This is a genomic window from Deltaproteobacteria bacterium, from assembly GCA_016874775.1.
Taxonomy (GTDB): domain Bacteria; phylum Desulfobacterota; class Binatia; order Bin18; family Bin18; genus VGTJ01.
The window spans coordinates 1-51,148 of the sequence record VGTJ01000014.1 but is presented as its reverse complement, the minus strand read 5'-3'; the positions used below and the strand labels follow the sequence as shown (position 1 = coordinate 51,148).

Below are 51,148 nucleotides of genomic sequence, written 5' to 3'. Positions count from 1 at the left end.
TGCGCGGCATTACCCTGAACAAGACAGCCATGCGGACGGTCGAAGCGCGACTGGAGCGTCATCCCAAGTTGCCCAAGTGGGACATCTTCATCCGCCCCGCTACTCCTGACTGATATAGGGGGATTTTCTTTTCCAGAATTCGCCTTAGGAGCCGAGATATTGAAACGTTACCACTTGTCACTGTACAGAAAGACAAAACCCTAAGCCCGTACGTACGGCGAGGAACTCGGCGTCACTGGCAGGGTAAGCAGCTTGGGAGGGACTGATCCATGTTCCACACAATCGACGGTGCGCGCTGTTTTCAGGCGATGGTTTCGATGCGAGACGGCGTAAAATTGAATACCTTCGTCTTCCTCCCTGAGAGTGGCGGGCCGCAATACCCGGCGATCGTGCAGCGCACGCCCTACGGCATCACCTCACCTGAAGGGAAAAACATCACCGATCCGACCAAAGGCTGGCTGCCAAACCCTAACGATCCGCTGCGAGGTTCGATCTTACGCGGTTGGCGTGAGATCGTACGGCGTGGCTACGCTGCAGTCTATCAAGACACACGCGGACGTTATGGGTCTGAGGGTGAGGACCACGTTTATGGCGATGACGCCAACGATGGCTACGATACCCTCGAATGGATCGCGACTGAGCCGTGGACGAACCACCAGGTCGGTCTCTCGGGGTCGTCCGCAGGCGCAACCACCGCATTAGCGGCTGCCTCGCAAGGGCATCCAAGTGTACGATGCTTTTTTGCCCAGGTCGGCGGTTCGAGCATCTATGACGATGTGGTCTACGAAGGCCAATCGATCGAGATGGAACGCTTGTGGCTGTGGGTAGCCAGGAACATCCCCGGGCTTTCGGTCTCTCATCGTGAGGCAGTCATGCGGAAGTACAACCTCACTGCCGAGCAACTTGCGAGCATCGCCCAGTCAGCGCACGCCCGCTATCTGGCCCTCGACGCCGCACGTCAGGCCGATCCGCCGTTCATTGGTGCACCCGAGTGGATGCATCTGCCGCTGATTGGGTACCCCGACTGCTCGACCTGGCAACCATACCTTGACGAGATCCTCAGCCATCCGATGCCGGATGTCTTTCGTGCGCGCCACAACTTTCGCGCCACGATCAATGTCCCTGGATTTCATGTCACAACCTGGTTCGATATCTTCCTGACCAGTGTTATTGCGGCATTTCGCGAGATTCACGCACGCGTAGGCAAGCAACGTTTGTGGATTGGCCCCAACGGCCACTACTTCGTCTATGAACGTCAGTTCTGGCCGCGCGACCCCTACTTCGAGTGGTTTGACCACTGGCTGAAAGGCGAGCGCACCACGATCGTCGATGAACCCGCGGTGTTCTATGCACCATACGCGTGGGTGGCAGATCAGAAGAACTATCGCGCGAACGACTGGCAGCATGCTGAACAGTGGCCACCTGCGGGTGGAACGCAGCAGCGATTCTATTTGACCGGTGATGGTCGCCTCAGTGCCGACGGCCCGAGCGGAGAGGTGCGCAGTTACATCTACGATCCCAACAGACCGATGCCGACATCAGGTGGACGTAACATGCTGATCGAAGCTGGTCCACGAGACCAACGCCCGGTACAGACATTGCCAAACTACGGGTTGCAATATCAGGGTGAACGGCTCGCCAACCACCTTACGATTGCGGGCCCGGTGTCGGTGACGCTCCACGTTGAGTCGAACTGCCCGGATACCGACTTTGTCGCCAAGCTGATTGAAGTACAGCCCGATGGTTGCGCGATGTTGTTGATGGATAGCGTTGTGCGGGCCATGTGTCGGGAGATAGCAGCCGGGCCTCAACCCTTAGTGCCGGAGCACGTCTATGAGCTGACCATCGAACTCGGCGATATCTATCACACGTTTCCTGCGGGCAGCCGCGTGCAAGTAGACATCACCAGCAGTAACTTTCCTCGCCGGGCGCGCAATACCAATAGCGGCAACCTCCTCTTGGCCCTCGACACCAATGCCGATATCAGGGTCGCAACCAACGTCGTTCATCACAGTACCGTGTGGCCTTCTTTTATATCACTAAGAGTGATGATTTGATAATAACAGGAGACACCTGGCCGGTACCTACAAGCAATGCTCTAAGGGGTTTTGTCGACGACCTTATGGCCTAGTTCTGGGCCTGTCGAATGGATGAATAGACCAATAAGAACCATGAGAGTAAGTGTTTAAGTTCTATGCACCCACTTGCGGTGCACTAGTAGTTCACGGTGCAGTTCGCGTGCATTTGGACTGTCGTGATGAATTTAAGCAATAGAGTTCTTGTTGTTGGAGATAATGACTTAGCTGGGCTGACCACGGTCCGGTCTTTGGGTCGCGCCGGACTCGCAGTCCATCTTGTCGCCTGGTATCCGCACGCCATAACGCGCTCCTCGCGCTATGTGCACCAAATCCATGATTTTGGACACCCAGAGCGTGACCCGTGTAGCTTCGCGTCGAAAATCGTGGAATTGGTCGAACATACTCCGTTTGATCTCGTCATTCCTGTCGTTGACGCTGCGCTCATCCCCTTACTTGATGTCGCTGACACCGTGCGTCACCACTGCGCCCTGGCCGCACCAAACCGCTTTCAGTTTGAAATGACGCACAACAAGGGGAAAACGGTACGGTTCGCTCAGCGACTCGGTGTCGATACGCCCGCTACTACTGTCGTATCGCAACCTGAGCACTTACGGTGTATCGCCTGGCCAGAGCGCTTCCCCATTATTCTCAAACCCGCTTTAGGTGGGCGGGTGTACCGCGTGCGGTCTCATGCACAGGCTGAACAACGCATCGAGCGCATGCTGAAACGTGGGCCGGTGTTGGTGCAGGAATTTTGTCCAGGGTATGGTGTTGGCGTCGATATTCTCGGCAACCAGGGAAAAGTGCACACCGCGTTTCAGCATGTGCGCGTGCACGAACCGCCTGAAGGTGGCGTATCGAGTTATCGCAAGAGTGTCCCTCTGTCCGAGGAGTTGTTAGATATCGCGCGCCGCATGTGCCAGGCCATGCAATGGACCGGGCCATCCATGTTCGAATTCAAGATTGACCCGAAGTCTGGTCGTGCGGTCTTAATGGAAATCAACGGACGCTTGTGGGGATCTGTGGCCCTCGCCGTTGCTGCTGGGGTAGATATTCCCTCACTGCTCTATGACATGTCCGTAAAGCAGACGGCAACGGAAGTCTTCACATATCGCGTCCCCTGCTTTGCACGCAACACACTCCGTGACGTATTCTGGTTCTTCGCTAACCTCCGCACGCCCACGGATCACCCAGAGTTGCTGAAAGTGAGAGGGACGGCGCTCGCCCGTGAGATTGGCAATATCCTTCTGGGGAGAGAGCATCTCGACGCTGAGCAACTGAGTGACCCGTTGCCTGGTATCGTCAGCTGGAAGGAAGTCGGGCGGGAAGTGGGCGCGAGACTTCGCCACAAGTTGAGTAACGTGCGGTGCATTGGGATAGCCAAGCGTCTTGCCGCGCGCGTACGCGAGAAGGATCATGAACTGATGCGGCGGCTGCGCGCTAGCAGTTCCGCTCTCTTTCTCTGTCAGGGGAACATCAATCGTAGCGCATTTGCAGCTGAGAGGATGCAAATGAACCTGGCTGACAATAGCGATCTGCAACTCACTTCCGCAGGACTTATCCCAGAAGAGGGCCGTCGATCGTCGAAGTATTCGGTGACGATGGCTTCGATGTTTGGTGTCGACCTGTCGCGTCATCGTTCGCGCGCGGTGACGCTCGACCTGATCCACAATGCTGACGTTGTGTTCGTCATGGATCGAAACCAGCTTAGCCAGCTTCATGCGCTGGATACGACGGTGCTGGAGAAGACCGCCCTTCTCGGCGCGCTCGACCATGAGTCATCAGATTGGGAAATCGAAGACCCAGATGGCAAGGACTACGAAGCCTACTATCGCACCTATGCGAAGATCTGTCGTTGTGTTGATGCGTGGTTAGAGATTCGCCAGAGCGGGCAAGCTGAGTCCTAAATCGGACCACTGAACATTCGTACAGTTTGGGTAGCGTACGCTGTGCGCACGCTGCGCTTGTCAGCATTGATTCCCGTGCGCATGGCGCACGCTACAGTCGCTCCGGTGACAACTCGCAGCTCCAGCGGCGCGTCTTAACGCACAATGAGAAGTGCTGGACCGGGATGCAATGCCTGCAGACACGTATATGACAAAACTGGACTGAGACTTCCTTGTGCTGTCTGCGGGTCGACTTCTTGCGAAACTTGTGGTCTGGTGGCGCGGACAAAACTCAAGGAGTAGACCCCATGAACTATTTTCCGCTAACAACGGAGCAGCAGCAGTGGAAGGATCGAGTAGCAGACCTTGCCGCACTGGAAATCGGCCCGCGCGCGGCAGAGTATGATCGACTGGCACGTTATCCCAAAGAGTCGCTTGACGCACTGCGTGACGCTGGTCTATGGGCACTGCGCGTATCACGTGAGCTCGGCGGTCTCGGTGGCGATCTCGTCACTACGTGTTTGGTGGTGGAAGAAGTCGCAAAGAAGTGCCCGTCCACTGCCATGTGTTACAAGATGCATCTCGAGGCGACAGAGCTCGTGACGCGAATTCCTACACCGTATCAAGCGGAACGGTTTGTGAAACCACTCGCGCGGGGTGAGGTCTTCGCCACGATTGCGGGCGGAGAAACCGGTGGCGCAACGGGAACCGACTGGCGTCCAAACGCGATGGAGGTCTCGACCTGTCGTCAGGTGGATGGTGGATACCAATTGGATCATGTTCGCAAGTCGTACGTCACTTCGGCTGGCCATGCGACGCATTATCTCTTGCTCAGTCGTTTGGAAGGGCGGCCACCACAAGGAATGCCGGATTTTTTGATGGTCGAGCGCGCCCATATTGGGTGGGAAGTGGCAGGAGAGTGGAACGGTTTAGGCATGCGTGGCAACAGCAGTAGCCCGATGGTGTTTCACGGCGTGGTGCCGGGCGAACACCGCTTGGGGATTGGCCGCGAGAGCGAACCCGTCATCCCAAAGTATATGATGCCATTGCTGATTTTGACCTACGCAGCGGCATACCTTGGGATCGCCTCGGGCGCGTATGAACTCGGCTGTCAGGAAGCGACCAAGCGTTTCGCTAGTGGCGCACGTCGGCTTGATGCCCCAATCAATCAACGGCGATTTGCCGAGATGAGTGCACAGATCGAAGCCGCGCGTGCGCTCTTGCACGTCGCTGCCGCGATGGCCGATGCAGGCACAGCGCCGTCGATCGTGCCGTATGTGCAAGCAAAAGTCCTGTGTTCGGAGGCGGCCCTGCGTGTGACGCAGGATCTCATGACGATATTTGGCGGGACCGCGTTCGCTGCACGATTACCGTTCGAGCGCTATTTCCGTGACGCCCGTGCAGGTATGGTAATGGGGATGGCAAATGATCAAGCCTACGAACTGATCGCCAACATGTTGTTTCCCAAATCCTGAGGGTGACAGAGACACGTAATTGGAATCTCTCTTGGAGGGCAGGATTCGCCTACCCTCCAGCTCGAACAACTGAAGATGAACCGCTGCGGGTGGCACCTAAATCACACCACGTGAGATTGGTACATTGAGGGTCTTCACCAGTAGGCGATTTCTTGGAAAAAATATCCCGCAGTCTCTGGTGGCGGGCACAGCCCGCCCTACGTGGCTTTGCCGGTTCTGGGTAGGGCAGGCTGTGCCTGCCACTATCGGCAGAACATCAACATCTCAGGGATCCCCTTTTTCGGAAATCCCCCTAAGAGAGTATTCTTGTTGTTTCAGGCACTGCGCAACGTGGCGAGGTTCCCTCTCCCTGTTGTGACCAGTGACGCTACCCCAACCGTACGAATCTTCTGTGGTCCAATTAAAGCGCGCAGTTATCCTTTCAGCGCCACGATGCCATCACGCACCAGTTTGGCAATGGTCGCGTCGTCACACCCAAGACCGCGTAACACTTCGCTCGTATGAGCGCCAAGCTCCGGGGCCAACGTCGGTGGTCGCTTGGGCCCGGCATCGATAAAGACCGGACCACTGACAGTGGTGAGCTTGCCGCGCCCAGGATAGTCGAGGTTAACAAACGAGCCAGACGCACGCATTTGGGGATCCGCGACGACTTCTTCGAGTTTTGGCAGTGGCGCCCATTTGATATCAGCGTCCTTAAAGAGCACGCGCCACTCGTCCAGATCGCGAGTTTCAAACTGCCCTTGTAAAATCGCGAATAAGGCAGGTCCATTCTCTACCCGCGCCGCAGTCGTAGAAAACAGCGGGTTGAAGCCCAATTCTTCATAGCCAAGGGCGCGGCAAAGATTGGGGAATTCTTTGTCTGGATCAAGCAGGATGACGAGGAAGGCCCTCCGATCGCGGCTGAGATACCCTGCGGCAAGAGGGTTCGGTGGCGTTCCATCAGCGCTGCGCTGAGGAAACTCGGCATTGCAGAATTTGGCCTGGATGCCACACGCATTGGCCCAGGCGCCACTGGCCATGAGCGATGAACCCACCTTTACCCCTTTACCGGTACGTTCACGATGATAGAGCCCAAGCATGATCGCGCCAAAGAGCGATACAGAGGTCGGATGGTCGCCCATCGCAGGTCGAGGGCTTGCGGGCGTGCCATCTAAGCCCACCGCACTCATCATCAAGCCAGACCGTGCCCAGTAGGCCAGGGCATCGTACGCGGGTGCATCGGCATCATCCCCAGTGTCTCCGTAGCCCGTCAGGTGGGCATAGATGAGACGGTCATTTTCTGCGCGCAAGTGTTCCCACGTGAGCTGGAATTTTTCTAGCAACGGGTGCTGATAGTTGGTCACAAAGACATCTGCGGTTTTCACCAAGTGGAGGAGAATGTCTCTGCCTTGCGCAACACTGAGATCCAGGGCCACACTCTTCTTGTTGCGGCTGGTCAGCACCCAGGCCCAGTTCACATCCGAATGTGCGAACCCCGGCTGCGCCGCCATAAAACGGTACAGATCGCCGCCTTGTGGCCGTTCGACCTTTATCACCTCCGCGCCAAAATCCGACATGATTGTTGCGGATGCGGGTCCGGCAACATAGGTCCCGCAATCGATCACTCGTAGCCCAGAAAGAACTCCGTTTTGCATAAGAGACTCCCCTTTGGTGTTGTCACGCATATGTGTCGGTGTATTCTGCCAGCAATTGAGCAGCCCGCCAAGAATGTACGATTCCTATTTCTGCAAAACACGCAGGCAGGTTTCGCAGAATTGAGAAAAAAACAGGAGCTTCTCCGGCAGCAGTGCAGTACAGACGCGGCATTGCTTGTGCTATGCAGGTCATAAGTTATTGATAATCACACGAGGTCTCACGAACTATGGCAATGACAGCCACGCAGAAAAACGAGTCACCATTGTGGCAGCGTATTTTGGTTCCAACGGATTTTTCCGCACCAGCCGATGCGGCGTTATCCTATGCCGTGCGCCTTGCTCTGGTCAGCGAGGCAGTGCTGCACGTCGGTCACGTCGTTCCTGTCCCTCATGTCCTGGATCCTCTGTATGAACGTGGTCTCCACCCGCCCGAAAGTCTCAAGCGTATCTGGAGTAACGCACGCCGTCACATCAAGACGATTATCGGCTCTGTGGCCGACGGTGAGGACGCCACGGTACGGATTCACTTTGCTGAGGGCGATGCGATCGAAGGCCTGTTGGCGTGGACGGAGAAACTCAAGCCCGATCTGATCGTGATCGGGACGCATGGTCGCACCGGCACTCAACGCTTTTTCATGGGAAGCGTGGCAGAGGCGATTGTCCGGCGCGCACCGTGCCCTGTGCTCACGGTGCGGGGAGCAGAACGTGCCACGACATGACCGGCGCGGGCCGCTACATCAGTCACAACTTAAGCCGTTAGCAGCAGCATAATTCCCTCTCCCTCAGGGAGAGGGCTAGGGTGAGGGGATAAACAATAGCGGTTTTTGTCTCTTGGGACCCTCATCCTGACCTTCTCCCGGGGGGAGAAGGAACCCATACGCGCTGCGCTCCACCTCAAACACAAGGATTTTTCCTTAAGTTGCGACTGGTGGGGACGCTAGCGCTGTTGAGACCTCACGAGGAGTGAACAGTGTCCTGGCAGGAAGAATACCAAAAGAAGTGTGTCACCGCCCGCGAAGCGGTACGACTGATTAAGAGCGGAGATCAGGTGTTTACCAGAGGCAACGTTGCCACCCCTCGCTTGTTGTTCCGCGCACTGATCGATCGCAAACACGAACTCGAACGGATCCAACTCGTCCACCTTCTGCTCATGGGAGAGGAATTCGCAGCGCCTGGACTCGATGAACATTTTCACCATAACGCTTTGTTTGTCGGCCCCGGCGATCGCCAAGCAGTCAACGCTGGCAAAGCGGACTACACTCCCATCTTCCTTTCCGAGATTCCGGGACTCTTCTCCTCGGGTCACCTGCAACCAGATGTCACCTTACTTCATGTCTCACCGCCCGATGAGCATGGGTTCATGAGCCTGGGCGTGGAAGTGCTTACCTCGAAAGCGGCGGCTGACGCAGCACGGATAGTGATCGTACAAGTGAACGATGAGATGCCACGCGTCTTAGGGGATGCGTTTCTCCATGTCTCACACGTTGACGCAGTCGTAGAATGCAGCGAGCCCCTGCCGGAGTTCTCGTGCGGGACCTTCGGCGAGGTTGAACAACGCATCGGCACCCACATTGCGGGACTCATTCCCGACGGCGCAACGCTGCAATTGGGCATTGGCACAATCCCCGATGCCGTGCTGGCCAGCCTCAAAGGCAAGCGTGACCTCGGTATCCATACGGAAATGATTTCCGACGGTGTGATGCAAGCGATGGAGGCCGGCATCATTACCGGTGAGAAAAAGACCATCCATCATGGTAAAGCCGTTGCCACCCTCGTGCTTGGCTCGCACGCGTTGAATCGCTATGTCGAGAACAACCCTGCGTTTGAACTCCATCCCTCATCATACACCAATGATCCATTCGTTATTGCGCAGAACGACAACCTGGTTGCGATCAACTCGGCAATCGAAGTCGACCTGACGGGTCAGGTATGCGCCGATTCTATTGGGACAGCGATTTATTCCGGGTTTGGTGGCCAGCTCGACTTTATCCGCGGTGCGGCACGGTCGCGTGGCGGAAAGCCAATCATTGCCTTGCCGGCAGCAGCTCAACGTGACACGGTGTCACGAATTGTGCCAATCCTGAAACCAGGTGCTGGCGTCGTGACCACCCGCGGCGATGTGCACTATGTAGTCACCGAGTTCGGCGTCGCGCAACTGTATGGCAGGACACTGCGCCAACGCGCACGCGCTTTGATCGATATCGCCCATCCTCGCTTTCGCGAGTCATTAGAACAGGCAGCGCACGAGCGGAAATTGCTGTGATCGAGGAGGTCTATGCTCGACGAATACCCCAAAGACATCGTCCTCAAGGACGGAACTGCGGTGACCTTGCGTCCACTCCAACAAGGTGACGCTGAGCGACTCGTCCGCTTCTTTCAACGCGTGCCGGCAGGAGATCGCTGGTATCTGCGCCACGATGTCAGTGATGCCGCGGTGGTGCGGAGCTGGGCGACTGGCGTGAACTATGAACGAGTAATTCCGATTATCGCACTGTCTGATGACCAGATAGTTGGCGACGCGACGCTGCACCGCCATCGTCACGGTGGCAGTGCACACATTGGTGAGATTCGCTTGGTCATCGATCCAAGCGCACGTAACCGGCGGTTAGGAACCTGGATGGTATTGGACCTCATCCAGTTGGCCACTGGGCTCGGCCTGGAAAAGCTCGTGGCTGAGATCGCCGCCAGCGAAGCAGCAGCCATTCGTGCCCTGCGTCACCTCGACTTTGTGCGTGAGGCGGTGATTCCTGATCTGCGCAAAGATGCACACGGCAATGCTGACGACTTGGTCATTATGGTGAAAAATCTTGCGCCGGCCTGGACAGATTTTTGAACCGATGCCTGTTCGCTCCCTCTGCGGCAATGAGGCGTTCACATGAGCGAGGCTCCCGCGGGTGATGTCCATCCAACGCCGTCTGAGCACACCGTCACGTGCCCACAAGGCGCCCTCCGCATAGTACGCGCGTGCTCACCTGACGAATTACGAGCGCTAACGTTCGATACCGGCATCGGGCGCTTTGCCCGCTATCGCTCGATTGTTTCTAGCATCGATACCTTAGAAAAGGTCGCCGGCCTGCCGGACGCGAACGTCACGGTTGCAATCTCTCCCGCGCAGCAGATCGTTGGCTACATCGAGTGCAGCTATCCTGACGCAATCGAAGGATGGCACGATAATGCCGATGGGTTGTGCTACGAACTCGGCGCAATCGAAGTCAGTCGCAACTGGCGGCGTCAAGGCGTTGCACGCGCAATGGTTGCAACTCTTCTCACGGACACCTTCATCGAGTCGAAGATCTTTTTTCTCACCGGGTATTCATGGCACTGGGACACTGATCAGACTGGTTTGTCTGTGTACGCCTATCGAAACCTCTTGGTTCGCTTGTTTCGTCCCTTTGGTTTTCAGGTTTATATCACCAACAACCCAGAGATCAGGATCTCATCGGCAAATGTGCTGATGGCGCGGATTGGGCGGTATATCACTACAGCCCAGCGCGAACGCTTCCACAAAATGCTTTTCACTTTTGAACCGTAGGTGTTCATGGTTGATCCTGGGACACGTGATGCCTTACTTCCCGCGAAGAGTCGCTAACTCTTACTGGTGGAGTTTTTCTGGTTGGCCTCGTCTATTCGCCGGCGTACTTGCGCGTGCAGGAGCTTCTGATTGGCCGAAGCGAGAGCGCTGATGCGATAGGTAGGCATAGGCACAACGTCACGCATCGCTGCAACGACATTGTTGCCCGGCCCCGGCGCTTGTCGAAGGCCTCGTCCCACGGTACAAGACCACGACGAGGAGGAGACTGTATGACGATGGCATCAACCCCGGGCCGCATTCAATTTCTCTCAGCCGAGCAGGCCGCGGAGGTAAAGGAACGATTCGGAACACCCTGTTATGTATATGATCGCGCCATGCTTGAAGCGGCGGCGCGCTATGCGCTGGCCTTTACGGCGCCGTACGGATTCACTCTCCGTTATGCGATGAAAGCCAACCCAAGCCTGGGCGTGCTGCGCGTGTTTCGCGATCTTGGCGTCCACATCGATGCGTCGAGCGACTTTGAGGTCGAACGGGCGATGCGAGCGGGGTTTACCCCCGATCAGATACAATTGACCTCACAAATGCCATCACGCCGCCTGGCTGAGTTTGTCAGTAAAGGGGTACGCTATAACGCGTGCTCACTCCACCAACTGGAGCAATTTGGCACGGTCGCTCCCGGCGGCAGCTGCTCGGTGCGCATCAATCCTGGTCTCGGTAGCGGGTCGACCAAGCGCACCAATACCGGTGGTCCGGCGTCGAGTTTCGGTATCTGGCACGACTATCTCGATCAAGTAAAAGCCCTGGCTGCACGGCACGGGGTGAAAATCACCTGGCTGCACACACACATTGGCTCAGGAACCGATCCAGAGATCTGGAAACGAGTCGCGCGGATGTCGCTCGACATCGCCGGTGAACTCCCACAGGTCACCACCGTTAATTTGGGTGGCGGCTTCAAAGTTGGACGGATGCCGGATGAACCATCGACCGATCTGCAGGATGTGGGTCAACACGTACGTCGTGAAGTGGAAGCCTTTCGCCAACGCGATGGCCGCTCGTTACATGTGGAAATCGAGCCGGGCACGTTTCTCGTCGCACGCGCGGGTGCCATTGTCGCCACGTGTATTGATGTCGTCGATACTGGCCGCGAAGGTTACCTGTTTGCCAAGCTTGATACGGGGATGCCCGAGGTCACACGCCCTTCCCTCTATGGCGCACAACATCCAATCGAAGTACTTGCTACTGGCCGTGAGCAAAAGGATGTCGTGTTCGTCGGCCCCTGCTGTGAATCAGGCGATATACTCACCCCAGCGCCTGGCGATCCAGAAGCGCTGGCGCCACGCCGCGTACCACAACCTCAGATCGGCGATCTCGTGATCGTTGGTGGCGCTGGAGCCTACTGCGCGGGCATGGCCACGATCAATTACAATTCGTACCCCCAAGCACCGGAAGCGATGTTGGAAACCGACGGGTCATTGCGTTTGCTGCGTCGACGACAGATGTTAGAGCAAGTGTGGACAAATGAGGTGTGATCAACACTGCGGTTTGCACCTTGCAGATTACGGATTACGAAGACAGTTCTCAATCCTGACCTTTGTAATCCGCAATCCATCATCGCTAATCGACAATTTCCTTACGCCAATCCATACACCTTAGCAGCAGTATCTCGCACGATCTTGCGACGTTGCTCATCAGGCAGCGAACCAAAACGCTTGGCTACGATCTCTTGCGAACGCGGATATGTCGCAGCAGTGTGCGGATAATCCGACGACCACATGATATTCTCCGGTCCGTAGCGATGGAGTGAATCGACAAACACGGGGTCAGCAATAAACGTCGAATACACCTGACGCTTGATATACTCGCTCGCACGCATCGGTAGTTTCATGCCACCCAGCGCACCCAGTCGGCTCTGAATGGTGTCAATGCGATACATGAGATACGGCATCCAGCCAACGTCATTCTCTGCAGAGATGATCTTGAGGCCGGGGAATTTCTCCAGCACACCACCGTACACCATGGACACAATGGACCGTTCGATCTGGTGATGCAGTGTCGCCAAAGATAACACAAAGTCACGCCCAGACGCCTGGTTCGCGCCCGTTCCACTTCGCGCTGTGAGAATATGCAATGACAACGGCATATTCAGATCCTGAGCTGCGGCCCAGAACGAATCGTAATCGCTATGGCTGTACGGGCGGTCGTCCGGTGGTTCGGCCCAAATCATCGCGCCACGCACGCCGCGCTTGGCGATGCGTTGCAGCTCAGCTACAGCACTAGGAACATCCTCTAGCGTAATCAGCCCGAGTGGCACCAGCCTTTTCAGATCATAGCTGCAATAGTCTACCGCCCAATCGTTAAATGCGCGGAAACAGGCCGAGCGTAGGTCGGCATCATCGAGGCCAAACAGCGGCATGCCCATTGAAGTGTAAATCACTTCAGCTTCGACGCCATCACGGTCCTGGTCAGCGATGCGATACGAGGGGTCCCAGACACTCTTCGGTGCTTCGTCAAAGCCTTTCTTAGCGTGCGCTGGGAGATCTTGCGACGGTACGCCAGCACCAAAAAAACCAGCCACGGTCATTGGCGTGATGTTTTCACACACGAACCACTCGCCGTCTTTGCCATTGAGCCCTTTAACCGTACGCGGCGCGCGATCGCGGAACTTCTTGTCCAAGCGCTCGGCCCACATCGACGGTGGTTCAACAAAGTGCGAGTCAGCAGAGATGAGTTTATAGTCACCCATTGGTGTGTCCTCCTTCGTGGGCTCAAGATAATCCAGAGCCGCTCGGCTTGCAACGTCACGCGCGGGTGGCAGCGGGCCGTATTGGCAATCGATTGACGTTCACTCACGATAGGTCTATCAAGCTGCAATGAGCGCAAACTACAATTCGACGAAAGGGGAATGTCATGGAATATAACGTGATCGACTCGGATGGTCATATCTGTGAACCACCTGACCTGTGGGAGCAATACATCGAACCCAAGTATCGTGAAGGCTGCCCCAAACTCGTCACCTTGGACAATGGCGCAGAAATCTTGCGAATCGAAGGTGACGTCGCGATCGATCTCGGTGGTGGCAAAAAGCGCGTGAGTTTCGGTGGCGTTGGCGCAATCGGGTCGCGCGAAGGCAAAGTATCTCCGTCGATTCCTTACCTGCAAGGGCGCAAAGGGGGATTTGACCCACACGCACGTATTCCTGATATGGATGCCGAAGGGATTGATGCCGTGGTCTTGTATCCCAGCCTGGGACTCTTCCTGGGAGCAGTGCAAAACCCCGACTTCGCAGCAGCAACGTGCCGCGCCTATAACCGCTGGTTAGCAGACTATTGCAAACCCTACCCGCAGCGCTTGTTTGGCGCAGCGATGTTACCGATGCAGAGTGTCGAAAGTGCCGTTCAGGAAATGCGCTATGCCGCACAAGAGCTAGGATTTCGTGCGGGGTTCATTCGCCCCAATCCATACAACGGCCGCGTCTTGCACGACAAAGCCTACGATCCGCTCTGGACCGAGGCGCAGGAGTTGAATTTCGCCATTGGTATTCACGGTGGGTCAGAAAGCGGCCAGCAAACGTTAGCGATGGATCGCTTCACACGCGGAGGGGCAGTGCGCCACGTGGTAGCGCATACCTTCGAAATGATGGCGGCAGCGACCAGCCTGATTATGTGTGGCGTATGCGATCGTTTCCCGCGCCTGCGCATCGCGTTTCTGGAAGCAGGCGGTGGCTGGATGGCTGGATGGTTGGACCGAATGGATCGCCATTTTGACGATGTCGGCATGAATGACACCGGCCTGTCGACGCGTCCGAGCGACATTTTCCGTCGACAATGTTTTGTTTCTTTCGAGCCGGTTGAAGGATCGCTGCCGTTGTTGGCCGATTACCTCGGCGCCGACAACATCTTGTGGGCGACCGACTACCCACATCTGGATGGCTTTACCGACGCACCTAAGCTCATCAAAGCGATGGGCATGCCACCACACACGTTGAACAAGATTCTTGCCGGCGGCGCAAAGCGATATTATGCGTTGCAGTGAACTCACCCTTAGTTCCTGTCCCGACTGTGTTCGGTACCGATGTCGGTGGCGTGCACAGCCGCGCGTTTTTTCCGCTCACCCTCGATGGGCGAGGGCCAATAGTGTTCGGCACAAAACTTGACCAGCGACAGAAGGTGGCGGCCACTTCCCTCTCCCTACCAGAGAGAGGGCCTCATAAGGGTAGGTTTCTTATCCAAGCCACAATTGGCGCGGATTTCCCCTCGTGAGGAGCCGCGTGTTCGTCATGCCCGCGCAGGCGGGCACCCAGGAGCTTCACCCCTGAACGATTGCGTACTCTCCCTGGCTTCCCGCATTCGCGGGAATGACGTCTCGTCTTTTCTCAGCGTAAAAGCCTACCCCTAAAAGCAGGGAGAGGGCTAGGGTGAGGGTGATGCGCCACACAGTCAGCCATACCTACGCTTTCTCCCCTCATCCTGCCCTTCTCCCCTGCGGGGAGAAGGAACCCTTCGACATACGCGCATAGCGAGTGCCGAACACTATTGCTCCTCTCCGCAATCAGTTGCGGTAGCGTGCGCTGTGCGCACGATGCCCGTGCCGGCTTTGACTCCCGCGTGCATGGCGCACGCTACGGTCTCCCCGGTGATAACCCACGGTGGACCAATCTCGTGGGGGTTGATTGAGTCCCTCTCCGCTATCGGACAGGGGCATGAACACAGGCTCGCGTCTATTCCCCTGTCACAACCTGCATTGCCTGTATGCGAATGGTGCGAGCACGCGCTTCCAGGGCCACAGCTTGAGCCTCGCGCTCGGTCTTGCGCAACAGCACGGAGAATTTCTCCAGCAGCGTCGCCACGCCGGGATGCTGCTCGCCTAGCTGCTCTTCACGAATTCGTAGTGCACGACGGAAGAGTGGTTCAGCTTGAGCGTACTGCGCTTGCGCGACCGCCAGTTCAGCCAAACCAGAAAGGGTTGTGGCAACCGTCGGATCGTTGTCGCCAAAGAAGCGCGTGCGGATCGATAAGGTGCGTTGAAAAATCTGCTCCGCGTCATCGTAGCGCGCCTTGGCCATGTACACCGCAGCCAGGTTATTCAGGCAATTGGCAATGCGGTAGTGGTCAGGGCCAAAGATCGACTCAGCCACGCCCACTGCCTGCTCTGAAAACTGCTGCGCTTCGTCGAGTCTGCCGAGTTCACGATACAGTGAGGACAGATTGTTGAGGCTCTGGGCGACCATCGGATGATGTAGGCCTAGAGTTCGCCGACGAATAGCCAGAGCGCGTTCGTACAGCGCCTGCGCCTCCTCTACTTTGCGCTCATTGTGACAGAGGCTGGCGAGGTTATTGAGCACGACCGCGACACGCGCGTCTTCTGGACCTAGCTGCTCGGCTGCGGCTAGTGCCGCGCGGAACGCTTGTTCGGCTTCGGCATATTTTCCCTGTTGATAAAGTTGCGCGCCACGAACATTTTCATCATCCCAGGTGTTGTCGTTGCTCATAGTGCTCTCCCGTTGTTGAGTCAAATCTTCTGCCCGCACTTACCGCGCGGTGTAGCCGCCGTCGATCACCAATTCCGTGCCTGTCACAAACGACGCCTCGTCACTCGCGAGATAGAGAACGCCGTAGGCGATATCTTCCGCGGTAGCCAATCTTCCAAGCGGATGTGCCGCGGCCGCCGCCCGTTTGCCTTCAGAATTAAGGACATCGAGCATCACAGTGTCGACTCCACCCGGGTGCACTGAATTAATGCGAATGCCATCCTTTGCGTATTCGATTGCCGCAGTCTTCGACAGAATGCGCACCGCGCCCTTTGTGCCGTGATAGGCCGTTGCCATGCCAGAGCCCATCAGTCCGGCAATGGAGGAAATGTTCACGATCGAGCCACCACCAGCCCGTCGCATGGCTGGCACCGCGGCTTTCATCCCCAGCCATACGCCCGTCTGGTTGATCGCAATGACGCGGTTCCACAATTCAAGGGTTGTCGCTTCAACTCCTTCGATCGGAAAGATTCCCGCGTTATTCACAAGAATATTCAGCTTCCCGAAAGTTTGCACGGCCTGGGCCACTGATTGCTGCCAATCGCCCTCTTGCGTCACATCGAGCTTGACGAATTGTGCCTGTCCACCTGCAGCGCGAATGCTGGCAGCAACACGCTCCCCCTCAGCGACGAGAATATCACCAAGGACCACCGCAGCTCCTTCTTTGACGAACATGCGGGCTTCGGTCTCGCCTTGCCCTCGCGCTGCCCCAGAAATCAACGCGACCTTTCCATCAAGTCGTCCGGCCATGTGGTGCCCTCCTCTTTTGTAGCGTTGTTGTAGCAAATGGGAGCCTATCCGCGCTACCGTGCTTACCCAGGTGTGGTAACAGCGACGCAGCAATTCTCATTGCGACCTATTGCAACCTTACACGTAGGCCGGAATAAGCGTAGCGTTTCCGGCACGAGCGCGCCGGGAACAGCCTTCGGCCTCATCCTGGCCTGTGTCGCCGAGGAGGGAACGTAGCGCTGTGCGCACGAGGCGCTTGCCTGGTACGACTCCCGTGCGCATGGCGCACGCTACGGTCTCTCTGGTGATAACCCACAGTGGACTAATCTCGCGTGGATTGATCGCGATCTGGCATACGATTTGTTTGTTACTCCTGTGCTACCGGGAGATCCCCTAGCCAATTGGCAGAAATAGGAAGCGCACAGCTTCCTTTCGCAGAACTGGGAAAATCTAGCCCGCGGAGCAAGGAGGTAGAGACTATGAAGGTCCAACAATGGATGACACGGCAAGTCATAACCCTCAAGCCACAAGACTCGCTACAGCATGCCCATGATCGGCTGCGTAAGTATCGCATCAATCAGTTCCCTGTGGTCCGCGATGGCACGCTCGTGGGAGTCATCACTGACCGTGATGTGCGCGATGCCTATCCGTCACGGCTTCGCCATATCAGGAACGCCGACGTTGAAGAATTTGCCGCCGAACATACCGTCGAGCAAATCATGACGCGCGAGGTCATCACCATCAATCCTGAGGCAACAATTCGCGAGGCAGCACTGTGTTTGCGGCAACATCGATTCGGCGCACTTCCGGTCGTAGAACGGAGTACACTGGTGGGGATCATTACGCGGAGTGATATACTGGAAGCCGTGCTCGCGAGCGAGCGATCATAGTGCAGCGAGCGCTCCGCAGTAAGTGCGGCGTTCTCTCGTAACAGTCAGGTATTGGAGCAACCATGACGACGCTTGAATTCCTCCACCGTTTACTAGAGTGTGAACGTCGGGTTAGTGCGGTCTATCGAACCTTCGGCAACTGCCCGACCTTTGCCAGTGAGTTGCGAGCCTTCTGGCAGCAAATGGCTGAGGATGAACGGCGGCATGTCTTTATCCTGCAGCGCAGCACAACGGTGCTCGATTTGCGAGCAGCTGACGCACAGATGTCACCGGATGCCTTTTCCGCTATTGAACAACAGCTCGCAGATGCCGAAATGCTCCTTGGGCAGCCGAACATTAGTGGAGAGGAGGCGTTACGTCAGGCGGTACTGCTCGAAGGGTCAGAGCTGAACCGCCTGAGTGACGACTGGTTTCGCTCCTTCCCGCCCGCGCTACGAGCCTTGCTCACGGGTTTGATGCCAGAGGATAACGTTCACCTCCGACATCTGCTTGAAGCTGTTCATGCTTTTAGCGTCAATAAAGTACTCCAGGAGCAAGCCACCGCGCTCTGGTTGCAGTACCAGCGTGCCAAGGCTCGAGCAAAGGCCGCAACGGACGCTAGAGGTGCAGGCAAGTCACAGTAGGCTAGCACCGTGTCTCGCAAGTTCATTAGCGGTGAAATCGTAAGGCGCGTACCACGCGCCCTACAACTGCTCACGACGCTATGAGACACGATACTAGGGATTCAGTTTGACACGTGGATGTCTCTTTGTAGGGGCGGTCAGGTGTGGCCGCTCAGGAAAAAGGTACCCACACCGGGGTACCTCTACAAACAAATTCCCAACTGAGCCACTAGCCACAATAGCGGTGTGCACCGGTGAACAAGGCAACAGTAACAGCTCATGAACGCCCAGATCGTGGTCTGTGTGCCTCTTGGCATCACAACAGTCCCCGCTGTTTGAGGTCACGAATGACGACCCACACATATGCAGCAGCCGAGACAAGGACCAACGGAACGCCTAGCAGAATGGTGAGGCCAAAGGTCCAGACGCCAAAGCTCAACCACAGATAGGGGAGCAAGCACACGAGGCCAGCCACCATACCCAGAACAGCAATACGCAGCAGCCGCTCGTCACTCGCCTGGTGTTCCTCCCTGGGGTCTTTATCCACTGACATGACGGTCCTCTGGCGCGGGGTGGGGAAGTCCGTGGCACATCACGCATTTCACACGGTTTTCCTGCAAATCCGCCAGGCGCGACTGGTGACTGCCAACGTGTCGGAACCCTGAGGCATCGGCATGGCAATTCAAACAGTTGGTATTGGGATACGGACCAGTATGGGTGATAGGCTCGCTCCAACTGCCAGTGACATAACGTAGCCAATGACGCAGGGCAGCGCGCTTGCCGGCGAACGAACCATGCAGTCCGTAGGTGATGTGACAAGTGTAGCATTGGTGGTTGGCGATCCAGCGGTTCTGATAGTGACGGGCAGCTAGCAAGCGACTCTCAGGATTGCGCATGTCATTGACAAATACCTGCATCACGTGACAGGTGGCGCAGAATCCCACGGTTTTTGTGTCTTCCGCTACACTGGAAATCGTCGCCAGCAACGCAGCCACTGGCAGTAGCAGCATACAGAAAAGCAACAGCCAGTGATGTACGGGTATTGGCATCCGGTGACGCCAACCAAGCACCAAACAGCGCCCAACCAGCGCCATCCCTATGGCTATCAGTCCTATGCCACCCATCGGTCCTACCTCCGCCCTTCATTCGACAATAGCCCACGGGATCGCCTCGCGTGGGCTGTGTATCACGCGGAGTGCATTATTTGGCCTGAATCGATTGCAAATAATACACTAACTCAAGAATTCGTCCCCGGACTTGGGTTTGCGCGGTTGGACTACTGGTGGCCTCAGAACGAAACTGCGCACCCCAGACTGGCATGTCACGCGTCCCGTGCCCTTTGATCTCCTCGCGGCCATCGACTACACGATAGATCTTCCAGAACGGAAAGGTTCCATTGTTGCGTTTATTGATCTGAGTCAAATCGGACGGTTTGACGGTCAGCAGGTTCATGGCCGGACCGTCGCCCTTGCCCTCGCGGCCATGACATACTGCGCACTGCTGCTCATAGCTCGGTTTCCCAGCGGCGGCGACCTCTGTTTCCTGCGCTGAAGCCAGGTCCGCAGCTCCCCATAGCAGTGCCATCCCTGTCAGCATCGTCAGTGCAGATATCTTTCCTTTCCACCGACACATATTCGCCTCCTTCAGATTCATGATGGTGCTCGTACGTAGTCACGTACTGTGACACATCCTCCGTACACTTGCCGTGTGAGCACTTCCTCGCGCGGGCGGGGCTCGTTGGCTACGCATAGTCCCGTCTCCCCTCTACTTCGTCTGGCATCCCCTTTGGCACGAGCAAGGCAAGTGCCAGGACAAATCGTGTCACTAGGCAGTGGGATTTCCTATTTTTGCGAAACCAGCGAGCAGACTTTTGCAATGTTGAGAAAATGTGTCGCTTCGTTATCAGCTTTGCTGCGGCACGATTCTTGGGTCGAGTGCACTAGCAGCACAGAAAACGCATGCTGAGGGGAGGCAAGGAATGCAAATATTACGATACGCAGTGGTCACCGGTCTCTTGACCATAGTTTCGCCTGCACTTGCGATCGCACAGGACGCGCAGCCAGGGGCAACACTGTACACGCAGTACTGCGCGAGCTGCCACGGCGACCGTGGTACTGGCAACGGACCGGTGGCACCCGCACTTGCGATCAAGCCAACAGACCTGCGCACGATCACGACTCGTCACAGTGGCGAGTTCCCGCGTGAACGATTAGGGCGCGTTATCGCCGGGGATGAAGTGATCGCAGCACACGGCACGCGAGTCATGCCGATCTGGGGTGAGCGGCTGCAAGATGACGTGCTGGGAACGGTAAGCAAACCAGCCGTGGCTCGTGGGCGCATCGGCTTTATCGTAGATTATCTCGAATCGCTACAAGGGACAGACAAGAAGGAATTGGAGAATGTGGTCTTGCCCACCACTGGCATACCACCCGGAGAGCGTCGTTAAATAGCAGCAAGTCTCATTATACAGCAACATAGGGAGTGCCCATGTCAACGCAATGAGCGGAAACGTGCGGATCCCAGCGAACAGTTGGTGAGATTTACGAACCTCGGATCGTTCACGGTCGAGACCGATCAAGGCGCCGATCAGCACAGCGACGAGGAGGTGCTGAAATTCGCTGGGGATAACCTCTGCCATGGGCGTGGTCGATCATCACGGCATATTACTGTTGAGACCAGTTGAAGCGTTCTCGCAAGAAATCGAGCGTGACACGTCGCTGGATGAGGACCCTACAGCGATGTGTGAATTTGGAAGAACGAACCGCGCTGCTCCTCATTGGTCTCGCGTCGTCTCCTTCAACGCTCGCATGATGTCCTCGCGTGCAATCATGCCAACAAGTTTGTTGTCTGATGTCATAACCGGTAGGCTGCGGGCTTTCAGCGACACCATGAGCTGCAGAGTGCGCGTGAGTGGTGCGGCTGGCTCGACATGAATGACGGCTTCGGTCATGATCTCGCCCACCTTGCGCTGCATCAGCTCGTCGTAATGCGGTAAGAGCTGCCTGGTTGTAAAAGCAAACGTCTTGAGAAAATCGAATTTCGTCACCAATCCGATGACATGTTTGTCCTCCACTACGGGAAAAGCATTGTAGTCGTGCTTAGCGAACAGGACTTCAAGCTCCCGCAACGTGGTAGTCGCGTTTACAGTCTTCACCTCGCGCGTCATATACTGACCCACGGTGCATTCAAGAAAGCGATACATACAGATTCCTCCTGCTCCATTTCGCTGATCCTGACGTTGCATCGAGGTGCAATGCTGGTGCCAAGCTCTCACTACTCCGCCGCTGCTCAATTTCTCATTTTTCGGAATTCTCTTGCCACAAGCTTCTCATTCTTGCGAATTTATCCTCACGATCACCACTGCGGGCCGCGTTTGTATCGGTACGAGAGTTGCTTTGAAGACCGTATAGCAGGTGGAGCGACGAATTTGGCCACGGCTGTAGAACGGGAGGCTGGCAATGTCGACAAAACATGGAAACCGGGGAACAATCCACACGCGACGGAATGTCGCTGAGTTTAACGCGCACGATCCGTACGAACCGCGCAGCGATCGCGGAGAGGTTGCAGTGTGTACGGAGTGCCATGCGCTGTACCAACGCAGACATTGGTTCTTCGACGAGGAGTTGTACTTTTACCACAGCAATGATCCCAAGACCCGTAAGGTATTGTGTCCGGCATGTGAGAAGATCCGCGACCGCTACCCGGAAGGGCAAGTCAGGCTGCGCAGAAGTCCGTTTTTCACCGAGCACCAGGATGAGATCCTTCGCTTGGTGCGCAACGAAGAAGAACGCGCCAAAGGAACCAATCCGCTTGAACGGATCATCGACATCAGCGAGTCAGTCGATGGCGTGACGGTCACGACCACCAACGAAAAGCTTGCGCAGCGCATCGGTCGGATGCTCAAGAGTTCGTACCAAGGCCACACTTCCTACCAGTGGTCCGATCCTAAGTTTCTCAACGTCGAATGGCACCGTGCTGCCTAACCGTGGAGGAGGCGATCATGACTGTTGCACAGTGGATGACAAAATCAGTACTGACCATCAGACCCCATGACACGCTTCGCCACGCACGCGAACTGATGACCAAACATCGCGTCAATCAATTGCCTGTGGTGGTCGACGATAAGGTGGTGGGATTGTCACAGACCGAGACGTTCGCGACGCGTATCCATCGAGTATGCGCCTCCTGCGAGGGCAAGACATTGATGACTTCGCTGACTCACACATTGTCGAGGAAGTGATGACCTTCAATGTGGTAACGCTCACGCCACACGCATCACTGCGAGAAGCCGCGCAGCATCTACGCAAGCAGCGTTTTGGTGCGTTGCCAGTTGTCGACAACGAGAAACTTGTCGGTGTGATTACTCGTAGTGATCTCCTCGATGCAGCGTTAGCAGGAGAGTTCCCAAAACATGCGTAAAGGACGCCAGCGTCAGCCGTCCGAGAAAGGAGAGAGGTAATGAAAGCACGTGACGTGATGAACAAACGGGTCACTGCCGCCACCCCACGAGCGATTGGACGTGACCTCGCCCAGCAAATGCTTTCGGGCATGTACAGCGGGCTACCAGTCGTTGATTCCAGCAATCATGTGGTCGGTGTCGTGACGGAATTTGATCTTTTGAAAGCGATTATTGAAGGGAAGGATATGCAGACGGTACAGGCCACGGACATCATGGGTCGCCCTGCCGTGTGTGTCGAAGAAGCAGATGACATTCAGGTGGTGATAGCCAAGATGACCACACATAACTTCGTGCGCATCCCTGTGGTACGTGACGGTAAGCTAGTCGGCATTGTTTCTCGCGGCGATATTCTCGGTCGCATGATTGAGCCCGAATTTGTCACGCTCTTTGATGGAAAGTAAGGCGACAGCCTTTGGAGATAACGCGATGCGTATGTCGATGCTTCTCTTCGCACTAATGCTCGTTTGCAGTTGCCTTGTTGCGTCAGTCCGCGCTCAGGAGGACGAAATCATCGCTGGCGGCAAAGGAAAGTATCAAAAGTACTGCGCCAATTGTCACGGACCAGAGGGAAAAGGTAACGGAGACATGTCGCCATTACTCGTAGTGAGACCAGCTGACCTCACTCAGTTACTCAAGAAGAGCAAGGGAACCTTCCCATTCTGGTACGTGTATCGAACGGTCGACGGACGAGAAACGATTCGCGGGCACGGCAGCCGTGAGATGCCGTTGTGGGGTTTGGTCTTTCACACCGAGGAAGGCGCAAACGGCGCCAAGACACAGGAAGACATCGTACGTGGCCGTATCTGGCAGTTAGTCTATTATCTGGAGTCGATCCAGGAGCGTAAGTGATCGGGCCAACACTTCCTCTTCTGCGCTAATCGTCACCGGAGATGGGTCCATAAGCTGACGACCTCGACTTCTCTTGACATCATCGCGGTTCTCGATGCATCATCCCTCGTTCGCGAAATCGGACCACAAAAGATTGGTACACGAGTGCTGTCACCCTGAGTGCAACAGAGGCTCTCTCGGAGAGATTCTTCGCCGCGCTCAGAATGACACGGTTTGGAGTCTGTAGTGTAACGTGTACGAATGTTCTCAGGTCTGATGTAGTCGCGTGGGACACCTGACGTTTGTGTGAGAAGAGAACTGGAGGTGATATGTCGACGTCGTCGCAGCCAAGGGTACAGTCATTCACGATCGGGGGCGTACAGGTCGCAAAAGTGATCGATACGTTAGAGCCAACCAGCCCGAGAGTGCTCTATGTCGATAAACGCAAAGAGGATTTTGACCCCCACCTGTCATGGCTGCAGCCATCTTTTCTCGATGCCGAGAAACGGATGTTACTCAGCATTCATACGTTTGTGATCAAGACCAAGCACCATACAGTTCTGATTGATACGTGCGTAGGGAACGACAAACAGGGACTGGCCTTTCCGCAGTGGAATGGCCGCCGTGCTTCGTACGTAGAGGATCTGGCGGCCGTCGGATGTGCGCCCGAGCAGGTAGACTACGTCTTCTGTACCCACATGCATCTCGATCATACGGGATGGAACACGCAGTTGCGCGATGGCCGTTGGATACCGACGTTCCCCAAGGCCAAGTATCTATTCAATCGCGGCGAGTGGGAACACTGGAAAGACATTGCGACCGCAGAGGATCAAGCGGTTATACGACAGAATATCGTACCGATCATCGAGGCCGGACAGGTTGCGTGGGTTGAGAATGCGTGGGGCATCGATGATGAAGTGACACTGCTTCCAACCCCAGGCCACACGCCGGGTCACTGCAGCGTGCAAATCTCTTCGCACGGCAAAGCGGCAATTGTCACTGGTGATATGATGGTCCATCCAGTCCAGGTCGCGGAACCCCAGTGGGTGCAACATGCGGACAATGACCCGGCGCTCGCCGTCACCACGCGCACGCGCTTCATCGAGCAACATTGCGACAGCACCACGATGATTCTCGGCACCCACTTCAACACCCCGACTGGAGTTTTCATTGAAAGCAAAGGCCAGGCGAAACGGGTTCGCTGGTAACCTTCAGATGTCGTAGAGAAAAGGAGGAACGCATATGCAATTTGAAACCTTAGCTACTGGATATGGATTGTTGGAAGGACCGCGCACGGATGATCAAAATCGTCTGTATTACAGCGACGTTCGCGATGGTGGTGTCTTTCGCCGTAGTCCTGACGGACGTATTGAGACGCTAATTGCCGACCGCAAGTTTGTCGGTGGTATCGCACTCAATAGCAATGGTGGGATTCTCGTTACAGGGAAATCGCTGGCGCACTGGAACGAGCAAACTGGCCAGTTACGCGAGATCTTCGCAAACTGGGAGGGAAAACCACTCTTTGGCATAAACGACCTCACGATCGACGATCAGGGTAGTATCTGGTGCGGCACGTTCGGGATGGACATTCATGCGTTCGACTTCAAGAGCACCCCAACCCCTGGATCACTGTTTCGCATTGATCCGCCGGGTACCATTACCAAACTCTGGGAGGGTGTAGAAGTCACCAACGGTTTGGGGTTCAGCCCTGACCGTAAATTGCTGTACCACAGCGATTCAACGACAAAATCGGTGTGGGCTTACGATGTGCACGCAGATCGTACGGTAAGCCCACGGCAACTGTTCGCCAAGCTACCAGAAGGAATGCCGGACGGTTTGACGATTGATGTCGAGGGTGGGGTGTGGGTTGCGGTCGTCGCTGGTCCTGGTGAAGTCGTGCGTTTCAAGCCAAACGGCACGGTCGATCGTCGCATCAAGGTCCCAGCTAAAACGGTGACGAGTGTCGCGTTCGGCGGTCCTGATATGCGTGATCTCTATGTTGTCACCGCCAATAACGACAACCGTGAATTAAAGGGCACCGTGTTCCGTACCAAGTCAGATATTCCAGGCTTGTCAGTGCCAAAAGCAAAATTCTAAATCTGACTACGCGAGATTGGTACAGGTCAATAGTGTTCGGCATTCGCTCTGCACGTATGTAGAGGGGTCCTTTCTCCTTTTAGGGGTAGGCTTTTACGCTGAGAAAAGACGAGACGTCATTCCCGCGAATGCGGGAATCCAGGGAGAATACGCAATCGTTCAGGGGTGAAGCTCCTGGATGCCCGCCTGCGCGGGCATGACGAACACGCGGATCCTCACGAGGGGAAATCTGCGCCAATTGTGGCTTGGATGAAAAACCTACCCTTATGAGGGTCCCTTCTCCCCGCAGGGGAGAAGGACAGGATGAGGGGAGAACGCGCGAGTGTGGCGCAGTGCGTCTCGCATCACCCTCACCCTAGTCCGGTCCCTGGCGGGTAGAGGGGATTGGCGGCGCCATGCACACAGGCCTAGGAGCAAACCAGTGCATCGACCGCACAGCGCACGCTACCGCAACCGGAAACCCGAGAAGGCCGCTAGCCTTCCTCTCACCCCCTACCGACAAACGGCATCTTGGTTGCCATCACTGTCATAAACAGCACGTTGGCACCAAGTGGGAGATTCGCCATATACAGCACCGCGTTGGCGACGCACTCAACGTCCATGACCGGCTCTACGGCGATCTGGCCATTGGCCTGTGGAACTCCCTGTTTCATCCGTGCGGTCAGCTCAGTTTCTGCGTTACCAATATCAATCTGTCCGCAGGCGATGTCGTACTTGCGACCATCTAAAGCCGTCGCTTTGGTGAGACCACTCAAGGCGTGTTTGGTCGCCGTGTACGGCGCAGAGTTTGGCCGCGGCGTATGGGCCGAAATCGATCCGTTGTTGATGATACGACCACCGCGTGGATCTTGCGCCTTCATGACCTTGAACGCTTCCTGTGTACAGAGGAACGCGCCGGTTAAGTTGATGTCCACAACATTCTGCCACTGGGTGAGGGTCAGATCTTCGAGCGGCACTGGCGGTGCACCAACTCCGGCGTTGTTGAACAGCACATCCACTCGTCCAAATGTCTCTTTGCTCTTGGCAAACAGTTCGCGGACGGCGTCAGCGTTACTCACGTCGCCTGGTACAGCCAACAACTGGCGCGCGCGAGCTCCGGCGTCAGTCACGATCTGCTCTAACAAGGCCCGGCGTCGACCATTGAGAACCACATTATAACCGTTATTGATCAGGCTCAGTGCCACCGCTTTGCCAATCCCTGAGCCAGCGCCGGTAACGATTGCCGTCTTATTCAGTGAAGTCATGATTCGCAACGCTCCACGTTAGAGTCCTGGCCATTTGCTAAATTCGGCATAGGTCCAGTCAGAGAAGATTTTACCGTCACGGCAGGTTAAGACCGCACAAAATGGTAGTTGCCAGTCTGGACCTTGAGCAGGGTTGAGTAACACTGCCTCGACGATCACAACGTTACCTGTGGCGTAGCGTCGGTCGACCCGCATCTTCCGCTGTGGAGCGGCTCGGAGCACGTCCTGTTCAATTTTTATGAACTGCTCGTGGCCACGGATGAATCCGCCATTCACTTCACAATCAGTTGTATAACACTCACGCACAAAACGCTCGGCGTCAGTGTTGTACAAGTTCTCATAACGTTGCGCTACTTCAAGATTGCGTTGTTCTTCGTTCGTCATGGAGGCCCTCCTCAGCGAGATCTGCGCATGGTTACCATAGATGCCTTGACAGAAGAATGGGTGGGGCGTAGGGGGAACTAGGTATTCACTGAATCACGCTCGGAGAGTTGTTCACGAATCATAACGCAGGGAAGCTCGAAGTCTGTAGGTGCTCAGGAGCCAAGGAGGGGCCACTATGACAGTGCGTGCTTTCACATCTGACAGCCGAGTCGCTGGCATTGGGACACCAACACCTTACACACAACCAATAGATTTTCAGGCGTATCTGGTCGACGCACCACAAGACGGCATGTTCACTCTTGATCGCAGTGTCTTTACCGATCCGCAACTGTTTGACCTGGAGATGAGGTATATTTTTGAGGGCTCTTGGATCTATCTTGCCCACGAGAGTCAGCTCCCGCGCCCGCATGATTTCTACACGACGACGATCGGGCGACAGCCCATCATTCTCATGCGTAACCACCAAGGTGAGATTGGAGGGTTCCTCAACGCTTGCCCACATCGTGGGGCAGCGGTGTGTTTGAGCAAGCGCGGTAACCAGAAAGTGCTCACCTGCCCGTATCATGGCTGGTCCTTCAACACCAATGGTACGCTCATTAGCGTGAAGGACCACAGTTCCGGTGCCTATCCAGAGGCCTTCGAGCGTTTTGATCATGGGCTTACGCGTGTGCCAAAGATAAGCAACTATCGCGGCTTCATTTTTGGCAGTCTCAACCCGGCGGTGGGCGATTTTGCGACGCATTTGGGACCAGCGCGGGTCTTCATTGATATGATCGCGGATCAGGCTCCGCACGGATGGGAGGTCGTCAAAGGCAGCGCAGATTACACTTACGGCGGGAACTGGAAGTTACAGACTGAAAATGGCGTCGATGGCTATCACTTCGATGTCGTGCATCGCACCTTCGTAGGTGTGATTCAACGGCGGATCGCTGCAGGAAAAGATGCCGTCCGCGCGGTCGATGTCGACCGGCTTGATAAGCCAGAGACTGCGACAGGCTGTTATGATCTGGGCAATGGACACACGCTACTGTGGACGGATTATCCGAACCCACAGGACCGCCCTCTGTATGACCGCCGTAACGAGGTCGTTGCGCAGTGTGGCGAGCTACGTGCGCGTTGGATGATGAACCGACTGCGCAATCTCCTCATCTACCCGAACATTTTCTTCATGGACCAAACATCGACCCAACTACGCGTGATCTACCCGTTAGCGGTCGATAAAACACGTGTCTCAACCCACTGCATCGCGCCAATTGGCGAAAGTGCCAAGGACCGGGCCCATCGGTTACGGCAATACGAGGATTTCTTCAATGCGAGCGGAGTGGGCACCCCAGATGACCTCGCCGCTTTTGAAGCCTGTCAGACGGGCTACAATGGACGGCTCGCCCGCTGGCAGCAGGGATACATGCGCGGCATCTCCCGTATGACACGTGGTGCAGATGCAGAAGCCCAAGCCCTGGGCATACAACCGTACTCCAGCTCCCGCGATTTTCGCGACGAAACCCTCTATCACGGCCAGTACCGCCAGTGGCTCAAGCTCCTGCGTGACGGTCAACAAGCGGAGAGCGAGGTGCAGGGTGGCACGTGATCTGCTGACCTGTTGCACCGACCTTCTCTATCGCGAAGCTGCCTACCTTGATGAACGCCGTTGGGCAGAATGGCTCGCTCTGTACACTGAGGATGCAGAATTCTGGGTGCCAGCATGGGACGAAGACGGCCAACCAACAAGCGACCCGCAGTCGCAACTCTCGTTGATCTATTACAACCGTCGGGCAGGACTGGAAGACCGCGTATGGCGCATTCAGTCGGGGCTATCTCCAGCCTCAACGCCACCGGTGCGGACGTGCCATATGATTTCTAATGTGTGCATGACCAACACATCAAGCAGCGAACCGTCCGTTGCGTCGCATTGGCAGGTGAATATCTATCGCCCTGAGCGGCATCAGAGCTTTGTCTATTTTGGCTTCTACGAACATGGCATTCGTGTCGTGAACAACCAGATCTTCATTGCCAGGAAAAAGATCTTGTTGTTGAATGATGTGGTCGAGAGCGTGCTTGATATCAATCATGTGTGAGGCTTTCATGTCAGCGAGCAAAGAACCACAATCTCCCTGGTTAACCTGGTCCCAAGACCCGACCGACCGGGTACCTTACCAAGTTTTTCTTGACCCCGCGATTTATGAGCGTGAACAGGAACGGCTGTTTCGTGGCCCGATCTGGGCGTATGTCGGCCTGGAAGCCGAGATTCCTCAGCCACAGGATTTCAAGGCAACCTTTCTGGGAGACACGCCGATTGTGATCAACCGCGATAAGGATGGTGCGCTACATGCCTTTGTCAATCGCTGTGCCCATCGAGGCGCGTTGGTCTGCCGCGAGTTGCGCGGCAATCGCGCGCGGCACACCTGTGTCTATCACCAATGGACTTATGATCTGAAAGGCAATCTCGTCGGCGTCCCGTTTAAGAACGGACTTGGAACCACGGCTGGATACCCGGACGACTTCCAAACGACAGGGCACGGGTTGCAGAAACTGCTGATCGCGTCGTATCGAGGCCTGATCTTTGTGTCATATGCGCACGAGGTCGAGCCGCTCGAAGATTATCTTGGGCCGGCCATGCGCTCGCATATCGACCAGGTCTTCAATCGCCCGATCCGGGTGCTCGGACATGGACGCCAATTCGTCAGCGCCAATTGGAAACTGTACGCCGAGAATGTTCGTGACCCCTATCATGCAAGCTTACTGCATTTGTTTCACATGACGTTTGGCACCTATCGCTCATCGCAGGGTGGGGGTGTCGTGTTCGATAGCAAAGCACGCCACACTTTGATGCAGTCGTATCGCCGTAACGAGGCAGACGAAGTCGCTGCCTATAAGGGCACCGAGATACGGACCTATCAGGCAAAGTATACGCTCGCCGACGCGTCATTACTCCAGGGCCGCCCAGAGTTTCCCGGACTGTCGATTCAAACGATCTTTCCCAGTCTCGTCATTCAACAGATTCAAAACACCCTCGCGGTGCGACACATTATTCCGCGCGGCCCAGAGCAGTTTGAGTTGATCTTTACGTTCTTCGGCTATGCTGACGACGATGCGGAAATGCAAACGATCCGTCGCAAGCAAGCTAACCTGGTGGGCCCGGCAGGACTGATCTCGATGGAAGATGGCCATGCGGCAGAAATTGTCCAGCAGGCGATCGTGCGCGACAAAGATGCCGCGTCGGTGGTCCTGATGGGCGGAAGAGGGATAGCGAACGAAGAGAGTCTGGTGACAGAAACCGGTATTCGCGGCTTCTGGCGTTATTACCGCGACCTTATGGGGTTCAGCCGGTCAGCCGATGTTGCCAAGGAGAGTACGTCATGGACGCACGCGAGTGCCGTTTCGCAGTAGAAGAGCTGCAGCACGCCTACGTCCATTGTATCGACAATGACCGGTTGGAGGAGTGGCCAGACTTTTTTACTGATGCATGTCGATACGAAGTCACTACGCGTGAGAACGTCGAGCAAGGGCTACCGGTGAGCGTCATTTACTGCGACAGTAAAGGCATGCTGCGCGATCGGATCGTTGCCTTGCGGCAGGCGAATATCTACGGCTCACATCGGTATCGCCACATGATCAGCGCGATCCGTGTCACCAAAGCCGAGGGCAATATGGTGTCGGCGGAAACGAACTACGCTGTGTATCGAACCATGCTCGATCCGGTCAATTATGGCCACAGCGAACTCTATAGTGTCGGTGTCTATCTCGATACGATTGTCATAGAGGCAGGCGTCGCGCGGTTTCGTGAGAAGGTGGTGCTCGTCGACACGGCACGGATATTGTCACTATTGGTCACGCCGTTGTGAGATCGTCGAGCCGGTCAATCTCTTTGTGATAGCCCTCGCTGAGCGGCAAGATCGGTGGCTAAGGTTTTCCGGCGTGTGACGATAGTTAATGCATACCCGCGAACGGGCGCGCTCCACCCACCACCCCCACCACCCCCACGGGGCCGTTCGTTCGCGGGTGTACTACGAAGCACCCTCTCCTTCAGGTCTGACACTCCCCCGGTTACGGCAGTGGACGCTACAGCGGTGAGCTATTACACTACCCGCCTGCACGACGGTGAGAACAGAGGAGGACTCAACATGCGATTTGATGCAAAGGTTGGGCTGGTTACCGGCGGAGGTTCCGGGATAGGTCGGGCGACGGCCATTGGCTTTGCAGCACGGGGCGGTGCGATAGCAGTCGCAGACATCAATGCTGAGAACGCCAACAAAGTAGCGGCAGAAATTGCCGCAGCAGGCGGTAAAGCGTTAGCGATTGTTGCAGACGTTACCAAGACCGCAGACCTTGACATGATGATCAGCCGGACGACCAGTACGTTCGGGCGACTGGATTTTCTGCACAACAATGCCTTTGGATTGCCGACCGCGCCCAGGAGCGGTCAGGTCATGACGCGAACCGGTGATGTTGACGACGAGGTGTGGAATCACATGATCGACGTCGGTTTGAGTGCGGTGTTTCGTACCATTAAGAGGGCTATCCCAGCCATGCGCGCACATGGTAGTGGCGCGATCGTGAACACGGCGTCGATATCGGGACTACGCGCTGACTATGGTATCGCTGGTTACAACGCAGCCAAGGCGGGGATAATTAACCTCACTCGGGTGATCGCTATCGAATACGCCCGCTCTGGCATTCGAGCAAACTGCGTCTGTCCCGGTGCCATCGACACACCTTTGCTCGCGCCTGCGCTGGAAATGCCGGGGTTCGCTGACAAGTTCAATGAAGCGATCCCGATTGGACGACTGGGGAAACCAGAGGAGATCGCCAACGTCGTCCTGTTCCTCGCCTCTGATTTAGCCTCGTTTGTCACTGGCGCGGCGTTTGTGGCCGATGGTGGGCAAACAGCGAAAACCGGCAGTCCGTCGTTTATGCCGGAGTGATGGCGACTGCCAATGGGACTCTGCATGGCCGGCGGCGCCTACCCACTCTGATTGACACGTACCGGCCAAAGCCCGCCCAAAATCAAGCCATGCGAGATTGGTACACTTGGGATTCTCACCGAGAGACTGTAGCGTGCGCCATGCGCACAAGAATCAACGTTGGCACCCGCAGCGTGCGCTCAGCGCACGCTACCCCAACTGTACGTCTCTTCTATGGTCCGATGTACGAGAGCGACCGTATTTGCGCTCATGAGTAGGTTGGAGATGTCCCATCCTGGAGACATTCCTATACCACCGCCCCCGCACTGGTATGAATCGTCTGTCCGGTAATTTGTCGACTCGCGGGCAGACACAAAAAGAGAATCACTGCTGCCACATCCTCAGGCTGTGACACGCGGTGAAAGAGATTCTCTAGCGGACCACTCGACGCCACTCGTTGCAGCGCTTCCGCATCACCAATCACTTGTGTCATCGCTGTCGCGGTAATTCCCGGAGCCACAGCGTTGACGTTAATATCGTGCGGTCCTAACTCCGCGGCGGCGCTGCGAGACAGCTGCACGATTGCGGCCTTCGAGCTCGCATACGCAAGCGGTGAGTTACGCGCGCGGAAGGCCGAACTGGAACTGAGGTTGATAATGCGACCGCCACCGCCACGCTCGATCATGTGACGCGCAACGTGTTTCATCAACAGCATCGGTGCTTTCAGGTTCACTGCCTGCACGAAGTCCCAATTGTCCTCTTCCATCTCTAGCAGTGTCTGAAACCGACCAGTGACCCCAGCATTATTGACGAGGATATCAATGCGTCCGAGTTGCTCGATGACCTTCGCGACCGTTGGACCGATGTGCGCACTCTGCGCCAGATCCATAGGAATAGCGATGGCGCTACCGCCAGCTTGTTTCGCTTGCGTAACCGTCGCGTCAACACCTTTTTGCTCTCGGTCGAGAACCGCGACGTTCGCACCAGCCTGCGCCAGCGCCAAAACTGTTGCGCGACCAATACCAGACGCGCCTCCGGTAACCAGCGCCCCTTTGCCTTGTAGTTCGCCAGCCATACGACCCTCCTTTGGTAGCCAACGTCGAAGATGTTACAGACTTCGCTTTGACTTAGGTTTCTTGGTCATAGTCGAGAACCAGCCGCTCTGACAAGGGGTAACTCTGACACAGCAGCCGGAAGCCACGGGCGAGTTCGTAGTCTTCCAGAGCGACACTCGCGTTCATGTCTACTTCACCTTCTGCGACTTTACAGCGGCACGTCGAGCAAATGCCCCCTTTACACGCGTATGGCAGTTCTAATCCTTGCGCCAGACCAGCGTCAAGGATGCTCGTCGAGTTTCTGGCCATGGTGAACTGCCGTCGGCGGCCGTCCTGAACAATCGTGACTTCACACAGCCCAGGAGCAGAGATCACTGATGATGCCGGGACTGAACGGTACGCGCGGCGCGTCTGGTTGGCGATAAAACGTTCGCTCTTGATGTGCTCTTTGCGAACGCCGTGTGCCTCAAGCGAAGCTGTCACGTCTTCAATCATCGTGCCCGGTCCACAAACGAATGCGACATCGATCGTGCGCGGATCGATCCACTTATCGAGGAGTGCATCACATTTAGCCCGGTCGATGCGACCATTGAAAAGGTCTATTTCCTGCGGCTCGCGGCTCATGACAAAGACCAGGTTCAATCGGTCACGGTAGCTATCCTTCAGGTCTGCCAGTTCTTCACGGAGAATGACATGTGACGACGAGCGATTGCCGTAGACTAACGTCACGCGACTCTGCGGCTCCGCTCGTAAGGTCGTCTTGATGATGCCAAACACTGGCGTGATGCCACTTCCTGCCGCGAACGCCACATAGTGTCTGCGCTGCTCGGCCGACAGTGGCACATTGAAACGTCCCGATGGCGGCAGCACATCAACCACATAGCCCGGCGCCAGCGTCGCATGCGCCCACGGAGAAAACACGCCAGCGGGTACGCACTTGATCGCCACGCGCAGTGTCTCATCCTGCACTGCAGAGCAAATGGAATAGGTGCGACGCATTTCCTCGCCGTCGATCTGCGCTCGCAAGGTCACGTGTTGCCCTTGAACGTAGCGGTACTGATCCCGCAAGGCTTCCGGCACTGCCAACGTCACAACAATTGCTTCACGCGTATCGTGTCGCACTGAGGCAACCGGTATTGGATGAAATCTACTCATAGGTTGCTATTGGGTCAGGCATGCGCACTTCTCGCAACACAAAGTACTCACCACTTTGCCCCAGGGTACGCACGTTGGAGGAACTGCATTTCCGCCAGAATATAGCCGAGGTGCTCGGTGTGTTGTCCTTGCTTGCCACCCTTATGCATCCATGTCGCCGTAGGCACGGTTAACGTCGCATTCTTGAGTACATCAGTAACATGCGTGAGCCAGGACGGACCTACGGCAGCAACGTCTGGAATGATGCGCTGCTCGCACAAGCGAACCTCGTAAGCATCTGGTGTCCACATCTCGCCGGTGAAGGGCCACAGTTCATCAACTGCAGCTTGCATACGACGATGGCTTTCGCTAGTTCCGTCACCCAGCCTCACGACCAGGTCGCTACTGCGGCGCACGTGATAGGTCACTTCTTTGACAGCAGTCCGGGCGATTTCGGCCATACGGGAGTCGCTTGAAGTACAAAGCCCCTGCAACAAAAGAACATGCCAGGCGTCAAAGTAGAATTGTCGGACCATAGTAGTGGCATAATCGCCGTTCGGCCGCTCGACTAACAAGAGGTTATGAAAATTCTGGACATCGCGCAGGAAGGCCAGCGCATCTTCATCTCGCCCCTGCCCTTCGACGTCACCGGCATAGGTTAACCATTGCCGTGCCTGCCCTAACAAGTCGAGGGCCGTGTTGCTCAACGCCATATCCTCTTCAAACATCGGACCTTTGCCACACCATTCAGCAAGTCGCTGCCCCAGGATCAATGCGTTGTCACCTAGACGTAGCAAATAGGCGAACAATGATTCTGAGCCCGTAGGAGGAGTTTGCACAGCGTTTGTCACAGATTCTTCACTTCCTTGGGCATGGGGAAGAAGGTCGGGTGGCGATAGACTTTATTGTTGGCAGGTTCGAACAGTGGTTCCTTATCACCTGGGCTACTGGCAACAATATCCGACGCCTTGACCACCCAAATCGATACTCCTTCGTTGCGACGGGTGTAGACATCCCGGGCGTGGTTGATCGCCATCTCAGCATCAGGCGCATGCAGACTCCCAACGTGCTTATGGGCCAACCCATGCTGGCTACGGATGAACACTTCCCACAGCGGCCACTCGTTCATTGCTGGTTCTCTCCGTTCGGTCGTGTTTACGCGGCTTTCTCAGTTTCAGCTTTCCGCAGTGCTTCTTTCTCGGCATGGGCAGTGAGCGCGTCACGAAACCATGCGCCATCTTCCCATGCTTGGGTACGCACACGCAGACGGTCACGATTGCATGGCCCATTTCCTCTGAGGATGCTGTTGAACTCCTCCCAGTCAATCGGGCCGATGTCATAGTGGCCACACTCTTCGTTCCACCGTAGCGCCGGGTCAGGAATGGTGAGCCCCAGGTATTCGGCTTGCGGCACGGTCTGATCGATGAATCGTTGGCGGAGTTCATCGTTGGAAAAGAGCTTGATTTTCCACTGCATCGACTGCGCGCTGTGGACAGAGTCGCTGTCAGGTGGGCCGAACATCATCAGCGACGGCCACCACCAGCGGTTCAGCGCGTCTTGGGCCATCTGCTTTTGCGCTTCGGTGCCACGACACAGGGCCATCATGAGATCGTAGCCTTGCCGTGCGTGGAACGCCTCTTCCTTGCAAATGCGAGTCATCGCGCGGACATAGGGTCCAAATGAACAGCGACACAGCGGGATTTGGTTCATAATCGCAGCGCCGTCGACCAACCAGCCGATCGCACCGACATCTGCCCAACTCACTGTTGGATAGTTAAAAATGCTAGAGTATTTGAGTTTACCAGAGAGCAAATCAGCGTAGAGCTGGTCACGGGTCACACCGAGTGTCTCGGCTGCGCCATAGAGATAGAGTCCGTGTCCTGCCTCATCCTGAACTTTCGCTAGGAGTATCGTCTTACGCTTCAACGTTGGTGCACGGGTGATCCAGTTCCCTTCCGGTAATTGACCAACAATCTCGGAGTGAGCATGTTGCGAAATCTGTCGGATGAGGGTTTTACGATAGGCTTCTGGCATCCAATCCTTGGGCTCGATCCTGATGCCGGCGTCAATGCGCGCTTGAAATGCCCGTTCCTCAGGCGACATCTCATCGTTGGTTTGTACCTGGGTGACGCCAGTATCAACCTGCTGCGCGTACAAAGACATAATCTTACTCCTCTTCTGCCGTGTCTGGTTCTGGGCCTGCGTTGTCGACTTTAGCATGCTACACGCGGCACGGGAATCGCAGCATGGAGCGCTTTCGGCCTGCGACGGACTCCTCTAGAATGTCGCCCATACGAACCCAGTGGAGACACACGAGCAATGCATATCGATCACGCTGAAATACTGAAACGGGTGGCGGAGATCGCCCCGCGCTTGGCACAGAACGCAGGAGCCTGCGATGACGCACGACAGGTAGTGAATCAAAGCATGCGTCTCATGGTTGACGCTGGCATGTTCCGCATTCCCCAACCAGCGCGCGTTGGAGGTCACGAACTCAGCCTCCGCACCCTAGGCGCCGCGGTCACCTCCTTGTCTCGCGCTTGCGCCGCGAGCGGTTGGGTCCTCATGGTGATGGGCGCTCATCACTGGTGTATGGGGACGTTTCCCGAAGAAGCGCAAGCGGCGGTCTTTGGTGATAATCGTGACGGGTTGGTCGCTGGAACACTGTCGTGGCAGGGCAACGCTGTACCAGTCGATGGTGGCTATCGGGTGAATGGACGGTGGCAGTTTTGCTCCGGCGTCGACAATGCTGAATGGGTGATGCTCGGCTGCGCTGAGCCAGATTCCTATAACCCACGCGTGCACGTGGTCGTACCTGTCGGTGAGCTGGAGATCGACGACACCTGGAAGGTGCTAGGTCTGCAAGGCACGGGAAGCAAAGACGTGGTTGCCCGAGACCTCTTTGTCCCAAGCAAGCATGCGATCGAGACGCGCCTGATGTTTGGCGGCAACAGTCCGCATATCAGCAACCATCGCACCAACCTGTACCGCCTGTCTGCCGAAGCGATGTTGTGTATGTCAGTGTCGACCGCTGTGCTGGGCTCAGCGCAATTTGCTTTGGATCAATTTATCGAGCGGACAAGGGAACGACGGGCGATTCTCACAGGGGCAGCCAAGGCGGAGCACGGTCCAACCCAGGTCCGTGTCGCTGAAGCAGCAACCGAGATCCGTTCGGCTCATTTGCTACAACAGGAAGTCTACGATGAGTTTGATCGACTATTGGAAAGTGGCGAGCGCTTCACTCAGGCCCATCGCACGTGGGTACGGTGGCAGGTATCGTACGCGGCTGAATTGTGTCGGCGTGCAGTGAACCGTCTGTTCAGCAGTTCTGGTGCGCACTCGGTCTATGCATCAAGTGCGCTACAAAGCGCTTTTCGCAATATCAACGTTGGCGCCCAGCATGCGAGCCTTGATTTCGACAGCGGTGCTGAGCCGTATGGAAAAATCTTGCTCAGCGCCAAAGGGGCAAAGTAAACGGTGTCCCCGACGGGACACCGTGCGTCTTAGCGAAAGGCGGGAATCACTTTACTGGCAAATAACTCCAGATGAGGTTGCACCCAGCGAGCGGGTAAGCCCGGGGGCAAGGTCCAGGCATAGAAATTGGTGAGCGGTGCCTCGGCCAGACATTCACGAATGACCTTAATGCAGCCGTCCGCATCAGCAACCGTGAGGAGACCGGTTTCCCGCAAGTGCGCGCGGTCACGGATGTGCGGAAACAACGGCATACCTGCGCGCTCGGCCCATTCAGCATACGCATTTACCTGGTAGATCACGTGATCGGCGGCTTCATTCCAGGTTTTTTCCGGATCATTGGAGGCGATAAGATAGAACTTGCCACCCGCCAGGGGCACGTTCGCGGTCGGCTTGCCGACCTTTTCTAGTTCAGCAATGTATCGACTATACAGATCTTTGGTAATGCTGACACCGACGTAGCCGTCGCCATATTTTGCCGCGCGACGTATCGCCGGGGGCGTAAATCCGCCAACCCACAGCGGCGGACGTGGCTTTTGAATCGGCTCTGGTGTGAGTTTCGCGTTGTTCACCTCAAAGTAGCGACCTTTGAACGTCAGCGTCTCGCCAGCCCACAGACGGCTGATAATTTCCAAGCCTTCGTTGGTACGACCACCACGTTCTTTGCTAGAGACAGCAAACCCGTCAAACTCTTCGACCTTGTAGCCAGTGCCAACCCCAAGTTCAAACCGGCCGCCAGAGATAACGTCGACCGTGGCACCATCCTCTGCTATGCGCACGGGGTTATGAAACGGCATCAGGAGCACACTGGTACCGATGCGAATGCGCTTGGTGCGCGCGGCAATCGCTGCCGCTATCGGTAGCAGCGACGGTGAATAGCCATCCTCAATAAAATGGTGTTCAGAGAGCCAGATGTCCTCGAAGCCGTGCTGTTCACCCCAGACAATCTGGTCGAAAATCTCACTGTAGAGCTGATCATAGCCACGCCGCCATTGGGGCGGGTTGCGAAAGTCATACCATAGACCGAATCGGAGTTTATTGGTTGTCATGTCTTCCTTCCTCTATTGTCACCAAGACGTCCTACAGTGCTGCGACGTTCACTGCCTCTGCCTGTTCGCAGGTATTGGCAATATCTGACACTGTCGCCCGATGCATATCGCGTCGCCAGCGCAGGTCATCGAATTCTGTTCCGCGATGCATCGTACATCGGTCATCCCACATCACCAGATCATGCAAGCGCCACCGATGAGTGTAGACAAACTGGCGTTGGGTAGCATGGGCGACCAATTCGTCGACCAAAGCGTGCGCTTGCTCGGACGTCATGCCGCGGATCGCGCCAATGTGCGAAGCGACATACAGCGATTTGCGCGCATTCTCAGGCAGCGTACGGACCATGCGCTGCGGCACCGGCTGCAGTTTGGCATTTTCCGCCTCGGTAAAATCGCGGAAACCAATTTTGGCTCGGGAGTACGACAACGCGTGCTCAGCGATAAGCCCTTCCAGTTGTCTTTTTTTCTCGGGCGGGAGCATGTCGTACGCTGCACGCATGTCGGCAAACTCAGTGTGCCCGCCGATCGGCGCGATCGATCGGGCATAGAGTAATGAGGCTCGTGCGGGAAGATATTTGAAGGAACTATCGGTGTGCCACAGACGATTCCCGAGGTTTAGCAGTCGCATACGACTCTTTTCCCCCCAGATATTGTCATCCACATCGAGATTGGCGACATCAGCAATCTCGGCTCTGACTCGGAGCTTCACACCCGGATTCAGGGCCAACACGCTCGTCTCTAGCGGTCCGAAATGCCGGGCGAAGGTGAGGTGCTGGTCTTCGCTGAGTTGCTGCCCCGGAAAAATCAGCACTGCATAATCCCAAAAGGCTTGCTTAATTGCCGCCACATCCGCGGCCGAGAGATCCTGCGAGAGGTCGACATCACCAATTTCAGCTACAAAACTGGGAGTGATAGGATAGACACTGATCGCCATGCTTCGATGCTCCTTGCCTAGCAAAACGTTTCGGTTTGCCCCGCGGCAACCACAGCGGCTTACTTAGCGCGACGGTCTCTGAAGATCAACGGCTTGCAACTCACGCGTGACCCTGTGGCCGTAGCCCTGACCGGCGATCAGTTCTATAATCTTCACATGCCGTTTGTGTACATACTGCGTTGCAGCAATGGATCGCTCTACACCGGAAGCACCACAGACCTCGAACGTCGGATGCAACAGCATCAGTCAGGCCGCGCATCCAAATACACCCGCTCCCATCTGCCAGTGACGTTGTGTTGGGTACGCGAGGTCGACTCGTGGCGTGAGGCACTGGTTGAGGAGCATCGCATTAAATCTCTGACCCGAGCTGAGAAACACGCGTTGATCGTCAGCCAACGAAATCAAGGCGCTGACCTGTCATGACTCGCCCGGTGTTGCTCAGCTGCGAAGGAGTCAGCAAAGCCTTCGGTGCTCAGGTGTTGTTCTCAGGTCTCTCATTTGGCCTGAGTGAGGGTGATCAGGTAGGTCTCATCGGGCCGAACGGAGCTGGCAAATCGACCTTCTTGAAGATTCTCGCGGGTATCGAAGAAGCAGATACAGGGACGCGTTCGCTACGGCGGCTCACTCGCGTTGGCTACGTGCCGCAAGATCCAGTGTTTGCGTCTGAACTCACGGTCGCAGAGGTTATCAATCAGGCCTTAGCTGCGAATCCTGCGGACGACATCGATCCTGCCGCGCGATTCGCTGAGACTCTAGGACGGGCAGGTTTCACGGACTTCACACAGCCCGTCACCGCTCTCTCCGGCGGATGGAAGAAACGCTTAGCCATAACCCAGGCGGTGGTCGCGTCGCCTGCAGTGCTATTGATGGACGAGCCCACCAATCACCTTGATGTCGATGGGATTGTGTGGCTTGAAACACTGTTGAAGTCCGAACCACTCGCTTATTTGGTTATCAGTCACGACCGTTATTTCTTGGAGAACGTCACCAGCCGCATCGTCGAGTTAAATCGGATGTACACTGGGGGTTTGTTCGAGAGCGAGGGACGGTACAGCGACTTCCTGGTGAAACGCGACGAGGCCCTGCGGAACCAGGCCGCATATCAGGCTGCTCTCGCCAACACCGTACGACGCGAGATCGAATGGCTGAAACGCGGACCCAAGGCGCGGACGACCAAAGCCCAGGCTCGCATTAAAGCTGCCGCCAGAAGTATGCAAGAGTTGGAAGACTTACAGTCTCGTATGGTCGAGACGCGCGCGTCGATCGATTTTACTGGTTCAGAGCGTAAGACCAAGAAACTGGTGGTGACAAGGAAAGTCTGCAAGAGCTTCGACGGCAAAGCGGTTCTCAAAGATATCGAACTGACGCTGACCCCTGGCGTGCGACTTGGACTTCTAGGACCAAATGGCAGCGGCAAAACCACCTTGCTGCAAATTCTTGCCGGTACGTTAGCACCCGATAGCGGTGAGATTGATCAGGCCGAGAACTTGCAGATTGTGTATTTCGAGCAAGACCGGGAGGCACTCGACCCAGATATGAGTCTCAAGCAGACCTTGGTACCCGATGGCGACACCGCCATCTATCGTGGACGACCGGTCCATGTGGCCTCGTGGGCCAAACGATTTCTGTTCCGGTCGGATCAGCTTGCCACCCCAGTACGGAATCTCTCTGGCGGTGAGCAAGCACGAGTGTTGATTGCCCGTTTGATGCTGCGGCCCGCAGACGTACTCATTCTCGATGAACCAACCAACGATCTCGACATCCCGACCTTAGAAGTACTAGAAGAGAGCCTGATGGAATTTCCTGGCGCGTTGGTCTTGGTGACGCATGATCGTTTCTTGTTGGATCGGGTATCAACCGTGCTGTTGGCCTTGGACGGCAGCGGTCAAGGCCTTTTCTACGCCGATTATCCGCAGTGGGAAGCTGCGCGAAAAGAAACCCTGGCTGAGACGCGACCGGTAACAACAAAGTCAACACCGCGAGCCGCGAAACCGGCACCGCGACTCACCTCACAGGAAAAGCGCGAATGGGAACAAATGGAAGCCAAGATTCTAGCGGCTGAGGAAGAGGTCACTGCTTGTCAGCATGCGTTGGAAGATCTAAATATAGCCGCAAACCCTACGGCTCTGCAGGAACGTTACCAAGCGTTGGAATCAGCTCGTGCCGCTGTCGAGCAACTCTACGCGCGCTGGGCAGAGCTGGAAGAGAAACAGAAGTGAGGCGGTTTTCCCGCCGTACCTGGGTCAGCAACAGCGGCGGATGGCACGAAATCCGTCATTCTGAGCGAGAGTGAAGAGCCTCGCAAAGGAATTCCTCACCTCGTCCAGAATGACGTACGACCAAGGGCAGAATTAAACCGAGCCACACGAGAGTGGTGCACTTTGGGGTGTCACCGGAGCGACCGTAGCGTGCGCACAGCGTACGGGAATCAAAGCTGACATGCGCAGCGTGCGCTGGGCGCACGCTACCCCAACTGTACGAGTCTTCTGTGGTCCTATTTAATCTCCTAATTTGTACACCCGCGCCACGTTCTCCCACAAAATCTGCTGCTGGGACTTCTGCGACAGCGGCGCAATCAACTCTCCCAATGCCTCCATGTAGTGTCCGATGTGGTCAGGATGAGGAAAGTCAGAGGCCCAGAAAAAGCGGTCTGTGCCAATGCTATTCATCACCACCGATGCGGTGCGCTCGTCCGGGTCGGCAGAAATCCAACACTGTCGTTTGAAGTACGAGCTGGGCTCCTGCTGCATCCCGGTGGTTTTGCCCAATGGACCACGAAACACGGCATCCATGCGATCGAGGAGATAGCCGATCCAACCCGCTTGTGACTCCAACACGACCATTTTCACTGTGGGGAAACGCTCGAACAGGCCGTAGTGAAACAGCGAGGCGAACGACTGGATCATCCCTTGCGCGACCAGCACATCCATGTACCAGGTAAAGTTAAAGTTCTCACCCTGCGCAAGTTCATCAAACCGTTTGTGAACATCGAACTGCGGCGGGTCAGCTGTCGGGTGGATACCAAGAGGGACGTCGAGTTCTTGCGCCTTGGCCCACAACGGGTCGTAGTAGCGATGGCCAGGCGATTTCTTCGTCCAGCTAAATGGCAGGAAAAACCCACCCTTGGCGCCGGCCTTTACAGATCGCTCTAGTTCGCGCGCAGCTTCGTGGGGATCGTCATCCAGCGTCACTTGCGCGATTGGCACGAGACGACCACCCGATTCTGAGCAGAAGTCAACGATCCAACGGTTGTAGGCACGGCAGTGTGCTGAGTACAGCTCCGGGTCGCGAATCTCGCCGAGGAACAGGCCAAGCGTCGGATAGAGGATCGTTTTCGCCAGCCCTTCCTGGTCCATCCGGGCAATGCGCTCTTTGGCGATCATCGAGCCAAACGGCGCACCACGCAGGTAGGTCCGCTCTGGTTTGGGAGCGATATTGTCTTTGCCCATGGCTCCAAGCTGACCAGCCAAACCCGGGTATCCGGCCCATGTTCTCTTGCCATCGACCTCGAAGATCTCCATACCGCTGTCATCAGTCCGTATGCGAAATGCTCGTTCACGGTACTTCGGTTCAAGATACTTCTCCCATAAATCCGCTGGCTCCAAGACATGGCCGTCAGCATCGATCGCGCCCTTGGTATTCACGCCGCTGTGTGTTTGGGTCATAGATGTCTCCTTGCTCTCCTATTTAATCGCTATGGGATTCACTGCCGAACCGCAGCCATACACTAGTTTAAGCGGTGCACCAGCAAATAGAAAGGTGTACTGCTTGTCTTTGTCGCAATCGTCGGCCAGATCCTTGAGCCAGACGATTTCATTGAAGATGACGCCCAGGTTACAGAGCAGCGCAGCATGCAACACACCGAGCGTCCCGCCAAGATCGCGATCGCAGCCTTTTTCGCAGCCGACGTTGTCGGCAACCAGCGAAGGGATTTCCATATCGTGGAACCAATCGACCAGTTCCTTACTGTACTCGACACCAGGTTCGTCGAACTCGCCGTCCGGGAAGAAGGCATTTTGCCCTTCTTCATAGAAGCGGTTGAGCCAGCCAGTGTGCACCACGAGGATGTCGTGCTTCTCGATGGTCACACCCTGTTTCTTGGCTGCGCCGAGGAGATCATCAAGCGTGACCCCTTCCCCACGATCCAGGTGCTTCTTCCCCTTGTAGCGGGCGGCGTCAATGAGAACCCCACGCCCGATAACACCGTGGTTGGCGATGGGTTCGATCGAGCATTTCTGGAGACCACCGATCGTGGTTTTGGGATCGTAGCCGTTGTAAAGCTTGTCGCCATACCAGGCATGCCCAAGCGCGTCATACTGTGTGGTTCCCTGCGGATACATGACGATGACGTCGTCCGTGTACTTGAGGCCACCAGCAAAAGGTGTGGATCGGCCGCTGATATAAGAGCCCTCATCATGGGTCAGGGTATGAATAGGCTGTGCACGGATTGGATGGAGCGGGTCGCCCTTTGGCCGCGCGACAGGGACCCCTAACATGAAGGTCTTACCCTGTTTTACTGCGCGCACGCCACGCAACACTTCTTCGTTGGTCAGAAAGTTGAGTGCGCCGATTTCATCGTCCTTCCCCCAACGACCCCAGTTTTTTGGCGCCCCTTTCAAGAGTTCGGTAAAATCGATCGGTTTGTCTGCCATCTTCTGTTCTCCCTAATGTCGGTTCTCTAAACCAGTCCAGGAAAGGTTGGTGCATTCAACTTGTCACCCTGAGGGCAACGAAGGGTCTCTCCGAGAGATTCTTCGCCCCGCTCAGAATGACAGGCGCGAAAGGCCACAACGTAAAGTGTACGAATGTTCGCGGATTCGATTTAGATGCGTGGTGTGTTCTCGGGTTCAGCGATCACGCGGTTCTCAATCTCGCCGAGCTTGTCGATCGCGATCTTGACGACATCTCCTGCTTTGAGCCACTTTGGTGGCTGCATTGCCGCGGCCACGCCACCAGGAGTGCCCGTCGATATGACATCCCCAGGTTCGAGTGTGAACGCAGTGGTCAAATGTTCGACCAAGTCATACGCGTTGAAGAGCAACTGACTCGTGTTGGAGCTTTGCCGCAACTCGCCGTTCACCCACGTCTTGAGGTCAAGCGCATGCGGGTCGCCAACTTCGTCGGCGGTGGTAATGCATGGTCCTAACGGACAGTGAGTATCCCATGATTTACCCATCGTGAAGGTTGGCACGCGGCGCTGCCAATCGCGCACGCTGACATCATTGGCGATCGTGTAGCCAAAAATGACCTCACGAGCACGATTCTTCGGCACGTGGCGGCAATAGCGACCAATGACCACAGCAAATTCACCTTCATAATCGAGTTGTTCAGAGGCCCGAGGCAAATGGATGTCTCCCCCAGGGCGGTTCACCGAGGTCGATTGCTTATTAAAGATCATCGGGACTTCCGGCGTCTTATTGCCGGTCTCGGCAATGTGATCTTTGTAGTTGAGTCCAACCGCCAGAATTTTGGGCGGGCGTAAAATTGGCGCTTCAAGCCGTACATTTGCCAGGGCGATACGTCCAGACGACCCAGCCAGCGCTTGCCGTGCGCTGGCAACGGCATCGGCTCCAGCCGCGATGAAGGCACACATCTCGCGGGGCAGCTGTGGAGTGGCCGCTGACAGATCGACAACGTTGCTCCCATCAACAACGCCGATCCGCGTTGTGCCGCCGTGAGTAAATGTCACGAATTTCATAACTTCCTCCTTTCTCTGATTCCAGACACGCGAACGCAGGCATTTTTATCTGGGAAACGCGCATGTGGCGAGACCACTATCAACAGCGCCCGGCGAAGGCTCGCCTTCTCTCCTCGGTTTCGCTATAGCTATGCTGCAACAAAGGAGGAAAATTATATGATTCAGGGTATTCACCATACGGCCATCTCGACACCGGATTTTGATCGGGCGCTCAAGTTTTATCGTGACCTGTTGGGGTTTGAAGAGGTGTGGTCTTCAAGCTGGAGCCAGGGAAGTGAAGTTGTCGATCGCATTGTCGGCTTACGCGATTCATCGGCACGAGTATCGATGCTCAAGGCAGGAAACGCCTGCATTGAACTTTTTCAATACGCGACACCGACGCCGCAACCAAGCTTGGCCAACCGACCGGTGTGCGATCACGGAATTACGCACCTGTGCGTGCAAGTCGCCGATATTGAAGCCGAGTATGCGCGCTTAAGCGCAGCGGGAATGCGTTTCCACTGCCCGCCGCAGATCGCTGGCAAGGGCGTCCGTGCTACCTACGGTCGAGACCCTGACGGTAATGTAGTGGAACTCTTGGAAGTAACGGATAGTGATAGCATGCCAAAGGTGTAGATGATCGTCCGCGGCGGCTGGCCCGCGAACGCCGGATGCCGACATTCGCGGGGCTGATGAGGACCGCGGCCTACGCCCGTCATCCCTGTGTTCGCGGGGGTGACATTGCCAAACACTTTCGATCAAGACAGTTTGCCCAACGACAACTTATGCTGCAGCAAAAATCTGCTCAGGCCCTTGCGGGACAATCCCGTTGGGATTGAGCCGTGCAATACTGTAGTACGTGCGTTTGATGTGATGAAAGTGCACGGTCTCGGCAACCCCAGGAACGTCGTACAACCGTTTGAGATACGCTGAGAGTCGAGGATAATCGGCAATGCGTCGGAGGTTACATTTGAACAATCCGTGATACGCCACATCGAAGCGAATCAGGGTCATGAACGCGCGCCAGTCGGTCTCAGTAATACGCTCACCAAGCAAATAGGGTTGCCCGGCAAGCCGGGCTTCCAAGTCATTGAGACAAGCAAACACGTTAGTCACGGCCTCCTCGTAGGCTTCCTGAGTAGTAGCGAAACCCGCACGATACACGCCGTTGTTCAAGTTGTCGTAGATCTGCGCATTCAATATCTCTATCTGCGAGCGCAGCTCGATCGGATAGAAATCCACCGACGCATCGCCAAACGCATCGAAGGCGCTGTTGAACATGCGAATAATTTCCGACGATTCGTTATTGACGATGGTTGCATGCTGCTTATCCCACAGCACCGGTACGGTGGCACGTCCGGTATAGTGAGGATCGGCTCGCGTATAGAGTTCATGGACGTAGGTAATATTGAACAACGGGTCAGGGATCGAACCTGGATAGGTGCCAAAGCTGTAGCCCTGCTCGGTCACGGTAGGAACGGCGATGGAGACCGAGATCACATCGTCGAGCTTCTTTAACTTGCGAAACACCAGCGTACGGCAGGCCCACGGACAGTTGAGAGCGACATAGAGATGATAGCGTCCAGGCTCCGCGCGAAAGCCACTCGCACCAGAGGGTCCGGGTGCACCGTCTGGTGTCACCCAATGGCGAAATTGCGACTCCTGGCGCACGAAGCGGCCCTGGTTGTCGGTGGCGCGGCGAAGCTGTGCGTCTCCTTGCCATTGACCGTTGACGAGCATAGGTCTCTCCTTATTGACACCTTTCATCGGTTTTTTCGATGAGAGGACTGTAAATTATCTATTTGCTTAAACATCGGTTGGTTCTGTATATCACCTCTATCAGCAAACACTGGTGAGTGGAAGTTAACCATCGACAGAGCAAAGGAGAGGTAGCCATGAAAAACTCAATCGCACTGAACAATCAATCCACCAGCCTAACCCGGATTATTCACGAAGTGCGAAACAAAGGGGTCATGTCGGCTAAGCTCATAAAAATCCTATTGTTTTGCTATGAAGGCTATAGCGATAGACCAAGTTGATTCTGCACACTGCGATTTACGCATTACGTGAAAAAACACCCTAAAGGTCCGTCTCAAAAAGAGTTTTCTCTCACAAGCCAAAAACTCATGAATAATCCGGGCTAAGCGCTTGCATGGCGCCGATGCTCCCTCTGGACAAAGGGACTCACATTTTCGGTGCTGTTTTGCCAGAGCAATTCTACACCCCGTCTCAGGAGTCGCACGAACGGTGGACAGGAGAACGTGGGCTTATGCTGGCGGTCTTGCAGGAAGCGGTGATGTCGTACTTGAAGTACGCTCCGAGTACAACCCATCGCGGCAAGCGCTTGTTTGCCGAGACGAAAGCCTGGTTCTGGAGCAACGATCAGCACTATCTGTTTTCCTTTGAAACGATCTGTGGTCACTTACAACTCGATCCCGACTACATACGGCGCGGGCTGGAAAAACGGCTGCGGCCAGAGCGCCCTCTGTCGTCACTGTCGCGCATCACGTACCGTCGCGCGGCAGTGACAAGCACCCGTGGTCGGCTCGCGCAAGCCGCGTAGGCTTTCGGTACGCGAATAAACGGCGTCAGATCGGGTGCGTGAGTCTCCAGCAAGCACTCGATGTGTCGGGGTACGGCAGGCCGTCCCCTCTTTTTACCAGCCCTTCAGATACCGCAGTGCACGACCGTGTTCCCCGCGCGCGGTGCAGCGGACATCCCTCCAATTATTGTTTCTTTCGCCTCACTGAACAAACAGTTTCTGTTGGGCTGCTTCAGAGATAGCGACCACCGCAGGGTGCTTGAGCTTCCGTTCAATAGAAATAGCGTAGAAGCGTTCGCGAATAGCCTCGATCCGACCGACTACCTGTGCTGCGTATTGGCGCTGGATTTCCTCCGCAATCACAGAGGGTGCTGGAAACAGACCAAGACCGCTCTGGCCGAACACCTTGAGGAGGGCGCTATCCTCAAACTCTCCAACCACTAACGGGCTGATCCCAGCCCCAGTGGCCCACTGATCGAACGATCGGCGTAACGAAGTGTTCTCCGTGGGAAGCAGCATGGGTGCGCCTTGTAGCGACTCAGGAAACTTGCGGCGATATTTGGCCGCGAGTTTCGGCGGCCCGAAGATCGAGACATCGCTTTCACCGAGCAAATGGTTGAAGGCGCGCACCTTGACCAGGGGTCCAATTGGCGCGTCGGCGAGCACCAAATCTAACCCGTGGACCGCGAGCTCCGCCAGCAACCTCTCGGCCTTATCTTCATGGCAAACGATGCGGATCGGATCTTTCAACTCGAGGGCAGGTTGTAACAAACGGTAGGTGATCAGTTTGGGCATGACATCAACGACCCCAACCGTAAACTGTACTGGTCGTCCTACCGAGCGACCCTTGAGCGTATCGGTCAATTCCCGGCCGAGAGTAAAGATTTCGTCGGCGTAACGAAAAACGACGCGGCCCATTTCCGTCAGGGCGATATTCCGCCCTACCCGTGTAAAGAGCTTCTCGCCCAGGGATTCCTCCAAGGCACGTAACTGGGCACTAATCGTCGGTTGCGCGAGATACAATTCTTCGGTTGCTCGCGTGATGCTCCCCAGTCGTGCCACGGTCCAAAAGTACAACAAGTGATGATAATTGAGCCACTCCATTGTTCCTCCGGTATCTGTTTTCTCTATATGTTAATCGCAAATATCGGGTTGTCGAGTTCTCCCGTGCACACCTGCAAGTGAAAACACTAAATGTGACATACCAACAAGTCGCGCAGTCCGCTACCATCGTACGCTGCCTGGCGCGCTTGCGAGAGTCCATAAATAATAGAGTTTCTCTATACGTTGTCTGCAATTATCTATTTGTCGCGTATCGACGGCGTCACTATAACGGATCAAGACAAGAGCGCGATGACACTCATATGACAGGAGAGGACATGAGAATAGACGTACGAAGCCGAGACCTGAGTGTGTCGACCGATCTTCAAACTCACGTTGAACGTCGGTTGCGCTTCGCACTCGCCCGCTTCGGCAGTCGCATTGGAGGCGTAACCGTTACCCTCTCAGAAGGACGTGGGCCGCGAGGAGGAGTCGATACACGCTGTCGGATAGTGGCTGCGCTGTCGGCCTCTGCGCAGCTGCAGGTGGAAGTGCAAGACATCGATCTTTTCGCGGCTGTCGATTGCGCGGCTGATCGCTTGGGACGAGCAGTCGGACGCGCGGTTGATCGAACTCACAATTATCCGCGCCAGCGGATCGCAGCGGCACGAGTCACTGGCGATGCCTTGTTACAGCAACGTCACTGACGTGCGACACCGTGGAGAAGCAAGAGATGGTGCGGAACGCAATAGAGGAGATTCGCGCGTTGGGGCTCACTACGCTACTCAGCCTCATGCTGGCACAAACTGCAGCTGCCTCCATGCTCGATTGGGTGACGTCGGGATCAGAGCAGGAAGTGTTTGAGATCACCGGGGCGGTTGTTTGCACGACGTGTCAACCCGATGAGGTGCGGGAACTGCATCCGGATGCCACTGCCCTCTACCCCGTGACACATTCGCAGGGACAGTTCGTCTTCAAGGTAGAGGACGTCAGTGGGTTGTCTTTGCGGAGAGCGATCTCCTGGCCGGACACGGTCGAGCTACAGCTCGCAGACGAGATGTTTTTGGCACTCGCGGCAGAAAAGAATCGCTTTAAGAAGGTCAAGCTTGATGCTCGGCTTAACAGAGGAAGAATTGTCGAAATACTCAACATCCACGTACCGTAAGAACAGTGTCTGCACTAGGCGCACTCTCGTCGGCCCTGGAGAGCCGCTGTAGACACGTAGCCTCGAATCACAGGAGGAGGGATTATATATGAAATCGCGGAAAAACTATGTCACCACTGCGCCACTCGGCATCAGTTTCTTATTGACCAGCGGCTGTGCGACGACCTGGACTCCAGGTAATCACCCACACACACTAGCGTGGGCACCGGGAACAACAACGCTCGATATCCGACCGGCACCGCAGGGACAAGATTTTCCGCATCCAGCGCCGTGGCATTCAGCGAAAAGCCGACTTCCTCTGGAAAATGTCCTGGTGTGGCATGCCCCACTATTCTAACTTTTCGTATACCAAGCTGCCCTAGCGTCGCTCTCTCCCGGCGACGCGGCCCCCAACGCCCGGTCCCTCCCTGGCCGGGCGTACCCCTCTGTTCAGGGCTCTGTCTCCGCATGGCCCCACTCACAGTTACCGTAGTGCGTAGCGCGTGATGCGGTACTGGTAGACAGACGCACTCGTTCTGTGACCTCCCAGGATGTGATCGAATGACCCCTTTGCGAGTCGGCTGTAGCCTGAGCACTTGCGCCTGCCTAACGAAGAGTTACATTGTCCAGACACACGATGTTCCGCTGTACTACCGCGGGAGGATGTCCCCAGAATCAGCGGACACGAACAGCGGCACTTGCTGAATACAGGAGAAAACCATGGAGCACTGTGAGCTTCCGGTAAAGCCGCTTGACACCCGAGGTTGAGAGACAGCAAGAGCTGCTGCGTGGTTGTTCGCACCAAACTCTCACGGCCAGACCGATGCAACGAGCA

The 51,148-nt window shown here is 55.9% G+C and carries 55 protein-coding genes; 32 read left to right on the top strand and 23 right to left on the bottom strand.

Annotation, left to right across the window (positions count from 1 at the left end):
• Nucleotides 1-269: 269 nt before the first annotated feature.
• The 3 genes from FJ147_04120 to FJ147_04110 all read left to right on the top strand — a co-directional run bounded on the left by FJ147_04120 (nucleotide 270) and on the right by FJ147_04110 (nucleotide 5,439).
• Complete coding sequence (locus FJ147_04120; GenBank protein MBM4255065.1) at nucleotides 270-2,057, top strand: CocE/NonD family hydrolase; 1,788 nt, start codon at nucleotides 270-272, stop codon at nucleotides 2,055-2,057.
• 200 nt (nucleotides 2,058-2,257) lie between these two features.
• A complete protein-coding gene (locus FJ147_04115; protein ID MBM4255064.1) occupies nucleotides 2,258-3,985 on the top strand; it encodes a hypothetical protein in 1,728 nt (575 codons plus the stop codon).
• 287 nt (nucleotides 3,986-4,272) lie between these two features.
• Nucleotides 4,273-5,439 carry an acyl-CoA dehydrogenase gene (locus FJ147_04110; protein ID MBM4255063.1) on the top strand — a complete coding sequence of 389 codons (1,167 nt, stop codon included), beginning with the start codon at nucleotides 4,273-4,275 and terminating at the stop codon, nucleotides 5,437-5,439.
• A gap of 413 nt (nucleotides 5,440-5,852) precedes the next feature.
• Here the strand turns inward: FJ147_04110 and FJ147_04105 are convergent, their stop codons facing one another.
• A complete protein-coding gene (locus FJ147_04105; GenBank protein MBM4255062.1) occupies nucleotides 5,853-7,103 on the bottom strand; it encodes a CoA transferase in 1,251 nt (416 codons plus the stop codon).
• A 197-nt stretch (nucleotides 7,104-7,300) separates the two neighbouring features.
• Here FJ147_04105 and FJ147_04100 point away from each other — a divergent pair, with 197 nt between their 5' ends.
• The 5 genes from FJ147_04100 (at nucleotide 7,301) to FJ147_04080 (ending at nucleotide 12,134) form a co-directional block, all read left to right on the top strand.
• Entirely contained in the window at nucleotides 7,301-7,792 is a 492-nt protein-coding gene (locus FJ147_04100) for a universal stress protein (GenBank protein ID MBM4255061.1), read from the top strand.
• A 251-nt stretch (nucleotides 7,793-8,043) separates the two neighbouring features.
• Entirely contained in the window at nucleotides 8,044-9,336 is a 1,293-nt protein-coding gene (locus FJ147_04095; GenBank protein MBM4255060.1) for an acetyl-CoA hydrolase/transferase family protein, read from the top strand.
• 12 nt (nucleotides 9,337-9,348) lie between these two features.
• Nucleotides 9,349-9,906 carry a GNAT family N-acetyltransferase gene (locus FJ147_04090; GenBank protein ID MBM4255059.1) on the top strand — a complete coding sequence of 186 codons (558 nt, stop codon included), beginning with the start codon at nucleotides 9,349-9,351 and terminating at the stop codon, nucleotides 9,904-9,906.
• A gap of 42 nt (nucleotides 9,907-9,948) precedes the next feature.
• Nucleotides 9,949-10,605, top strand: a complete 657-nt coding sequence (locus FJ147_04085; protein ID MBM4255058.1) for a GNAT family N-acetyltransferase — start codon at nucleotides 9,949-9,951, stop codon at nucleotides 10,603-10,605.
• A 269-nt stretch (nucleotides 10,606-10,874) separates the two neighbouring features.
• Nucleotides 10,875-12,134, top strand: a complete 1,260-nt coding sequence (locus FJ147_04080) for a diaminopimelate decarboxylase (GenBank protein ID MBM4255057.1) — start codon at nucleotides 10,875-10,877, stop codon at nucleotides 12,132-12,134.
• A gap of 101 nt (nucleotides 12,135-12,235) precedes the next feature.
• Here FJ147_04080 and FJ147_04075 read toward each other — a convergent pair whose 3' ends face one another.
• A complete protein-coding gene (locus tag FJ147_04075) occupies nucleotides 12,236-13,348 on the bottom strand; it encodes an amidohydrolase (protein ID MBM4255056.1) in 1,113 nt (370 codons plus the stop codon).
• Nucleotides 13,349-13,512: 164 nt separating this feature from the next.
• Between FJ147_04075 and FJ147_04070 the strand changes: the two genes are divergently transcribed.
• A complete protein-coding gene (locus FJ147_04070) occupies nucleotides 13,513-14,637 on the top strand; it encodes an amidohydrolase (GenBank protein MBM4255055.1) in 1,125 nt (374 codons plus the stop codon).
• 685 nt (nucleotides 14,638-15,322) lie between these two features.
• On the opposite strand, the gene FJ147_04065 is transcribed toward FJ147_04070, so the two are convergent.
• Nucleotides 15,323-16,093 (bottom strand): tetratricopeptide repeat protein, encoded by a 771-nt coding sequence (locus tag FJ147_04065; protein MBM4255054.1) that lies wholly within the window; start codon nucleotides 16,091-16,093, stop codon nucleotides 15,323-15,325.
• Between the two features lie 39 nt (nucleotides 16,094-16,132).
• Nucleotides 16,133-16,882 (bottom strand): glucose 1-dehydrogenase, encoded by a 750-nt coding sequence (locus FJ147_04060; GenBank protein MBM4255053.1) that lies wholly within the window; start codon nucleotides 16,880-16,882, stop codon nucleotides 16,133-16,135.
• 458 nt (nucleotides 16,883-17,340) lie between these two features.
• Here FJ147_04060 and FJ147_04055 point away from each other — a divergent pair, with 458 nt between their 5' ends.
• Both FJ147_04055 and FJ147_04050 read left to right on the top strand, forming a co-directional pair.
• Entirely contained in the window at nucleotides 17,341-17,751 is a 411-nt protein-coding gene (locus FJ147_04055; GenBank protein MBM4255052.1) for a CBS domain-containing protein, read from the top strand.
• Nucleotides 17,752-17,813: 62 nt separating this feature from the next.
• Entirely contained in the window at nucleotides 17,814-18,374 is a 561-nt protein-coding gene (locus FJ147_04050; GenBank protein ID MBM4255051.1) for a hypothetical protein, read from the top strand.
• A gap of 295 nt (nucleotides 18,375-18,669) precedes the next feature.
• Here FJ147_04050 and FJ147_04045 read toward each other — a convergent pair whose 3' ends face one another.
• The 3 genes from FJ147_04045 to FJ147_04035 all read right to left on the bottom strand — a co-directional run bounded on the left by FJ147_04045 (nucleotide 18,670) and on the right by FJ147_04035 (nucleotide 20,006).
• Complete coding sequence (locus FJ147_04045; GenBank protein ID MBM4255050.1) at nucleotides 18,670-18,906, bottom strand: hypothetical protein; 237 nt, start codon at nucleotides 18,904-18,906, stop codon at nucleotides 18,670-18,672.
• Nucleotides 18,893-19,477 carry a hypothetical protein gene (locus FJ147_04040; protein ID MBM4255049.1) on the bottom strand — a complete coding sequence of 195 codons (585 nt, stop codon included), beginning with the start codon at nucleotides 19,475-19,477 and terminating at the stop codon, nucleotides 18,893-18,895. The genes FJ147_04045 and FJ147_04040 overlap by 14 nt, the downstream gene beginning before the upstream one ends.
• A 76-nt stretch (nucleotides 19,478-19,553) precedes the next feature.
• Entirely contained in the window at nucleotides 19,554-20,006 is a 453-nt protein-coding gene (locus tag FJ147_04035; protein MBM4255048.1) for a c-type cytochrome, read from the bottom strand.
• Nucleotides 20,007-20,331: 325 nt separating this feature from the next.
• Between FJ147_04035 and FJ147_04030 the strand changes: the two genes are divergently transcribed.
• Nucleotides 20,332-20,799, top strand: coding sequence for a c-type cytochrome (locus FJ147_04030; protein ID MBM4255047.1), 468 nt, complete (start codon nucleotides 20,332-20,334; stop codon nucleotides 20,797-20,799).
• Here FJ147_04030 and FJ147_04025 read toward each other — a convergent pair.
• On the bottom strand, nucleotides 20,722-20,991 hold the full coding sequence (locus FJ147_04025; protein ID MBM4255046.1) for an MgtC/SapB family protein: 270 nt from the start codon (nucleotides 20,989-20,991) through the stop codon (nucleotides 20,722-20,724). The genes FJ147_04030 and FJ147_04025 overlap by 78 nt on opposite strands.
• A 135-nt stretch (nucleotides 20,992-21,126) precedes the next feature.
• Nucleotides 21,127-21,555: a CBS domain-containing protein gene (locus FJ147_04020; GenBank protein ID MBM4255045.1), complete on the bottom strand. Its 429-nt coding sequence runs from the start codon at nucleotides 21,553-21,555 to the stop codon at nucleotides 21,127-21,129.
• A 256-nt stretch (nucleotides 21,556-21,811) separates the two neighbouring features.
• Here FJ147_04020 and FJ147_04015 point away from each other — a divergent pair, with 256 nt between their 5' ends.
• From FJ147_04015 to FJ147_03985, 7 genes are all read left to right on the top strand, one after another.
• Entirely contained in the window at nucleotides 21,812-22,336 is a 525-nt protein-coding gene (locus FJ147_04015) for an ATPase (GenBank protein ID MBM4255044.1), read from the top strand.
• On the top strand, nucleotides 22,318-22,593 hold the full coding sequence (locus FJ147_04010) for a CBS domain-containing protein (GenBank protein MBM4255043.1): 276 nt from the start codon (nucleotides 22,318-22,320) through the stop codon (nucleotides 22,591-22,593). Before FJ147_04015 ends, FJ147_04010 begins: the two co-directional genes overlap by 19 nt.
• Nucleotides 22,530-22,772, top strand: a complete 243-nt coding sequence (locus tag FJ147_04005) for a CBS domain-containing protein (protein ID MBM4255042.1) — start codon at nucleotides 22,530-22,532, stop codon at nucleotides 22,770-22,772. The genes FJ147_04010 and FJ147_04005 overlap by 64 nt, the downstream gene beginning before the upstream one ends.
• A gap of 39 nt (nucleotides 22,773-22,811) precedes the next feature.
• Nucleotides 22,812-23,213: a CBS domain-containing protein gene (locus FJ147_04000; GenBank protein MBM4255041.1), complete on the top strand. Its 402-nt coding sequence runs from the start codon at nucleotides 22,812-22,814 to the stop codon at nucleotides 23,211-23,213.
• Nucleotides 23,188-23,661, top strand: a complete 474-nt coding sequence (locus tag FJ147_03995; GenBank protein ID MBM4255040.1) for a c-type cytochrome — start codon at nucleotides 23,188-23,190, stop codon at nucleotides 23,659-23,661. The genes FJ147_04000 and FJ147_03995 overlap by 26 nt, the downstream gene beginning before the upstream one ends.
• Before the next feature lie 308 nt (nucleotides 23,662-23,969).
• A complete protein-coding gene (locus tag FJ147_03990; GenBank protein ID MBM4255039.1) occupies nucleotides 23,970-24,848 on the top strand; it encodes an MBL fold metallo-hydrolase in 879 nt (292 codons plus the stop codon).
• Between the two features lie 34 nt (nucleotides 24,849-24,882).
• Complete coding sequence (locus FJ147_03985; protein MBM4255038.1) at nucleotides 24,883-25,737, top strand: SMP-30/gluconolactonase/LRE family protein; 855 nt, start codon at nucleotides 24,883-24,885, stop codon at nucleotides 25,735-25,737.
• Nucleotides 25,738-26,222: 485 nt separating this feature from the next.
• On the opposite strand, the gene FJ147_03980 is transcribed toward FJ147_03985, so the two are convergent.
• Together FJ147_03980 and FJ147_03975 are read right to left on the bottom strand one after the other, a co-directional pair.
• Nucleotides 26,223-26,981 (bottom strand): SDR family oxidoreductase, encoded by a 759-nt coding sequence (locus FJ147_03980; protein MBM4255037.1) that lies wholly within the window; start codon nucleotides 26,979-26,981, stop codon nucleotides 26,223-26,225.
• 18 nt (nucleotides 26,982-26,999) lie between these two features.
• Complete coding sequence (locus FJ147_03975; protein MBM4255036.1) at nucleotides 27,000-27,365, bottom strand: nuclear transport factor 2 family protein; 366 nt, start codon at nucleotides 27,363-27,365, stop codon at nucleotides 27,000-27,002.
• Between the two features lie 175 nt (nucleotides 27,366-27,540).
• Between FJ147_03975 and FJ147_03970 the strand changes: the two genes are divergently transcribed.
• The 5 genes from FJ147_03970 to FJ147_03950 all read left to right on the top strand — a co-directional run bounded on the left by FJ147_03970 (nucleotide 27,541) and on the right by FJ147_03950 (nucleotide 32,287).
• Nucleotides 27,541-28,953 carry a Rieske 2Fe-2S domain-containing protein gene (locus FJ147_03970; protein ID MBM4255035.1) on the top strand — a complete coding sequence of 471 codons (1,413 nt, stop codon included), beginning with the start codon at nucleotides 27,541-27,543 and terminating at the stop codon, nucleotides 28,951-28,953.
• The gene (locus FJ147_03965) at nucleotides 28,805-29,440 is read left to right on the top strand and encodes a hypothetical protein (protein MBM4255034.1); all 636 of its coding nucleotides are present in this window, start codon (nucleotides 28,805-28,807) and stop codon (nucleotides 29,438-29,440) included. Before FJ147_03970 ends, FJ147_03965 begins: the two co-directional genes overlap by 149 nt.
• Nucleotides 29,441-29,447: 7 nt before the next feature.
• A complete protein-coding gene (locus FJ147_03960) occupies nucleotides 29,448-30,752 on the top strand; it encodes a Rieske 2Fe-2S domain-containing protein (protein ID MBM4255033.1) in 1,305 nt (434 codons plus the stop codon).
• On the top strand, nucleotides 30,722-31,207 hold the full coding sequence (locus FJ147_03955) for an aromatic-ring-hydroxylating dioxygenase subunit beta (protein ID MBM4255032.1): 486 nt from the start codon (nucleotides 30,722-30,724) through the stop codon (nucleotides 31,205-31,207). Before FJ147_03960 ends, FJ147_03955 begins: the two co-directional genes overlap by 31 nt.
• Before the next feature lie 279 nt (nucleotides 31,208-31,486).
• Nucleotides 31,487-32,287, top strand: coding sequence for an SDR family oxidoreductase (locus tag FJ147_03950; protein MBM4255031.1), 801 nt, complete (start codon nucleotides 31,487-31,489; stop codon nucleotides 32,285-32,287).
• 286 nt (nucleotides 32,288-32,573) lie between these two features.
• Here FJ147_03950 and FJ147_03945 read toward each other — a convergent pair whose 3' ends face one another.
• From FJ147_03945 to paaA, 5 genes are read right to left on the bottom strand one after another with little or no spacing between them, the layout of a single operon-like run.
• The gene (locus tag FJ147_03945; protein ID MBM4255030.1) at nucleotides 32,574-33,341 is read right to left on the bottom strand and encodes an SDR family oxidoreductase; all 768 of its coding nucleotides are present in this window, start codon (nucleotides 33,339-33,341) and stop codon (nucleotides 32,574-32,576) included.
• A 52-nt stretch (nucleotides 33,342-33,393) separates the two neighbouring features.
• Entirely contained in the window at nucleotides 33,394-34,476 is a 1,083-nt protein-coding gene (gene paaK, locus FJ147_03940) for a phenylacetate-CoA oxygenase/reductase subunit PaaK (GenBank protein MBM4255029.1), read from the bottom strand.
• 47 nt (nucleotides 34,477-34,523) lie between these two features.
• Nucleotides 34,524-35,294 carry a phenylacetate-CoA oxygenase subunit PaaC gene (gene paaC / locus FJ147_03935; protein ID MBM4255028.1) on the bottom strand — a complete coding sequence of 257 codons (771 nt, stop codon included), beginning with the start codon at nucleotides 35,292-35,294 and terminating at the stop codon, nucleotides 34,524-34,526.
• A gap of 8 nt (nucleotides 35,295-35,302) precedes the next feature.
• Nucleotides 35,303-35,584 (bottom strand): 1,2-phenylacetyl-CoA epoxidase subunit B, encoded by a 282-nt coding sequence (locus tag FJ147_03930; protein ID MBM4255027.1) that lies wholly within the window; start codon nucleotides 35,582-35,584, stop codon nucleotides 35,303-35,305.
• A 26-nt stretch (nucleotides 35,585-35,610) separates the two neighbouring features.
• Nucleotides 35,611-36,612 carry a 1,2-phenylacetyl-CoA epoxidase subunit A gene (paaA, locus tag FJ147_03925; GenBank protein ID MBM4255026.1) on the bottom strand — a complete coding sequence of 334 codons (1,002 nt, stop codon included), beginning with the start codon at nucleotides 36,610-36,612 and terminating at the stop codon, nucleotides 35,611-35,613.
• 162 nt (nucleotides 36,613-36,774) lie between these two features.
• On the opposite strand from paaA, the gene FJ147_03920 reads away from it, so the two are divergent.
• Nucleotides 36,775-37,929 (top strand): hypothetical protein, encoded by a 1,155-nt coding sequence (locus FJ147_03920; protein MBM4255025.1) that lies wholly within the window; start codon nucleotides 36,775-36,777, stop codon nucleotides 37,927-37,929.
• Between the two features lie 29 nt (nucleotides 37,930-37,958).
• Here the strand turns inward: FJ147_03920 and FJ147_03915 are convergent, their stop codons facing one another.
• The gene (locus FJ147_03915; GenBank protein ID MBM4255024.1) at nucleotides 37,959-38,975 is read right to left on the bottom strand and encodes an LLM class flavin-dependent oxidoreductase; all 1,017 of its coding nucleotides are present in this window, start codon (nucleotides 38,973-38,975) and stop codon (nucleotides 37,959-37,961) included.
• Nucleotides 38,976-39,006: 31 nt separating this feature from the next.
• Nucleotides 39,007-39,909 carry a TauD/TfdA family dioxygenase gene (locus FJ147_03910; protein MBM4255023.1) on the bottom strand — a complete coding sequence of 301 codons (903 nt, stop codon included), beginning with the start codon at nucleotides 39,907-39,909 and terminating at the stop codon, nucleotides 39,007-39,009.
• A gap of 156 nt (nucleotides 39,910-40,065) precedes the next feature.
• Between FJ147_03910 and FJ147_03905 the strand changes: the two genes are divergently transcribed.
• On the top strand, nucleotides 40,066-40,332 hold the full coding sequence (locus FJ147_03905; protein MBM4255022.1) for a GIY-YIG nuclease family protein: 267 nt from the start codon (nucleotides 40,066-40,068) through the stop codon (nucleotides 40,330-40,332).
• Nucleotides 40,329-42,128, top strand: coding sequence for an ABC-F family ATP-binding cassette domain-containing protein (locus FJ147_03900; GenBank protein MBM4255021.1), 1,800 nt, complete (start codon nucleotides 40,329-40,331; stop codon nucleotides 42,126-42,128). Before FJ147_03905 ends, FJ147_03900 begins: the two co-directional genes overlap by 4 nt.
• Nucleotides 42,129-42,407: 279 nt before the next feature.
• On the opposite strand, the gene FJ147_03895 is transcribed toward FJ147_03900, so the two are convergent.
• From FJ147_03895 to FJ147_03885, 3 genes are all read right to left on the bottom strand, one after another.
• A complete protein-coding gene (locus FJ147_03895; GenBank protein MBM4255020.1) occupies nucleotides 42,408-43,574 on the bottom strand; it encodes an amidohydrolase in 1,167 nt (388 codons plus the stop codon).
• A gap of 18 nt (nucleotides 43,575-43,592) precedes the next feature.
• Entirely contained in the window at nucleotides 43,593-44,561 is a 969-nt protein-coding gene (locus FJ147_03890; GenBank protein MBM4255019.1) for a cyclase family protein, read from the bottom strand.
• 170 nt (nucleotides 44,562-44,731) lie between these two features.
• Nucleotides 44,732-45,607, bottom strand: coding sequence for a fumarylacetoacetate hydrolase family protein (locus tag FJ147_03885; GenBank protein MBM4255018.1), 876 nt, complete (start codon nucleotides 45,605-45,607; stop codon nucleotides 44,732-44,734).
• Between the two features lie 156 nt (nucleotides 45,608-45,763).
• On the opposite strand from FJ147_03885, the gene FJ147_03880 reads away from it, so the two are divergent.
• Entirely contained in the window at nucleotides 45,764-46,222 is a 459-nt protein-coding gene (locus tag FJ147_03880; GenBank protein ID MBM4255017.1) for a VOC family protein, read from the top strand.
• Between the two features lie 147 nt (nucleotides 46,223-46,369).
• On the opposite strand, the gene FJ147_03875 is transcribed toward FJ147_03880, so the two are convergent.
• The gene (locus tag FJ147_03875) at nucleotides 46,370-47,326 is read right to left on the bottom strand and encodes a glutathione S-transferase family protein (GenBank protein MBM4255016.1); all 957 of its coding nucleotides are present in this window, start codon (nucleotides 47,324-47,326) and stop codon (nucleotides 46,370-46,372) included.
• 412 nt (nucleotides 47,327-47,738) lie between these two features.
• Here FJ147_03875 and FJ147_03870 point away from each other — a divergent pair, with 412 nt between their 5' ends.
• Nucleotides 47,739-48,149, top strand: a complete 411-nt coding sequence (locus FJ147_03870) for a hypothetical protein (GenBank protein ID MBM4255015.1) — start codon at nucleotides 47,739-47,741, stop codon at nucleotides 48,147-48,149.
• Nucleotides 48,150-48,329: 180 nt separating this feature from the next.
• On the opposite strand, the gene nhaR is transcribed toward FJ147_03870, so the two are convergent.
• Nucleotides 48,330-49,232, bottom strand: coding sequence for a transcriptional activator NhaR (nhaR, locus tag FJ147_03865; GenBank protein ID MBM4255014.1), 903 nt, complete (start codon nucleotides 49,230-49,232; stop codon nucleotides 48,330-48,332).
• A gap of 260 nt (nucleotides 49,233-49,492) precedes the next feature.
• On the opposite strand from nhaR, the gene FJ147_03860 reads away from it, so the two are divergent.
• From FJ147_03860 to FJ147_03850, 3 genes are all read left to right on the top strand, one after another.
• Nucleotides 49,493-49,876 (top strand): HPF/RaiA family ribosome-associated protein, encoded by a 384-nt coding sequence (locus tag FJ147_03860; GenBank protein ID MBM4255013.1) that lies wholly within the window; start codon nucleotides 49,493-49,495, stop codon nucleotides 49,874-49,876.
• Between the two features lie 26 nt (nucleotides 49,877-49,902).
• Entirely contained in the window at nucleotides 49,903-50,334 is a 432-nt protein-coding gene (locus FJ147_03855) for a hypothetical protein (GenBank protein MBM4255012.1), read from the top strand.
• Between the two features lie 88 nt (nucleotides 50,335-50,422).
• Nucleotides 50,423-50,671 (top strand): hypothetical protein, encoded by a 249-nt coding sequence (locus tag FJ147_03850; protein ID MBM4255011.1) that lies wholly within the window; start codon nucleotides 50,423-50,425, stop codon nucleotides 50,669-50,671.
• The last annotated feature ends 477 nt before the right edge of the window (nucleotides 50,672-51,148 follow it).

Bases quoted from the DNA above. Each gene is read 5' to 3' on its own strand.
- FJ147_03900 (MBM4255021.1), top strand. From the start codon at position 40,329: ATGACTCGCCCGGTGTTGCTCAGCTGCGAAGGAGTCAGCAAAGCCTTC.
- FJ147_03920 (MBM4255025.1), top strand. From the start codon at position 36,775: ATGCATATCGATCACGCTGAAATACTGAAACGGGTGGCGGAGATCGCC.
- FJ147_03875 (MBM4255016.1), bottom strand. From the start codon at position 47,326: ATGCTCGTCAACGGTCAATGGCAAGGAGACGCACAGCTTCGCCGCGCC.
- FJ147_03980 (MBM4255037.1), bottom strand. From the start codon at position 26,981: ATGACTTCACTGAATAAGACGGCAATCGTTACCGGCGCTGGCTCAGGG.
- FJ147_04040 (MBM4255049.1), bottom strand. From the start codon at position 19,477: ATGGGTGGCATAGGACTGATAGCCATAGGGATGGCGCTGGTTGGGCGC.
- FJ147_04100 (MBM4255061.1), top strand. From the start codon at position 7,301: ATGGCAATGACAGCCACGCAGAAAAACGAGTCACCATTGTGGCAGCGT.
- FJ147_03860 (MBM4255013.1), top strand. From the start codon at position 49,493: ATGACAGGAGAGGACATGAGAATAGACGTACGAAGCCGAGACCTGAGT.
- FJ147_04090 (MBM4255059.1), top strand. From the start codon at position 9,349: ATGCTCGACGAATACCCCAAAGACATCGTCCTCAAGGACGGAACTGCG.
- FJ147_04075 (MBM4255056.1), bottom strand. From the start codon at position 13,348: ATGGGTGACTATAAACTCATCTCTGCTGACTCGCACTTTGTTGAACCA.
- FJ147_04055 (MBM4255052.1), top strand. From the start codon at position 17,341: ATGAAGGTCCAACAATGGATGACACGGCAAGTCATAACCCTCAAGCCA.
- FJ147_03885 (MBM4255018.1), bottom strand. From the start codon at position 45,607: ATGAAATTCGTGACATTTACTCACGGCGGCACAACGCGGATCGGCGTT.
- FJ147_03915 (MBM4255024.1), bottom strand. From the start codon at position 38,975: ATGACAACCAATAAACTCCGATTCGGTCTATGGTATGACTTTCGCAAC.
- FJ147_03990 (MBM4255039.1), top strand. From the start codon at position 23,970: ATGTCGACGTCGTCGCAGCCAAGGGTACAGTCATTCACGATCGGGGGC.
- FJ147_03880 (MBM4255017.1), top strand. From the start codon at position 45,764: ATGATTCAGGGTATTCACCATACGGCCATCTCGACACCGGATTTTGAT.
- FJ147_03850 (MBM4255011.1), top strand. From the start codon at position 50,423: ATGAAATCGCGGAAAAACTATGTCACCACTGCGCCACTCGGCATCAGT.
- FJ147_03905 (MBM4255022.1), top strand. From the start codon at position 40,066: ATGCCGTTTGTGTACATACTGCGTTGCAGCAATGGATCGCTCTACACC.
- FJ147_03950 (MBM4255031.1), top strand. From the start codon at position 31,487: ATGCGATTTGATGCAAAGGTTGGGCTGGTTACCGGCGGAGGTTCCGGG.
- FJ147_04005 (MBM4255042.1), top strand. From the start codon at position 22,530: ATGCGCCTCCTGCGAGGGCAAGACATTGATGACTTCGCTGACTCACAC.
- FJ147_03975 (MBM4255036.1), bottom strand. From the start codon at position 27,365: ATGACGAACGAAGAACAACGCAATCTTGAAGTAGCGCAACGTTATGAG.
- FJ147_04045 (MBM4255050.1), bottom strand. From the start codon at position 18,906: ATGTCAGTGGATAAAGACCCCAGGGAGGAACACCAGGCGAGTGACGAG.
- FJ147_04115 (MBM4255064.1), top strand. From the start codon at position 2,258: ATGAATTTAAGCAATAGAGTTCTTGTTGTTGGAGATAATGACTTAGCT.
- FJ147_03930 (MBM4255027.1), bottom strand. From the start codon at position 35,584: ATGAACGAGTGGCCGCTGTGGGAAGTGTTCATCCGTAGCCAGCATGGG.
- FJ147_04010 (MBM4255043.1), top strand. From the start codon at position 22,318: ATGGCACCGTGCTGCCTAACCGTGGAGGAGGCGATCATGACTGTTGCA.
- FJ147_04020 (MBM4255045.1), bottom strand. From the start codon at position 21,555: ATGTATCGCTTTCTTGAATGCACCGTGGGTCAGTATATGACGCGCGAG.
- FJ147_04105 (MBM4255062.1), bottom strand. From the start codon at position 7,103: ATGCGTGACAACACCAAAGGGGAGTCTCTTATGCAAAACGGAGTTCTT.
- FJ147_03970 (MBM4255035.1), top strand. From the start codon at position 27,541: ATGACAGTGCGTGCTTTCACATCTGACAGCCGAGTCGCTGGCATTGGG.
- FJ147_03965 (MBM4255034.1), top strand. From the start codon at position 28,805: ATGCAGAAGCCCAAGCCCTGGGCATACAACCGTACTCCAGCTCCCGCG.
- FJ147_04070 (MBM4255055.1), top strand. From the start codon at position 13,513: ATGGAATATAACGTGATCGACTCGGATGGTCATATCTGTGAACCACCT.
- FJ147_03945 (MBM4255030.1), bottom strand. From the start codon at position 33,341: ATGGCTGGCGAACTACAAGGCAAAGGGGCGCTGGTTACCGGAGGCGCG.
- FJ147_03955 (MBM4255032.1), top strand. From the start codon at position 30,722: ATGGACGCACGCGAGTGCCGTTTCGCAGTAGAAGAGCTGCAGCACGCC.
- FJ147_04025 (MBM4255046.1), bottom strand. From the start codon at position 20,991: ATGGCAGAGGTTATCCCCAGCGAATTTCAGCACCTCCTCGTCGCTGTG.
- FJ147_04030 (MBM4255047.1), top strand. From the start codon at position 20,332: ATGCAAATATTACGATACGCAGTGGTCACCGGTCTCTTGACCATAGTT.
- FJ147_03960 (MBM4255033.1), top strand. From the start codon at position 29,448: ATGTCAGCGAGCAAAGAACCACAATCTCCCTGGTTAACCTGGTCCCAA.
- FJ147_04085 (MBM4255058.1), top strand. From the start codon at position 9,949: ATGAGCGAGGCTCCCGCGGGTGATGTCCATCCAACGCCGTCTGAGCAC.
- FJ147_03870 (MBM4255015.1), top strand. From the start codon at position 47,739: ATGGCGCCGATGCTCCCTCTGGACAAAGGGACTCACATTTTCGGTGCT.
- FJ147_03890 (MBM4255019.1), bottom strand. From the start codon at position 44,561: ATGGCAGACAAACCGATCGATTTTACCGAACTCTTGAAAGGGGCGCCA.
- FJ147_04035 (MBM4255048.1), bottom strand. From the start codon at position 20,006: ATGAATCTGAAGGAGGCGAATATGTGTCGGTGGAAAGGAAAGATATCT.
- FJ147_03895 (MBM4255020.1), bottom strand. From the start codon at position 43,574: ATGACCCAAACACACAGCGGCGTGAATACCAAGGGCGCGATCGATGCT.
- FJ147_03910 (MBM4255023.1), bottom strand. From the start codon at position 39,909: ATGGCGATCAGTGTCTATCCTATCACTCCCAGTTTTGTAGCTGAAATT.
- FJ147_04050 (MBM4255051.1), top strand. From the start codon at position 17,814: ATGACGACGCTTGAATTCCTCCACCGTTTACTAGAGTGTGAACGTCGG.
- FJ147_04120 (MBM4255065.1), top strand. From the start codon at position 270: ATGTTCCACACAATCGACGGTGCGCGCTGTTTTCAGGCGATGGTTTCG.
- FJ147_03855 (MBM4255012.1), top strand. From the start codon at position 49,903: ATGGTGCGGAACGCAATAGAGGAGATTCGCGCGTTGGGGCTCACTACG.
- nhaR (MBM4255014.1), bottom strand. From the start codon at position 49,232: ATGGAGTGGCTCAATTATCATCACTTGTTGTACTTTTGGACCGTGGCA.
- FJ147_04080 (MBM4255057.1), top strand. From the start codon at position 10,875: ATGACGATGGCATCAACCCCGGGCCGCATTCAATTTCTCTCAGCCGAG.
- FJ147_04110 (MBM4255063.1), top strand. From the start codon at position 4,273: ATGAACTATTTTCCGCTAACAACGGAGCAGCAGCAGTGGAAGGATCGA.
- FJ147_04065 (MBM4255054.1), bottom strand. From the start codon at position 16,093: ATGAGCAACGACAACACCTGGGATGATGAAAATGTTCGTGGCGCGCAA.
- FJ147_03985 (MBM4255038.1), top strand. From the start codon at position 24,883: ATGCAATTTGAAACCTTAGCTACTGGATATGGATTGTTGGAAGGACCG.
- FJ147_04015 (MBM4255044.1), top strand. From the start codon at position 21,812: ATGTCGACAAAACATGGAAACCGGGGAACAATCCACACGCGACGGAAT.
- paaK (MBM4255029.1), bottom strand. From the start codon at position 34,476: ATGAGTAGATTTCATCCAATACCGGTTGCCTCAGTGCGACACGATACG.
- FJ147_04060 (MBM4255053.1), bottom strand. From the start codon at position 16,882: ATGGCCGGACGACTTGATGGAAAGGTCGCGTTGATTTCTGGGGCAGCG.
- FJ147_04000 (MBM4255041.1), top strand. From the start codon at position 22,812: ATGAAAGCACGTGACGTGATGAACAAACGGGTCACTGCCGCCACCCCA.